Origin of the sequence: Corallococcus sp. AB030, assembly GCF_003668965.1 — a bacterium.
Classification (GTDB): domain Bacteria; phylum Myxococcota; class Myxococcia; order Myxococcales; family Myxococcaceae; genus Corallococcus; species Corallococcus exiguus.
The window spans coordinates 1-41,340 of sequence record NZ_RAWQ01000072.1; the positions used below are offsets into that span (position 1 = coordinate 1).

Below are 41,340 nucleotides of genomic sequence, written 5' to 3' on the forward strand. Positions count from 1 at the left end.
GGTGTGGGGCGGCGCGGGGCTGGAGCGGCTGGTGGGAGCGGGCACGAGCGTGTCCGCGCTGGGCATCTGCGTGGGGATGATGGTGACGACGCCGCGCTACCTGTCCGCGCTGGCCTCCGGAGAGCGTTCGCTGTTCGGGCTGGAGCGCATGTCGGCGTCGGGAGTGCCCATGCGTGCGCTGGCGGTGACGTGGGCGCTGGTGCTGGGGTTCGTGAACCTGGGGGACTTGTCGGAGCTCTTCGCGCTCTCCGCCATCGCGGTGCTGATGCAATTCGGTGTCACGGCGGCGGCGCTCGCGGTGCTGTCTCTGCGGCGGGAGCGGAACCTGCGGCCGGTGCACGCGCTGCTGGCGGTGCCCACGCTGGTGCTGGGGCTGACGCTGGTGGCCTTCGGCGCGAGCGCGCGGGAGGCGGCGGTGGCGTCAGGAGCGGTGCTCGCGGGCCTGGCATTGATGCGCCTATCGCGGCCGAGGGAGCCAGCGCCCGTCCGCCTGTCCTGACGCCTTCGCACGTCAGGAGAGCGGGCAGGCCTTGGGACAACCCGGCACGTTGTGTTGCGAAGGAGGGACCGGGCCGGGACACTCGCGAGGCGATGCTCGGGTATCAGGCGAATGCGCAGTGGCGGGACATGTCTGACTTCGTGGTGCATTTCACGAAGCCCGGGCCCCCGTACCACGACGCCTACCAGAACATGATGAGCATCCTGGGAGCGCGCACGCTCATCCCGGGCGCGGAGGGGTTTGGCATCGCGCGGCGGGAGGCGGCGGTGGCGGACCGGCACCGCTCGGTGTGCTTCAGCGAGATTCCGTTGGATCAACTCGCGAGGCTGGTGCAGCGCCGGAGTCTGTACGGCATCGCCTTCCGGAAGAGCTTCATCCTGTCGCAGGGCGGAGGCCCTGTCTGGTACGTGCAATACGGCTCCCCGGCACACCTGGCGATGAAGCACCAGTTGGACCAGGCCCTGGCGGCGAAGGAGCCCCAGAAGGAGCCCGTGTGGGCGGTGACGCCCTTCGTGGACATCCAGGGTGACGCGCACAACGCGCCCTACAGCTACCGCTTCGACTGGGAGCGGGAGTGGCGCGTCCCAGGCCTCATGCGCTTCACGGAGTACGACGTGGCGGCGCTCTTCCTGCCAGAAGAGGTCCACACCGTGGCGAGGGACTTCTTCGCCTGGGCCGTCCGCGAACGCGCGGGTCCGGGCTACTTCTGCCCGGTGTTGGATCCGGGGTGGAAGGCGGAGCAGATCATGGAGGCGCTGGCGAAGCACACGCAGGCGCCGGTCGCGACGGAGCGCAAGAGCGCGCCGGGGTGACCCGCCTCAGGGCTTGTGCTTCTTGAGCCGTCTCTCCAGGTGGGCAACAGGCGAGAAGAAGTAGGCCCGTGCGACCTGCTCTCTCTCCAAGAACCCCGCGGCTTCGAGGTCGAGCAGGTCCTGTCGGGCGGTTTGATAAACCACTCCGTGCCGACGCCGGTGCGACTGGATGTCGTAGCGCGCGGTCGGATGGTGGAGGGCATGCGCCAGCAATTCCCGCTGCCGGGGATTGAGGCCCGCATCCTCCTTGAGGAGGAGATCCACCTGCCGGGCCTCTTGCCCCTTCCGCTCCAGATACGCGTAGAGGTCATCGGTCGCGCGTTGGATGACGTCCAGTTGGTGCAGGAGGAAATAGGTGAGGTCTCCCCGGTCCGTCTCCGTGAACAGGAACGCCCGGCTGTATTGCATCTGGGCGCGCTGGATGATCCGGGAGATGGAGAGGAACTCCGCGATCCAATATCCCTCCCGGATCATGCTCCAGTAGAACAGCGCCCGTGCGGTGCGGCCGTTGCCATCCACGAAGGGATGGTCATAGGCGAGCATGAAGTGGATCACGATGGCGCGCACGACGGGATGGATGAAGACGCTCCCGTCGGAGCCATTCGCGAACGCACAGAGCTTCCGTAATCGGCCGGGCAGCTCACTGGCATCAGGGGGGACGTGGAGGATCGCTCCACTCGCCCGGTCCTGGACCGTGACGGGCTCATCGCCGTGCCGCAAGCGGCCCTCTTCGCCTGGGTCGAGCGTGTCACGCGTGATGGTTTCGTGAAGCTCCAGGAGCAGGGAGGTCGTCAGCGGCACATGCGCATTCCGGCGCATCAGCTCCATGGCCTGGAAGTTGTTGAAGATCATCCGCTCGTCCTTGGTCCGAGGCGGACGTCCCTGCTCCAGCATCTCCCTGGCAACCTTTCGGGTCGTGGAGGCACCCTCCAGCTGACTGGAAGTGATGGCTTCTTCCATCAACGATTCGACGATGTATCGGTCCCGGACGCCTGCATTGGCCAGTTGAGGGTCCGCCAGTTCCAGCCCCTTTCCGAGCTGCCGGTCGATCCGGTGCAGGCCCGAAAAAAGCCCGTCAGGACGGGTGAAGGAGAACGGCTGCCCCGTCTTGTCCAGGAGCGGCAGGTCGGCGCCCAACGTGGTTCGCGCGGTCTTGACCCGGTACCACCACTCCTCATGCGTCATGCCCTCTGGCGCGGGATGCCGGCGAAGCTCGTCCCAATGGAGATAACGCCCGTCGAGCTCTGGCCCCACGGCCTTGTGCTCCAGCAGAGCGACAAGGTGCTCCTTCCCTGACCTTGCCACCGTCTGGACGAATGCATGGAGGTCGGGAGGCGTCGCGGGGAGTCGCATGGGCTTGAACTCCCAATCTACTACTAATTTCGAATGAGATTAGTAGTCCCTCACCGCACGCGTTCGATGCGGTGCTTGCGGCCCTTGATGCGGCCCTCGCTCAGCCGCTGGAACGCCACCTTCACCACGCGCTTGGAGACGGCGACGAAGGCGTGATGGTCGTGGATTTCAATCTTGCCCACGTCCTCCGCCTTCAACCCGCCCGCATCGCCCGTGAGCGCGCCCAGGATGTCTCCGGGCCGCATCTTGTCCTTGCGCCCCGCGGAGATGGACAGCGTCTCCCAGCCGGAGATGAGCGACACGCCCGGCACGTTCTCCGGCACCAGCGCGTCCACGTCCCCCTTCTCCAGCTTCACGCCCGTCGTCCCTTCGATGTCCTCCACCTTGCGGCTGTCCGAGCGCGTCACCAGCGACAGCGCCAGCCCGCGACGGCCCGCGCGCCCCGTGCGGCCGATGCGATGCACGTACGCCTCCGGCTGCTGCGGCAATTCGTAGTTCACCACCGCGTCCAGCGCCTCGACGTCGATGCCCCGGCCCGCCACGTCCGTGGCCACCAGCACGCGCGTACTGTGATTGCGGAACTTCGCCATCACCCGGTCCCGGTCGAACTGCTCCAGGTCGCCCTGCAACCCGTCCGCGCTCACGCCCGCCTGCACCAGCGCTCGCGTCAGCTCCACCACCACCGCCTTGAAGTTGCAGAACACGATGGCGGAGGCCGGCTGGTGCTGGCGCAACAGCCGCAACAGCAATGTCTGCTTCTCCTCCGGCGTGCACGCGTACCCCACCTGCTGGATGTCCGGCGCGGCCTCCTCCTGCGCCAGCGACACCCGCACGGGGTCCTTCTGGAACGCGCGGCTCAGCTTCTCGATGTCGTCCGGAAACGTCGCGGAGAAGAGCACCGTCTGCCGCTTCGAGGGCGTCGCGCCGAGCACCCGCTCCATGTCCTCCCGGAAGCCCATGTCCAGCATCCGGTCCGCTTCATCCAGCACCACCGTGGCCAGGTGCCGTGTGTCCAGCACCTCGCGGTCCAGCAGGTCAATGATGCGCCCGGGTGTCCCCACGCCGATGTGCGCGCCCTTCTCCAGCGCCTCCACCTGCGGCCGGATGGGCTGCCCGCCCGCGAGCGCCAGCACCTGCACGCCCGGCATGCGTCGCGCGAGCCTGCGAATCTCTCCCGCCACCTGCGCGCACAGCTCGCGCGTGGGGCAGAGCACCAGCGCCTGGAGCCGCCGGTCCTGAGTGAGCTTCACCTTCTGCAGGATGGGCAGCGCGAACGCCGCCGTCTTCCCGCTGCCCGTGCGCGCCTGGCCTACCAGGTCCTTTCCCTGCAACAGCACCGGGATGCTCTGTGCCTGGATGGGGGTGGCGGTCTTGAACTCCAACTCCTCCAGCACCTGGAGCAGCGGGGGCGACAGCGAGAGCGCGGAGAATTCCATCGGAGCCTCGGGGGACGGAGGCACGGGGCGCCTCGGGAGATCGCGCCCTTGTACCAGCCTTCCCACGCCGGACAAGCCCGGCGCCCCCCTACCCCGCCCAGCCCGCCACCTCGCTCGCCGTCGCCTGGGCCAGCTTCGCAGCGGCCGCCGGGTCCACGCGCGCCGTGACGAGCACCCCGATGACCGCGCCCAGGAGCAGCTCCACCCGGCGCGCCACCGTCTTGCGCGGCAACACGCCCGCCCGGGCCGCGCCCTCCAGGGCCCGCGTCAGGTGGCCTCGCAGGAGCGCCCGGTAGTCCTCCACCGCCTGCTTTGCCTCCGCGTCATGCGGGCCCAGCTCCGTGGCCGTGTTCACCAGCAGGCAGCCCCGCCGGGTCAGCGCTGGCGGCGCGGTGGCCATGGTCGCCGCGAGCGACTCGAAGTACTCCGTCACCTGCTCGAGGCCCGGCGCGTCCTTCGCGAAGACACCCAGCCGGGGCCCGATGACCTCCTGGAGGTACAGCGCGATGGTCCGCGCGAACAGCCCGCGCTTGCTGTCGAACGTCTGGTACAGGCTGGAGCGGTTCAGCCCCGTCGCGGCCTCCAGGTCCGACAGCGACGTCGCCTCGTAGCCGCGCGACCAGAACACTCCCAACGCCGCCCGCACCGCCTCTGTCTCGTCGAACGCCCGCGTCCGCGCCACGTCACCCTCCTTGACAATTCTGAACTGACCGTTTCAATATGAATTCGGAACTGACTGGTTCAGAATATCCCAACCCCGGAGGGGGAGTCATCATGTCGCCACTGGCACAGGTCTTCGCGGTCATCGCCGCGCTCATCCACGTGTTGTTCTTCGTGATGGAGAGCATCGTCTTCTCGCAGCCGAAGGTGTGGAAGCGCTTCGGGCTGAAGTCGCAGGCGGACGCGGACGTGGTGAAGCCGATGGCGCTCAACCAGGGCTTCTACAACCTGTTCCTCGCCGTGGGCGTGCTGGTGGGCGTGGCGGTGGTGCACTCGGGCGCGGTGGCGTCGGGCGTGGCGGCGGTGGTGTTCGGCTGCGGGTGCATGCTGGCGGCGGCGGTGGTGCTGGTGAGCAGCAACCGGAAATTCCTCGTGGCCAGCATCGTCCAGGGCGCGCTGCCGGCGCTGGCCATCTCGCTCGTCGTCCTCTGAGCGGCGTTCCGCTCAGGCGTGACGGTCTCGAAGACTTCGGCGTCTGGCAGGGTGAGGACGGCCCGGCCCGCTTCGCCCAGCTTCTCGCGCGGGACGTCCCGGAAGCGCTGCACGAAGCTGGCGGACGGGCGGAGCGTGAGGGACTGGCCGGTGTCGCGGTTGCGGAACGTGGTCGCGACATCCTCCGGCGAGGGTGTGGTCTCCAGCGACAGGTTGAGCTTGCCCAGGCTGGCGCCGGTGGCCGCCGCCGCGCCGTCCGCGACGCAGGTGTATTGGACCTTCGCCGGGCTGTGATGGACGACCTCCAGCTTGAAGCTGCCCCGGGGCAGGCCCAGTTGCTGGAGCGCGTAATCGCCCATCCGGTAGCCCGCGACCGCCCACGGCCCCGCGCCACCATGCACCAGCGCCACCCGTTCCAGCGCGCCCGGTTCAGCGGGTGCGGGCACGGTGGGCTTCGCGCCCGCGCAGCCCAGGGTGAGGCCCAGCGTGACGGTGAGCAGAAAGTGGCGGCGCAGGGTCATGGGTGGCTCCGGTGAAAGACAGGCGAGGCGTGTTCTACCTGGAAGCATCAGCCGCTGACGACTGACCGGTCTGGTGTGTCAGGGCTGGATGGCAGAGTGGCCTCCAACGCAATACCTCCTTTGGGACCGCCACGCGATGGCACGACCCAGGCAGGCTTGCGTCACATCCCGGGGGGAACATCCAGGTGACACAAGGCTTCAACCGAACGCACTACGTGCCCATCCTCAAGTTCATGCAGGGAGAGCGCGATGCCCTCGCGCAGCTTGAGGCCGCGCAGCGCCAGCGGGTGACCCCGCTCTTCGAAATCCGGCCGCTCAAGCCCAAGCGAGAGAAAGACAGGCGGAAGACCCTCCGCATGGAAACGCTGGAGGAGTTGCTTGCCAGGACGGGGCCTCATCTCGCGAAGTCGATCCCGAATAGCCGTGCCTTCATCGACGGGCTTCACCTGGCACCCGCGCAGACGATGGCCTCCGGAGAACATCCCCTGACCTACGTCCTGGCGAAGGCCAGGGAGGCTGGAGTCGCGCTCGTCCCTGTCACAGGCCCTGAGCGTGACTCCGAATACCAGGTCGCGGTCAGGTCTGCGGTCGCCGAAGACCAGCGGGGTGTATGCGTCCGCATTCGCAAGAAGGAGCTGTTCGGGGACGACCTCGACGAGGCGCTTTCGTCGACCCTTCGAAAGACAGGGACGACTCGTGAAGCCGCCGACCTGGTGCTGGACCTGGGCCCCATCGCGGCAGACGACGTGGGCGTGCTCTCGAAGAGTCTCCCGGGCGTCATCGGCGCTATCGATGGGCTGATGGCCTTTCGAACGCTGACCGTGGCGGCCGGCGCATTTCCGCGGTCCATCAGCGACATCAAACTGCCGACAAAGGTCCAGCGTGCCGACTGGATCCTGTGGCGAATCCTCTCCGGGAAAGCGAAGTCGCTCGTTCGGGTGCCCACCTACGGCGACTACGCCATCCAAGGGGCACAGCCTCCCTCAGCGGACGCGGCACTCCACTCTGGAAGCCCCAACATCCGTTACACGGCGGACGACCACTGGCTCGTGGTGCGCGGCGGCGCATTGAAGCGACTCGGATATGAGCAATACGCCGCGCTGGCACAGTACCTGGTGGAACAGGAGTGCTACGCCGGGCGCACCTTCAGTCAGGGCGACGACTACATCTTCGGATGCGCCGGTGGAGCAGAGACGCCCGGAAACCCGGCCGTGTGGCGCAAGGTGGGAACAAACCATCACATCGCGAAGGTGCTGAAGCAGCTCACCAGTCTTCACGCGCCTTGAGCAGGCGGCGGACCTCCACGCGCAGCACTTCAGCTGGCAGCACTTCCACCAGGCGCTCGTAGAGCATCTTCCGGGGCTTGCTCCGCAATCCCTTGGCGGCCTCCCGTGACTCCAGGAGCTCCAGCGCCTCGTCGCGCCAGAGCAACCGGACCAGGGCCGACATCTGTTGCTGGGGATTGCGCCGGCCCTTGCGCAAGGGGCTCAACCTGACCGAACCATCGCGCTGGGTCGTGGCAGTCTTGACGCCCCACCATGCGGGGATGAGACCGAGGGCCTGTTGCACATGACGGGCGCCCACGACGAGCGTGGCCCTGTCGAGCACCGCGCTGTACGCCTCGACCTGTCGCGGAAGCCGCTCCAGGGTGTCCCGCTCACTCTTCAGCTCGTAGCCATGGAGTTCACCGTTGATGACGGCCACGTCCACGAAGACCTGCCCGTGCTCCAGACCCAGCTCCTCACGGATGAGGGTTCCAGGGTCACTCGCGTGAGTGGCCTTGAGGCTCGCAGTGAGGGCCTGTCGCACGTCGAAGTCACGCATGGGGCGGCGAAGTCTACGGGCCAGGCTGGGCGAACGCGACAGGTCAGAGCGCGTAGCCGACCATCAGTGACGCGGAGGCCCTGGGCACCAGCGCCGTGCCGGAGTCTCGCTTCGCCATGACGCCTCCGGCGGAGGCGCTCAAGAGCATCGACAGGCGGCTTCGCACGTCCAGCCGCACGCCCCCGGTGACGAGCGCCAGCGGTTCCAGCCCGAAGCGCGCATCTTCATCCGGGATGCGCGACTGGAAGACCGCCAGCGCCCCGGCCTCCAGCGCGCCGCTGAACGTCCAGGCTCCGAGCTTCCAATGCGGCCCCGCGCCCAGCCGCAGCTCCAGCTCCGTCTGCTGGAAGGACACCCTGCTGCCAGTCCCCCGCCGCACCGCGAGCCCCAGGCCCGACGTGTCCACACCGGTGAACAGCCGCCCTTCGCGCACCAGGCGCACGTCCAGGCCCGCGAGCGACGACAGGCCCGACACGATGCCCGACGTCAGCGATGGCCCTACCGCGACCAGCAGCGTCGACCCCGCCCCACCCTTTCGCGCGAGCCTCATCCTCGCTGCCTGCTCCAGGGGCTCGCCTCCCACCGACACGGCTCCGTCGAGCGGCACCCTCACCGACCGCTCCAGATATCCGTCCTCCGCTCGCAGCAGCAGCCGGTACGCGCCGGGCGCCACTGCCAGCGTCGTGGGGCCCTCGCCCTTCTCCAGCTCCGCCACCAGCGCGCCACTCTCCGACGCCATGACGAGCCAGCGGCCCGGGGCCTTCACGTCGAGCGTCAGGCGGCCTCGCGCGCGCTGGGGCTCGGAGAGGATCAACTCTCCGCGGCCGCTCAGGTCCATGCGAAACGTGGGGCGCTGCATGCCTCCCGGTGAGACGAGCGTGGACTCCAGCGTCCTCGCGTAGGCGTAGCGGTAGGCCTCTTCCAGCGTGACGCGCCCATCTCGCGAAGCATCGGCCGCTCCGCGCAAACCCACCGCCAGGTGGTGCGTGAAGAAGGAGCCCTGCAACGCATCCGACTCCTGGGCGTACTCATCCGCGCCAGACGCGCTGATGACGACCCGGCCCTCCAGGTCCGAGGCCTCCATCGTGATGGGCGCGGCCACCGGCTTCAGGCCCTTCAATCGCGTGGCGACACCGGAGCGGCACGAGTCCAGGATGAGCAGCCCCACTCCCACCGGGGCACCCTTGAGGAAGTCCACCAGCTCGCGCATCGGCAGCTCGGTGCCGCGCAGGTGCAGGCTGCCGTCGCCCGCGTGCGACGACACGTAGAGCAGGAGCCAATCCCTCGGCGAGGCTTCCACGGCCAGCCGCGCCCGGAAGCGCGCCAGGGCTTCGCGCAGCTTCGCGGCATCCGTACCCAGCAGCGTCATCGTGCGCTCTGGCGGAACGGTGCCCACTTCCTGGAGCACCTCGCGCATCCGCTGCGCGTCCGTCTCCGCGAAGCGCAGCCGCTCCTCGCTGGCCAGGCCTTGGTTCTCTCCCACGACCAGCGCCCAGCGGCGCGGCGCTTCCTCCGCGGCGGCGCCCGGAAGCGGGCCCAGCACCATGAGCAGCACAGCGAGCAGCCTTACTCCCAGGCCCCATGCCCGGCAGCGCGGCGACTCCTCTACTGCCGCGCCCGGAAGCGGCTCCGGCACCGCGAGCAGCTGTCCCCCCAAGCCAAGCGCCCAGCGGCGTGCCCCTTCTTCAGCGCGCCTCAGCGGGCTCGGCACCGCGAACACCCGAACACCCAGGCCCAACGCGCGGCTCACGGCACGACCCTCAGCAGCGTGCGCGCCTGCGCCTTCCCGATGGTCTCCGGCGTCGCCACCTCCAGCGGGCCCTGCCCCTTCCCGCGCGCCTCCGCGACGCGCGCAGTGAGCGCCTCCCGCGCCTGCTCCACGTCCAGCGGCGCATCCGAGAAGAACGCATGCAACGCCACTGACCCCGGCGTCACTTCCAACGCGGGGAACAACCGGACCTCCGCCCCTGGCTCCACCGTGCCGCTCGTCTGCCCGTCCCTCGGCCAGAGCGGATCCACCGCGCCCGCTTCATCCACCGCGAGCACCAGCACGTTCCGGTACGGCCCCGTGCCCACCGCGAGCGTCATCTGCTCGCCGGGCTTCGCGTCCTGCACCGGCGTGCCCTGCACGGACAGCAGCCGCAGCGCCACGGTCCCCTTCAGCCGCACGCCGTCCTCCGCGCCTCGCGGCACATAGACGACCATCGCGAGCCCCACCGCCAGCGCGGTCACCAGCGGCACGCCCCAGCTCCACCAGGGCCTCGCGGACCGGGCGCGCTTCTCCTCCAACCTCGCCAGCACCGCCTTCGCTCGGGGCTGGGCCAGGCTCGACGCTCGCGCCTGCCGCATCCGCTCGGCGATCATCCCGCAGGCCGGGCAGGCGGCCACGTGCCGCTCCGCGCGACCCGAGGCATCCAGTCCCGACAGCCACTCGTCCAACTCCAGCCGTGTCAGGTGCTCAGCCACGCTCTGCCTCCAACGCTTCCGGCAGCCGCCCCAGCTCCGCCGCCTTCTTCCGGATGGAGTCCAGGTCGCGGACGATGGTCTTTCGCGACACGTCCAGCATCCCGGCGATCTCCTCCTGGGTCAGCCCGTCGAAGAAGTGCAGCGTGGCCACTTCCAGTTCGCGCTCGCCCATCCGCCCCACGAGGTGGCGGATGAAGTCCGCGGCCTCCCACTGGCTGGGCGTGAGCGCCGCGGCCTCCGGCGCCTCCAGGAGCACCGGCTCCCGCAGCTGGCGCGAGCGCAGCGCGTTGAGACACAGGTTGGTGGTGACGCGGTACACGTACGTCATGGGACGGGCCTCCCGTCGGAACCGCGCGCCAGCCGTCAACATGCGCTCGAAGACCTCCTGGACGATGTCCCAGGCGTCGGCATCGCGTCCCAGCAGCGCGAGCGCGCGACGGTGCACCACGGGCGCGAAGCGCTCGTAGAGCTCCCTGAGCTCCTCCGCACCGAGCCCGCTCGCCATCCGATGGGTCCGACCTTCCTTTTCGTCCTTGAGACACCCGGCCCCGGCGGCCTGGGACATCGCATCGCATCCGCGATGGGCTGTGGAATACTAGTCGTACCCCGGCGGCATGTCCCAGGCCGGCCGCACCGGGTGTCCCAACCGCCGTGAAACGACTCGCCATCGCCATCCTCGTCGCGCTCCTGGGCGCCTGCTTCGACCCGCTCTACGAGGACCCCGACGAACCAGGCGAAGAGTCCTGGGCCGTCTGCTGCGTCCGCAACCAGGTGGACACCTGTCTCTGCGAGGACTCCAACGGCTGTGAGATCCGCTTCCAGGCGTGCTCGGCCGGCACCTGCACGCCGTCGCTCCGGGACAGCTGCGAGACCCTCCACGGCAGCCAGGACGGCGGCACGAGCTTCGACGGAGGCGCCGGCGTCGACGCGGGCGTGGAGGCCGACGCGGGCACCGGAATCGAAGATGGCGGCGTCAGCACCGACGCGGGCACCGGAATAGAAGACGGCGGCGTCAGCACCGACGCGGGCACCAGCACCGACGCAGGCACGCCGCCGGTGTCCTACGCGCCGTGCTGCGACGCACTCACCCGCCGCGTCACCACCTGCCGCTGCGAGGCCACGGGCTGCTCCAGCGCTTCCTTCACGCCCTGCGCGTCCGGCCGCTGCGCACTCAACGGGGAGTCATGCGGATAAGGTCTCCCGCGGAATGAAGGGCACCTTCCATTCGCTGCGCGGCTACAACTACCGGACGTGGGCGGCCGGAGCGCTCGTGTCCAACGTGGGCACGTGGATGCAGCGCACCGCCCAGGACTGGCTCGTCCTCACCCAGCTCACCCACAACAACGCCACGGCCGTGGGCGTGGTCATGGCGCTCCAGTTCGCGCCGCCGCTGTTGCTCCTTCCCCTGACGGGCTTCGCGGCGGATCACTTCGACCGGCGCAAGCTCCTGTTCGCCACGCAGGCGGCCCTGGGCGCGCTGGCGCTGGGCCTGGGGCTGCTCACGCTCTCCGGACACATCCGGCTGTGGCACGTGAACGTGTTCGCGTTCCTCCTGGGGTGCGTCACCGCGTTCGATGCCCCCGCGCGCCAGACGTTCGTATCGGAGCTGGTGGGCGAGGAGGACCTCGCCAACGCCGTGGCGCTCAACTCCACCTCGTTCCACGCCGCGCGCATGCTCGGTCCTGCCATCGCGGGGCTGCTCATCTCCGCCGTGGGCTCCGGGTGGATGTTTGTCCTCAACGCGGCCTCGTTCGGCGCGGTGCTCTGCTCGCTGAGCCTGCTTCGCGTGAATGAGTTGCACGTGAGGGACCGGGCGCTCCACACACGCGGGGGCCTGCTGGAAGGCTTCGTCTACGTCGGGAAGCGGCCCGACCTGGTGGCGGTGCTGACCATGTTCTTCCTGATTGGCACCTTCGGCCTCAACTTCCCCATCTTCATCTCCACCATGGCCGTGCGCGTCTTCGGTCAGGGCGCCAGCGGCTACGGGCTCCTCACGTCCATCATGGCCATCGGCTCCGTGACGGGCGCGCTGCTCTCCGCCCGGCGCGCGCAGCCTCGCATCGGGCTGCTGGTGACGGGGGCCGCGGTCTTCGGAGCGGGGCTCACGCTCGCGGCGCTGATGCCCGTCTATGCACTCTTCGCCGTCACGCTCGTCGTCATTGGCGTGTCCGCGCAGACGTTCACCACCACCGCGAACAGCCTGGTGCAGCTGTCCACCGATCCGTCCATGCGCGGGCGCGTGCTCGCCATCCTCCTGGCCATCGCGCTGGGCGGCACGCCGCTGGGGGCCCCCATCGTCGGGTGGGTCGCGGACACGTTCGGTCCCCGCCAGGCGTTGGGCGTGGGCGCCGCGGCGGGCTTCGTCGCGGCGCTCATCGGACTGCGCTACCGCGCGAAGGCGGCGGCTACTTCTTCTCCAGGATGACGGCGTAGAACTCGATGCCCACGCCCTGCCGGTCCTCCTCGGTGATGGAGTCGTCCGGCAGCCCCAGGAACCGGCTCACGGTCTGCACGCCACCGGGGCCCGGCGTCCACGGCTTGCAGAGCTCCAGGTACTCCGGCAGGGAGAACAGCTCGAAGCTCTCCCCCATCTTCTGGAACATGCCCACGAACTGCTCCCACTGGGGCGTCGTCTTCGCGGGGTCCTTCGTCTCGAACGTGGTGAAGAGCCGGGAGCCCGGCGCGGCCCAGTCGTAGAGGTCGCGGAAGAACTTCTGGTTCTCCTCCGCCTTGAGGAACACGGTGATGCCGTTGGCGCCCAGGGCCACCTTGCGCTCGCCGCCCAGGAAGTCGCGCACGTCGGGGCGCTCTAGGAAGGACTTCGCCTGGCGGATGTCGCACTCCAGGTAGCGCACGCGCGGCTCGTTCCCCAACAGCACGCGCGCCTGCGCCATCGTCAGCGGATTGATGTCCGAGTACAGCACCTTCACGTCCGGCGGCAGCACGCCGTGCACATGGTCGTTGGTGGGCAGGCCGGACGCGAAGTCCACCCAGTGCGTGAAGCCCTCCGCGGACAACCGCTTCGCCGCGCCCTGGAGGCATGCGCGCAGCATCCGCACCCACTTCCGCGTGGAGGGCAGCAGCGAGAACATGTACTCCGCCGCCTGCCGGTCCGCGTCGAAGTTGTGACTGCCGCCCAGCGTGTAGTCGTAGATGCGTGCCGCGTCGGGAACCTGGGGATTCACGCCCGGCACGCGGGCCAGCTCGTTCACATCCATGGTCGTCGCTCCATACGGTTCGGGCCCCCCACCCGCGTCGTGCGACTGCCCGTGTCGACGGGTGAGCCTGCTGCCCGGGCATTGTGCCGGTCCGCTCGCGCGGTTGCACACTTCCTACGGAGTCACGCCCGCGACCTGGCGCAGCAATTCCAGCGGCCCCAGCGCGGCGACCGCGTCGAACTGCTCGGGCGTGCGCACCAGCAGCGACCCCGCGAAGCCCAGCGCGTTGACGTTGACGCCCAGGTGCTCCGCGCGGCTCCGAGGCACGAGCAGCATCCAGTCCCGGGTGACGAGCAGGTTGTACGGCGCGTGCTCCGCCAGGCCCAGCCCGTCCCGCAGGAGCCGGTACGCCGCCAGCATCCGCGCGCCCTGCCCCGGCGCGCCCCACGGCCCCAGGCCCGCCAGCAGGTGCGCGAACGGCAGTGACTCCGCGGCCACCACGCGGCCCGGCCCCGGCAGCACGGGGAACAGCGCCTCCACGGGCGCGCGCAGGCGGTCTGGCCCCAGCGGCGGCACCAGTTGCAGGTGCTTGTGGCGCTGGCTGGCGCCGGCCGTCTCCCCCGCGTTGTAGAAGGCCAGCCCGTCCAGCCCCTCCAGGCACGTGGAGAGCGCGTCGAAGTCCGCGGGCGTCAGCAGCGCGTCCTGCGACTCGAAGGCCCGCGTCACCAGCAGCAGGTGGTGCTCCACGACGTTGAACTTGTTGAGCAGGCACACGTGCGCGGGCGCCACGTCCCCCAGCACCAGGTCCGGCTCCGGGTTCGCGAACGGGTTGAACGGCTCCGAGCCAGACGGCGCCGGACGCTTGCGCTCCTTGAGCGCCACCCGCCCCAGCACGCGCACCTGGAACTCCGTGCTCGCGGCCGGCACCGTGCGCGCTTCCGTGGCGATGGGCTGGAGCGCCCCGGTCTCCAACGCGTGGCGGGTGACATCCAGCGTGCGGGGCCACAGGGCGGCGGGCGTCAGCGGTGTGGCGTTCACGGGCGGGCTCCTGGCGCGAGACCTTCCAGTCTGTGCCGTCCGCTGACCCAAGCGTCAACCGGCTTCCGGTGGGAGAACGCTCCGGATGTCCGCCTCAGCGCGGAGGAGGACGGAAGACGTACTGGTACACCTGCGGCTCGCTGCCGGGCGGGTACTGGGCGTCCATGAAGGCCACGTGTGCGCTGTGGGTGATGAGCACGTCCTGGAGGCTGTCGTAGAGCACCACCACGTTCGTGGCCTTCCCCGTGGGGTCCAGGTCCACGCGCACCTTCAGGTTGCCCTTGAGGTCCGGCTTCTCCATCAGGTGCTCCAGGTACAGCGCCACCAGCCCCAGCGACACCCGGTCGTAGATCTGCTCCACCGTGCCCTTCGCGGGCGAAGCGGGCAGGTGCAGCTTCTTGGTCAGCTGCGCGGCCTCCTCCGCCGCCTCGGGCACCGGCCGCTCCGGAGCGGCAAGCGCCGCGCGGTACGCCGCCATGGCTTCGAAGTAGCGCTCCAGCTTGAGCAACAGCCGCGCCCTCCGCACCTGGATGTCCGCGCGCTCCGGGGCCAGCGCCGCCGCCTGATCCAACCGCGCTTCCGTGGCGGCCACGTCCTGTTTCGCTTCCGCCAGCGTCGCCAGCCGTAGGAGCGGTTCGGGGTCCTTGGGCGTCGCCGCGGCCAGGCGCACCAGGGCCTTCGCCTCGTCCTCCGGGCGGTCGAGCTCCACGGCGAGCTTCACCCACGTGGAGAGCACCGCGGGCTCCGCGCCCCCGAGCGTCGAGTAGCGCTCCAGCATCTTCACCGCCTGCGCCTTGTCGCCCGCGGCGAGCCACGCCTCCGCCTGCCGCCGGTGCGCCTCGCGGTCATGCGGCTGGAGCGCGACGAGCAGCGCGCCGGCCTCCGCGCCCGCCTTCGCGTCTCCGGCCTCGCGCGCCAGTCGCGACAACACCTGGAGCGCCTCCGGCTGCTCGGGCCAGTCCTTCACCGAGCGGACCAGCAACGCGCGCGCCTCCGCCGCGGCTCCCGGCCGGCCCGCCAGGAGCAGCGCCAGGTCCGTGCGGAAGCGCGGGATGTCCAGCTTCGTCAGCGCCTCACGCAGCCGGGCTTCCGCCTCCGCGGGCTTGCCCTCCGCCTGGAGCCGCAGTCCGTCCGCCCAGAGCGCGGGCGCGAAGCCGGGCACCGCCTTGCGCGCGGTCTCCAGCGGCGCGGCCGCGTCCTTCAACATGCCCCAGCGCACGTAGACGAGCCCCATCCCCACGTGCGGCCACGGGTTCTCCGGGTACACCACCGCCAGCGCCTTGAACTCGGCGAAGCTCTCGTCCGAGGGCAGCGCGAGGAAGGCCCGGTACACCCGGGGCATGGGGTCCTTGGGAGCCTTCGCCTGCTGCGCGTCCAGCTCCGTGCGCAGCGTGCTGGGGCTGCCCTGGACCCGCGCCGTATCCACCCGCTGGAGCATCGCCATGCCGTCCGCGGCCGGCGCGGGCACCGGCCGGGCGCCCAGGGCCGGGAGCGCGCACAGCACGGACAGCAGCAGGCACGTCAGGACACGGGACGTCATCGGGAGGTCAGCCAGGGGGAGCCAGGGCGCCCGGACGCTACCAGATGGACGCTCCCCGCGAGGGCTGGGAGTGTTTACGCACCTTGCGTGAATTTCGCGGATACACGTGATGTTTCACGGGTGCGGGAACGGGTGGAATGGCCCTGGAGGATGACCGCGCTTTCGGGCGTTGGACGTCGCCCGGGCGGTAGGTCTTGACCAGAACGCGCGGTGCTGGGCGGAATGGCCCCCATGGCCACCGCCGAGAAACTCGTATTCCCGACCATCGTCGAAGGACTCTTCGTCCGGGGACTTTCCGGGAAGGTGCCCTTTGCCCTCAAGGAGCAGCTGCGCAAGGAGGGCCTGGACCTGGACCGGCCCCTGCAGCCCGCGTACTCGCTGGACACGTGGACGCGCTGCGTGGCGCTGACGGCGAAGACGCTGCACCCGGAGCAGCCGGATCCGGTGGCGTGGCGGATGCTCGGCGAGCGGATGATCGACGGCTACCGCGACACGATGGTGGGCCGGGCGCTGCTGGGCGTGCTGCGGCTCATCGGGCCCAAGCGGATGCTCCTGCGCACGCAGCACAGCTTCCGCACCGGCAACAACTACACCGAGGTGCGCATCACCGAGCGCGGCGAGCGCGAGGCGGACCTGTGGCTCAACGAGCCCGGCCTGCTGCGCTACTTCAAGCAGGGCGTGATGCTGGCCACGGTGCGCGCCGCCAGCGGCCCGGCCACGCAGGTGGACGTGGTCCAGTTCGACGACGACAGCGTCACGTACCGCGTGTCCTGGGGCGCTCCGGGAGCCTGAGTCACCAGCGTCCCCCTGCTCGCGGATCCGCGACCCCGGGGCCCCTTGCTCGCACCGGGCCCCATCTGCCAGCGTGAGGGTCTGCGCGCGGCGTCGGGGCCGTGAACGCCGCGCGAAGAGGGGGATTCATCCAAATGCCGTCGCGCAAGCGCGCCAACCTGCCGCGCTGGAACGGTCATCAGCAGGGGTTCTTCGAAATCTGGTTCCTGGTGGTGCTCGACCCGGGCGGAGACCGCGCCTGGTGGTTGCGCTACACCCTGTTCACGCCCGCGCCGGGCAGCGGCGGCGAGCCTCGCGCCACCCTGTGGGCGGCGGCGTTCGACTGCGCGTCCCAGGACCGGCCCTCGGTGGCGCTCAAGGCCATCCATCCGGCCTCCGCGTTCACGGCGCTGCCGAACGGCGGCGTGCGAATCGCGGACTCGGAGCTGACGCCCGGCCACGTCCACGGACAGGTGGCCAGCGGCGGGCACTCCATCGCGTGGGACCTGCGCTTCCAGGGCGGACACCCGGAGCCCGTGCGCCGCGAGCCGCGAGGCACCGCGCTGCTGCCCCTGCCCACGCAGGTGGCCCACGTGCACGACGACGTCCTCTTCGAAGGCACGGTGACGGTGGACGGCGAGCGCATCGACGTGAAGGGCGCGCCCGGCCTGCAGAAGCACCTGTGGGGCCACCGGCGGCTGGAGGAGCTGACGTGGCTGTACTGCCCGCGCTTCTCCGAGGATCCGGACGCGCGGCTGGAGATCATGGCGGTGCGCGCGAAGCGCAAGCGGGGCCACCCACAGCTGTCGCCCATCTACCTGCGCACGCGAGACGCCGAGCACACGTTCCATGAAATGCCCCACGTGCTCTTGTCGCGCGTGACGTCGCCCGCGTCCGGGGAGCTGTCCTTCCGCGCCGCGTCCGCCACCGTGGCCGTGGAGGGCCGCGCGTGGTGCGACCCGCGCACGCTGGTGGGCTACGCGTACCGCGACCCCAAGGGCTGGGACGTGATGGTGGCCCAGAGCGACGTGGCCCGCTGCGAGGTGCAGCTGTTCTCCCGGCCCCACCCCTTCGCTGCGTGGAAGCCCACCGGGAAGCTGACCTCCACCGTGGGCGCGCTGGAGTTCCATGGCCCGGAGCAGATGCCGGGCGTGCGCTACATCCCATGGGACGGCACCGCGCTCGAAGCGGAAGGCGCGCCCAACGAGGATGCGCCCGCCCTGGGAACGGGCTGACGCCGGGCCACCCGCCTCCGCCTTCCGGGAGGGAGGGGCTTGTGGCGCGGGGCCCGGGGTACTGCCCGGGTGGCGCCCGGGCCTTGAGGGGGAGGACCTTCCCCCGCCTGTGGATGGGGACGGCCGTAGCCACCCTCTGGGGTGACGGCCCGCCGCTCCCCCGAAATCCATGCGCCATCGACTGCGGAGACACCTCCAGTCGCTCCTCCGGGTGGACCCCGGAAGACCGGCCCTGTGGGCGGGCATCCGGGCCGCCGTCGCCACCGCCCTGCCCCTGTGTCTGTCCTTCCTGACCACCGTGCCCCAGGCCGGCTGGGCGGGCCTCACGGGGCTGCTCGTCACGCTCGCGGACAAGGGCGGTTCCTACCGCGTGCGGGCGCGCGTCATGGGGGTGGTGACGGTGCTGGGGGCGCTGGTCGGCCTGCTCGCCGCGCCCGCGGGCCACACCTATGTGGTGGACGCCACGCTGCTGCTCCTGGGTGTCACCGCGGCGAACTTCGCGCGCTGCTACGGCGAGACAGCGGGCTCCGTGGGAGGGCAGCTCGCCGTCATCTTCGTCGTGTCGCTGGGCGCGCCCACCGCCTCGCCGCGAGAGGCGGTGCTGCGAGGCGCGGCATTGCTGCTGGGGGGCCTGTGGGCGATGGCGTTGTCACTGCTGCTGTGGCCGCTCAGGCCCTATCGCCCCGCGCGCCGGGCGGTGGCGCAGGTGTACGCGGGGCTCGCGATCGCGGCGGAGGACCTGGGAAGGGCCACGCGGGATGGAGCCACGGCCGAGTCGTGGGCAGCGGGGCTGAAGCGCCACGCGCGGATCCGCCCGGACATCGAACGGGCGCGCGACGTGCTCGCGGCCACGCGGCGCGGGAGGCCAGACGAGTCCCGGCGCGGCGAACACCTGCTGGTGCTGGTGGAGCTGGTGGAGCCCATGGTGGCGCTGCTCAGTGCTCTGGCGGAGGCGATGCAGGTGGTGGGGCGCGACCCGCACATGCACGCCACGCGCGAACGGGTCATCAGGCTGTGCGAGGCCTTCGGCGCGATGGACCAATGGGTATCGCGGGCGCTGAGGCAGGAGCGCAACGAGGGCATGCGCGAGCCGCCCCGGCTGGCGCTGAGACCCCGTCGCCGGCAGCCCGCGAGGATGGCCGTGCCCCCGGTGCGGCAAAGCGCGAAGGGGCCGCTGTCCACGCACGTCGCCACGCTGCTGGACCGGCTGCGCGAGCACGCGGGTGTGGCGCACGAGACGGCGTCGGGCCTGCTCTTCGGAGACCCGGTGTCGGCGCGAGGCAAGGGCACGGTGGGCGGTCCCAGACAGGCGCCGGGGTTCTCCCTGTGGCGGCCGATTCGCGACCACCTGCACGCGGACTCGGTGGTGCTGCGGCACGCGCTGCGCACGGGGATGGTGGCCACGGCGGCGCTGGGGCTGACGCGGGCATTGCAGGTGGGCGACGCGCACTGGGTGAGCCTCGTGGTCATCTCCATCCTCCAGCCCTACGCGGGCAGCACGGAGGAGCGCGTGCTCCAGCGCACGCTGGGGACGCTGGTGGGCGCGAGCCTGGCGGCGCTCATCGCGACCACGGTGCACACGCCGCCGATGATGATTGGCGTCATCAGCGTGCTGACGGCCATCTCCGTGGCGCTGCTGCCGCTGAACTTCGGCGCGTTCCAGGTCCTGCTCACGCCGGACTATCTCTTGATGGCCACGCTCAGCTCCGGGGATTGGACGGTGGCGTCGCAGCGCTCACTGGGCGTGCTCATCGCGGGGGCGCTGGCGCTGGTGGGCTCATGGACGCTGTGGCCCAGCCCGGAGCGCCGCCGCTTCCCGGACGCGGCGGCCTCCGCCCTGCGCGCGGACGGGAAGTACCTGCAACAGCTCGTCACCCACCGCAGCGGCACGGAGCCCGCGGTGAACGAGGAGCGCCGCCGCCTGGACCAGGCGCTGCTGGAGGCGGAGTCGTCCTTCCAGCGGTTGATGACGGAGTACCGGGGCCCGCCCGGGCACCTGGAGCCGGGCATGGCGCTGCTCACCTACGCGCGCAGGTTCGCGCTGGCGGTGACGGCGCTGGGCACGGGGCGCTTCGATGGGAGGACCTCCACGGTGCTGCCGCAGCAGCTGGCGCAGCGGGCCAGCGACAGCCTGGAGCTGCTCGCCAGCGCGTTGCAGGAGCGGCGCGAGCCCCCGCCCCTACCGGCCCTGGCGCTGCCACGCACCAGTGACGACCCCGTGCTGGGCGCGCTGCTGGAGCGCGTGCCCCGGCAGCTGGGCATCCTGCACGGCGCGGTGGCGCGGATCAGCGAGGATCCGTCGCTGCGCTGACGGACTTGGGCGGGGCGCAGGCGGACTGGTAGTCCTGGAGCTTGCGCTGAAAGCGCTCCCGTTCCGGCGCGGGCCATTCCGCGGGCAGCAGCTCCACGGCCTTCTGTTGTTCGGCCAGTGCGGCGGTGCACTGTTTCAGCCCGAACTGCGCGGCGGCGGCGGTCTCCAGCACATAGGGATTGTGGCTGCGTCGCACGAAGGGACGCACCGCGCCGAGGGCCGGCGCATACTGGCCTGACTGCACGAGCTGCCACGCGGCCTCGCTGGCGGCCCACCCGCTCCTGGGCGCCAGGAAGTAGGCGCGGGCGACGGCCTGGGGATAGAGCGGATCCCCTGGATTATTCTTCGCGAGCTCCCGGGCGAGGTTGAGCCATGCCGAACGGCTCTCGGGATTCTGGCGGACCCGCAGCCGGGCCCATTCCAGTTCTTGATGCCTGTTCAACGTGATCCCCTGCGGAACGAAGCGCACGTGGAAGGTGTAGTCGACACTCACGGGGTGCCCCGAGATGGTCGCGGGACGATATCGAGCCAATTGACACGCCGCGAGGTTCTGCTCGACGCCGGGCAGCCGCGCCCCTTCCACGATCTTGCAGTCACGCACCTGGCCATCCGCGCCGATGCGGCAGTGGAAGACCATGAAGGCGAACGCACCTGGCCTGAGCAGCGCCTCGGGATACGTGAAGGCCGCCGGCGAGCTCACCTTCGGACCGGTGAATGCCTCGGACTCGAGCCTGCAAGCTTCGGCGAGACCTGCCACACACGCGGCCACGATGTCCCGGAATGCGCTGAGGGCTGCATCCTCGCCGGGGGTCCCACCCAGCGTCCTGACCGCCTCTTCGAAGACAAGAGGTGCCTGCTCTGGCTCCAGCTTGAGCGGCGGCTTCGGCGCCACCTCGGCCCCTATCGCGACGTCCCACATCCCCGACGACGGTAGGCCCTTCTTCAACTGGAAGGCCTCCATCTCGGACATCAGATGGCCATGACTCGCGGGCAGGGTCGGGACGCCCGAATGGGCACATCCGGTGAATCCAAGCAGCAGGGACAGGAACAGCCAGCTCCAACGCATGGTCCGCACTCTAGACCGCGAGGCAGCGCTGGCGGAATTGGCCCAGCGAACAACCCGTGTCGCCGCGAAGCTGCGTATCCTGAAATCGGTTTCCTTCCGGAACGCACACCTGGAGCTGTCTGCTTGAAAGACGCCTCGAACGCCGCGCCCCCTGGCTGGCCCCGGAACACCGTGCGGGCGTTGCCCCTCCTGGTGCTCGTCCTGGCCTCGGCGTGCGCTTCGAACAAGCCCTCCCAGCGGAACACCTCCTGGGCGTCGCACTTCACCGAAGCGGCCGAGCGCATCGAGGCCCGGGCCCGCGCGGTGGGCCTGTCCCGGCTGCACGATGTGCGCGCGGAACAGACGGAGCTGCGCGGCTGGATGGCGACGTTGTCCAAGGAGATGGCGCTCGGAGGCGCCGAGGCCCAGGGGCCTGGACATGCCGCGCTCGGGCGGGGGGCGCTGGCCCTGGGCGACCTGAACGCGGCCATCGAGCACCTGGAGGCCGCATGGGGCGCGGGCTTTCGTGAGCCCTCGGTGGTGTGGGCCCGGGCCCTGGCGCTCAGCCAGCGCTACCGCGAGCAGCGCATCACGGCGTTGACGGTGCTGGATCCGGAGGAGCGGAGGGTGCGCGAGCAGGACACGGAACGTCAGCACCGCGAGCCGGTGCTCGCCCTGCTCCGTCAGGCCCGCGAGAAGGAGGCCCCGTCGGCGGATCTCCTCGCGGCGCTCATCGCCTTTCATGAGGGCAGGCTGGACGCGGCGGCCGCCCTGCTGGAGCCCATGGCCGCCTCGCATCCCTGGTTCGTCGAGGCGCCACTGCTGCGCGCGGATGTGCTGCTGCTCCGCGCCGCCCAGCTGTGGGAGGAAGGACAGGAGGGCGCGGCCCGGGCGCGGCTGGAGCACGGCCGCGAGGCCCTCGCCGCGGCCAGGACCACGGCGGAGAGCCAGATGCAGGCATACCTGGCGCAGGCGCGCTTCGAGGCCGCCGTCATCGCCGTCATCCGGACCGACCCGCCCGGCACCGTGCCGTTGACCTACGAAGCGGGTCTGGGGCCCGCGGGCAGTGCGCTCGGCGCCCTGGACATCGCGTCCCGGCTGGACCCCGCCGCCCCCGCACCGCCCTGTGAGCGGGCACGAATGCTCAATGCCCTGGCGGAGCATCCGCGTCGCAAGGATCACTTCCAGGGCCATCTGTTCAACGAAACGGTCGAGACCACCGACGCGATATTGGCCCGGGACCCCACCAGCCGCTGCGCCTACATGGAACGGATCCGGACCCAGGTGTCCCGAGCGGAGAGGGCGAGGCAGGAAGGTTACGGCCCGGATATGCCCAAGGAGCAGGATCTGTTGAAGGCCGTTCCCCCAGCGGGGCGGGACCTCGCGTTCCACCTCCTGCACGCCCGGGTCCTCGGACTCTGGGTGATCATCGAGAACGACTGGGGACATACCCGGGTCGGGGACCGGCACGGCGCGCACCGCGACCAGGCGCTCGACGTCTGGCGGACCATCCTCGCGCTCGAAGCGCGCATCCCCGCGTATTGGATCCAGTTCGGGGAGCTGCTCGTGGAGCGGGGCATGGACCCGTTGATGGAGGACGGCGCCGTGGACCTGGAACAGGCGGAAGCCGCCTGGGCCAAGGCAAGCACCCTGCGCACGAAGGCGCCCGGGTTGTGGCTGCTGGGAGCCCACGTCCAGATGGCGAAGGCCCTGCGAAGCCGGGCCCGGGGTGAGGAGTCCGGGAAGGCGTGGGAGACCGCCAGGGCACGCCTCCGCGACGGGCTCACCCAGCAGCCCCAGGAGTCGTCCCTGCATCACGCCCTGGGGCGGATCCTCCTGGAGCAGGCGAAGGAGCGTTGGGCACACGGAGGCAATCCCGCGGAGCTGCTCGACGCGGCGGAGGCGGCACAGGCGGCAGCCACGAAGCTGGACTCCGGACATGGCCCCGGGGTGCTGGGGCGGGCGGACATCGCCGCGCTCCGAGCGGAGTACGCCTGGCGGCGAGGAGAGGATCCCTCCCCCGACGTGGACAAGGCCGAAGCCCTCTACGCGCAAGCCATGTCCGAGAGACCCACGAAAACGGAGGCCATCCTGGGCCTCCTGCAGATGCTTCAAACCCAGGCGCGCTACGAGTTGGAGCAGGGCCGGGATCCCGAGCCCGCCCTTGAGCGACAGAGGAAGTCCATCGACCTGATGGCCATACTGACCGTGATCAACCGGGTCTCCTACCTGCGAATCGTGGGGGAGCACTCCCTCGTACTGGCCCGGTGGATGGCGCGGACAGATGCCAGTCAGGCGGAGACGCTTTTCAACAACGCGCAAGCGGCCCTGACCAAAGCCCTGGAGCAGCAACCTCGGAGTCAGGAGGCCCGTCTGGCCATGGGTGAGTTGAACCGGTACCGGGCGGTGGCGATGAAGGCCGCGGGGCAGGACGCGGAGCCCTTGCTGGCAAAGGGGCTCGCGCTGGCCGACGCATTGGTGAAGGAGCGCCCGAACTGGCCCGAAGCCCTGTTGCTTCGCGCGGCGCTCCTGCGCACGAAGGATCCGGCCTCGGCCCAGGCCCGCGCGGACCGCGATGCGGCGCTGAAGGTCAATGCCAACCTCGCGCCCGGATGGGTGCGTCAGTTCCCCGAGGATATGCCCAAGGTGCCTTGAGCGTGGCGATTCAGTGCGTCGCGCAAGCAAAATGCCCATGACCGCGTAAGGCTTTGTATCCTGGAATGGCACACGTTCCGGCCCGTCACGGAACGCACCAGGAGCCGCGCCATTGAATGACGTCCCGAGCAAAGCCACCTCTGGAAGGTCCAGGAGCGGCGTGCTGGCCTTGCAGGTCCTGATAATCATTGCGGCAACGGCCTGCGCGGCGGACAGACAATCCCAGCGGGACACGACCTGGGCCGCGCACTTCATCAGCGCCGCGGAACGCATCGAGGCCCGGGCCCGCTCGGTGGGCATGGCCCGCCTGCACGACGTGCGCGCGGATCAGGCGGAGCTGCGCGGCTGGATGGAAACCGTCTCCACGGAGATGGCCCTCGGAGGCGCGGAGGCCCAGGGGCCCGGACACTACGCGCTCGGGTGCGGGGAACGGGTCCTGGGTCGCGAAACGGAAGCGCTCGCACAGTTGGAGGCGGCCTGGAGCGCAGGCTTCCGTGACCCTCGCGTGGCGTGGGTCCGGGCACAACTCCTGAGCGAGCGCTACCGCGCGCTGCGGCTGGAAGCCATCGCCGCTCCCGACGCGGATGAACGGAAGGCGCGCGAGCAGGACGCGGAAAGCAAGTACCGCGAACCCGTGCTCACGCTGCTGCGTCAAGCGGCGGGAGCGGAGTCTCCGTCAACGGACTACGGCGCGGCGCTGGTCGCGATGCACGAAGACCGCCTGGACGCGGCGCTCGCGCTCCTGGAGTCCGTGAACACGAAGCATCCCTGGTTCGTGGAAGCGCGGCTGATGCGCGCGGACGTGTTCCTGCTGCGTGCCGCCTGGCACTGGAGGGAGCAGCGGACGAAAGAGTCGAGCGAGGACATGACGGCCTCATTCCAGGCGCTCACGAATGCCAGGGCCACGGCGGAGAGCTTCGCCCCAGCCCACCTGGCCCTGGGACGCTACGAGGCCGCCGCGATGAACCTCGTGCGTACCGCCTACGGAGAGAGCGTGCTGCGCCTGTCCATCGATGACGACGAGGAGCAAGGGCCGGCGCAGACGGGGCTCGCTGCGCTGGACGCGGCCACCCGGATTGATCCCGGCCATGCGGGGTTCGCCTGCGAAAAGGCGCGCTTCCTCACCATGCTCGCGGAGCGACCGAACACCTATGGAGGCTTCCTTTCCCTGCGCAGCAGGGCCGTCGAAGCCGCGCAACATGCACTGACGCTGGAGCCTGCGAGCGCTTGTGGCCGCATGGAGTGGACCCGGGTGATGGTGCAGGAGACCGAGAAGGTCCTGAAGGAGAGCCCGGTGGACTTCTACAAGCTCCAGAAGGCCCTGGATCTGCTGGAGGCCGTTCCTCCGCCTGGACGGGATCTCGGGTTCCACCTCCTGCGCGCCCGGCTCCTCCATCTCTGGACGGAGGCCGACCTCCAGGTAGGGAGTTGGAGGGTCGGCTCCAACGGATGGAAGCACCAGGAGCAGGCCATCGAAGCCTATCGGAGCGCGGTCGCGCTCGAGGAGCGTGTCCCCGCGTACTGGGTCCGGTTGGGGGAACTCCTCCTGGCCCGGGCTTCCAATCCCACGGCGAAGGATGTCGACGAGGATTTGGAGCAAGCGGGAAAGGCTGTGTCGCAAGCCATGCGGGGCGGCTACACGAAGGCACCCGAGGTGTGGCTCCTGACAGCGCACCACGACGTGGCTCAGGCCTTGCGGAAGCGAGCCCAAGGAGAGACGGCCCCGTGGAGGTTCGAGCAGGCCGCACAAAACATCCGCAATGCCCTCATCAACGGGGCCCACAATCCGACCCTGCATCACGAACTGGGGCTCGTCCTCCTGGAGCACGCGAGGGAGACCTGGGAGCACGGAGGCGATCCCTCCGCGCTGCTGGATCAAGCGGAGGCGGCCCAGGTCCAGGCGGCGAAGCTGGCGCCCTCTCATGACCTGGGCAAGTTCGGGCAGGCGTCGGTCCACGCGGCGCGGGCGGAATACGCCTGGTGGCGAGGAGCGGATCCCACCGAGCAGGCGGAGCGGGCGGATGCGTTCTACAGCCAGGCGCGCCCCTTCTTCAAAACCCATAAGAACCAGCAGTTCGCAGGCCGCATGAAGGTTTCCCACATCCTGGCGCGCCACCTGCTGGAGCAGGGCCGGGATCCCGACCCCGTGCTCAAGCGACCGTGGGAAAGCCTCGACATCATGGAGCGGATCGGCCAGGACCGCGTCCTGCGTTATCTCGCCACCGGGACGATGTTCAGCCTGCGTGCCCGCCATTCGGCCCGCACGGCTCCGGAGAAGGCGGAGAAGGAGTTCGTCGAAGCGGAGAAGTCCTACGAGGAGGCCCTCCAGGTGGAGCCCCTGAATCGGGAGGTCCGTCTGGAGGAGGGCCAGCTGTTCCGTGAGTGGGCAGTGGCGCGAAACGCCGCGAAGCAGGATCCGGAGCCACTCCTGTCCAAGGGACTCGCGCTGGCGGACGCGTTGCTCAAGGAGCGTCCGAACTGGCCCGAAGCCCTGCTGCTGCGCGCGGCAATCCTTCGCACGAAGGACCCAGCCTCTGCCCAGGCCCGCGCGGACCGCGATGCGGCGTTGAAGGCCAATGCCAACCTCGCCCCTGGATGGGCGCGTCAGTTCCCGGAGGACGGGCCGCTCACTCCCTGAGCGCGGTGCTTCAGGGAGTGGCCGGAGACGTGGCGCAGGCGGACTGGTAATCCTGGAGCTTGCGCTCGAAGCGTTCCCGTTCCGGCGCGGGCCATTTCGCGGGCAGCAGCTCCACGGCCTTGCGCTGTTGCGCCAGCGCCTCGGTGCACTGGTTCAGCCCGAAGTGCGCGGCGGCGGCGGTCTCCAGCACGTAGGGATTGGGGTGCTCGCCCAGCGCAGAGCGGCGGATGGCGGGGCGCAGTGCCTTCAGCGCGTCGGAGTGCTGGCCCGCCTGGACGCGCTGCCAGGCCATCTCCGTGGCGATCCACCAGTATTCGGGCGCCATCGCGTAGGCCCGGGCCAGCACCCGGGGATAGTGCGGATGATCCGGTGCATGGATGGCGAGCTGCGCGGCCAGGTTGGTCCAGGCCGAGGTGCTCGTAGGGGACCACCCCACCCGCTTCCGGGCCCACTCCAGCTTCAACTCCGTGGACAGGTCCGGGCCCCGGTTGCTGCCGTAGATGGGATGGAAGTTGACGGTGTACGGGCGGCTCATCGGATGCCCCGCCAGCATCCACGGCCTGTACCGGTCCTCTGAGAGCTGCGCGATGAGGTGCGCTGCTTCATGCTCCGGCCCACTCTCGATGACCTGACAGTCGCGCAGGCGGCCATCCACATCCAGCCGGCAGCCGAGGATGATCAGCGCGTACTGGGTGTGGGTGAACCGCGGCTCCCGCTTCATGGGGCGTACCGCCGCGGCCTCAAGGATGACCGAAGGCTGCACCTGCTCCTTCAAGAACACGCACGCCTTCTCGTAGTCCGCGTCGCATGAGGCTCGCAGCTCCCCGAAGGCGCGGCGAAGCTCCGCGTCGGAGGGATTTCCCTTCAGGACCTGGACGACCTCTTCGAAGACACGGGGCGCCTGGTCAGGCTCCAGCTCCACGGAAGGGGCCTTCAAGGAAGCAAACGCGTCGGTGGTGACGAACCCGAAGTTCGTGCCCTGGGCGATGCGGCGCTCATAGGAGCTCGGGTCGTCCAGGTAGGCATCCATGGCCAGCGACAGGTGACCATGACTCGCAGTGGACGGGGGAAGACCGTAGTGGCCACATCCCGTTGAAAGGCACAGCAGGAAGAGGGACAGCAGACGCCAGGACATGGCGCTGGACTGTAGCGCAGGGCCTCAGGGAGTCGCGGGAGCCGACACGGACGTCGTGGCCGCGACCAGGTTCCCCGCGCCGTCCTTCGCCAGGCCGTACAGCTTGATGGCGCCCGTCACGACTGGCAGACGCACCCGCCACGTACCGGGAGTGGTCCCCTTCCGGGACTCCAGCATCGTCACGCGGTCGCGCTCCGCTCGGGCTGACGCGCCCCGGAAGTTGTAGGCGAAGGACACGTCCAGCGGAGTGGCGGAGGTGACGTCGAAGGCCACGGTCGCCCAGTCTTTCTCCAAGCCCCGGACCTCCAGGCGCACCGGCACGGGCAGCTCGGGCGCTGGCTTCACGCCCGTGTACGCCTCCCGCACCGCGTGCCACGCCGGCCGCGTGGACGTACCGGACAGCATGCCCAGCCACAGGCCGGTGTGATCCAACGCCGCGCTGTAGTTGAAGACGAACAATCCCAGACACCGGCCCGCCTGGACGTGGGGAGCCAGGGCGTTGCGCCAGCCGTCCACGATGACGTCGTACTTCTCTCCGTCACCGGGTTCCTGGGGCACGCCGCGAGCGTCCTTGGGGGCCTCCCATTCGCCCTGCGCGCCGAACTCGGTGATGAACCACGGCTTGCGGCCACCAGCCTGTTTCACCGCATCCGCCAGCGCGTGGATGCCCCGGCCGTAGACGTTCAAGCCATACGCATCCAGCGAGGGCACGTACTTCTCCCAGAACGGGATGCCCAGCGTCCAAGCGTCCACGGACAGCACCGGGTGCGCGGGGTCCGCCTTCTTCACCGCGCGGACGACCTTCTCCAGGAAGCGCGCGTAGGCGACCTTGGACGGATCATCCGGCGAATTGAGGATGACTTCGTTGCCCACGCCCCAAGCGAGCACCGCCGGGTGCTCCTTGAAGCGGCGCACCTGCGCGAGAGTGGCCTGGAGTTGCGCCTCACGGCCCTTGGCGTCGCGCACGTAGTCGAACGCGTCGTCATTCTCCATGCCCGGGCGGCCCGGCCGCAGCCACAGTCCCACGAGCACGCGCAGGCCATGTTTGTGCGCGGCATCGAGCAGCGCGGCGGTTTCATCCCCCGTGCCCCAGGTGCGCAGCGTGTTGACGCCCAGGGCCTTGAGTTGCTCGCAATCCTTGTCGAAGTTCGCGGGCCCGCCCGTGCCACTGAAGGTGACTCCCTTCGCCACGTAGGGCTGGCCATCCACCTCCAGCTTCCAGCCCTCCCCTGCCTTCAGGATGGCAGTGCGAGCCTCTACGTCCCACGTGGGAAGCAGGAGCGCGGTCAACAGCAGGATGCCTGCGGCGATGGGGCGGGCAGTGGCCATGACAGAGAGTCTAGCGCGCGTCCGCACTCCCCGAGAGCCCAGACACGAATCAGGGGTCGACCAGTCCTATCAGCAAACTCTCGACATCGAGGACGATGGGGTCCCAGTCCGGCGGTTGTTTCGGCATCGTGCCGTCCCCCACGTGATTGACCAGCCAGGTCTCCATCCGGGCAACGATCACCTGCGCGGTTTCACGCCGGGTCACCAATCCATCCGTCGCCGCCAGCCAAAACTCTCTTGGCCCATACAGGACTTCATTCAACGCATGCTCAAGGTCCGAATCCGACACCTGCTCGAATGCCAGGAGGATCGCCAGTTTCCTGGCACATTCCACCAGGCGCGCCATTTCAGGCCTCGGACCTTCATCCTCAGTGCTCATGAAGCTCCTTATCGGACATGAAAAATCTTGCCCCGCTTCTGAGGCGTCATGTCGAGTACGTCTGAACCCGAGGCTTTCTCCAGAAAGGCCAGGGCTGATTCCAGCGTCTCGAATCTCTCCCTCAACTCAAGAGCATTCTCCTCAACAGCCATCAGCGCCTCAGGGATCTCAAAATAATAGGCAACAAAAACATCCCCTGATCGCTGAACCCCCATGGTCTGGTAGATCGCTTCTCCCTCTCGCACCAGGTCTCTACGCTTCCCCACCTGCTTTCCCGCGTAAATCCACTCACGTAATCGCGCAGGGATGTCCATCACTTCGCCTCCTTGAAACGCTCGCCCGGCCCGACTCTTGTCATTTTCACATCGGTCATCCGTGATGAACTGCGGCGCATTCAGGAGATCGTACCGTGAAGCTCGAAGGAAACGGATGGAGCGGTGACTTCGGCGGTTCCTGTCCGATGCAGGGCGACGGCGAGGTGGACGGCCTTCCGTTCTACTTCCGTGCGCGCTGGGATTCGTGGGAGCTGGACATCGCGCAGCCGGGCTGCGACCCGCTCGACGTCGACGAGGCTGCGATGGCGCGCGGTGAGGGCTGGCGTCACGAAGAGATTTGGCCCGGCGGCCCCTATGACGCGGGCTACATGGAATTGGATGACGTCCAGAGGTGCATGGACCGCGCTGTCGCCCTCTTCCGCGCCAGCCGGCCAGCCACTTCGTAGGCCTGCGTCCCCAGTCCCCAGGTTTCGTGCTACCCCGAAGCCGTGGACCCGCTTGTCACCCACCTCGAACCGGCGCCCCTGGCGGATGAATTGCCAGGTGCGTTCCCGAGCCCCTTCGACGCCGTGGGCCCGCACGCCCTCGCGCGCCGGGCCGCGGAGTCGCTGCAGGCCACGCTTCGCGAGGGATTCATCGCTCCCGGCATTACCAGCGCCGTCCTCCAGGGGCCGGACGGCGGAAAGATGTTCGGCGTGCTCGTGGTTCGGCAGCCGGACGGGACGCTCGGCGTGCTGCGAGCCTTCTCCGCGATGCTCGCGGGACGCTGGGACGTACCGGGCTTCGTGCCTCCCGTCTTCGACCGTGAGGCACGCGCCCGCGTGGAGCCGGTGGCCGACGCCACGGTGAAGTCCCTGCTGACCCGCGCCGAAACCTGGAGGACCTCCGAGGAATTGCGTCGCGTGCGAGAGGAAGATGACGCCCGACAGACACGCGAGGCCACGGAGCGCGAAGCCATGCGCTTGCGCCACGACACCCACCGCCGCCAGCGCCATGAACGTCGCGCCGCCATCGTGGCCATGTCCGCGCTCACGGAGACCGAGCGAGCCCAGGCGCTGCACACGCTCGACCAGGAAAGCCGAGGCGACAAGGCGGAGAAGCGTCGATGGGACGCAGCGCAGGAAGAAGCCCGTCGCCAACTCGCCCCCGCCCGAGCAAAGGCGGAACGACGTGTGCGCGCGCTGGACCGACTGCGGCGCATCGTCTCACGCGGCTTCATGAAGCAGTTCCACGACACCTACGCCATCACCAACGCCCGAGGCGAGACCCGCCCCCTGCGCTCGCTCTACGGTGGCGCGGAGCCCCCATCCGGCGCTGGCGACTGCGCGGGTGCGAAGCTGCTCGCTTACGCCTTCGCGCACGGACTCCAGCCCGTGGCGCTCGCGGAGTTCTGGTGGGGCACGCCTCCCGCGTCCGGAGGCCGCATCCAGGGTGCCTTCTATCCGGCGTGCCGCGACAAGTGCGGCCCCCTGCTCCCGTTCATGCTGGAGGGCCTGGAGGTCTCCGCCCCGCGCGTCTTCGTCCCACCGCCCGCGCCCACGCCGGACCTCTCCATCGTCTTCGAGGACGCGTGGCTCGTCGTCATCGACAAGCCCTGTGGCCTGCTGTCCGTGCCAGGCCGGGATGCATCCCTCCTGGACTCGGTGCTCACCCGCCTGCGCGCGCGATACCCCGACGCCACGGGACCACTGCTCGCGCATCGGCTGGACCTGGACACATCCGGGTTGCTCGTCGCCGCGCTGGACAGCCGCACGCACGCATCCCTTCAACGCCAGTTCCTCCACCGCGACGTGGCCAAACGTTACGTGGCGCTCATCGACGGTCCCGTGCACGGCGGCTCGGGCACCATCACCCTGCCCCTCCGAGTGGACCTGGACGACCGTCCCCGGCAGATCGTCGACCCCATCCACGGCAAGCCCGCGGTCACCGACTGGGAGGTCCTCCACCGCGCGGTGAGCCACACGCGCGTGGCCTTCCATCCACGCACGGGCCGCACGCACCAGCTCCGCGTCCACGCGGCGCACCCTCAGGGCCTGGGCGCGCCCATCATGGGAGACCCGTTGTACGGACACGCGGGCCTGCGTCTGCACCTGCACGCCGAAACGCTGTCCTTCGTGCATCCGGCGACGGGGCAGCGCGTGTCCTTCACCCGCGCCGCCCCGTTCTGAACTTCCGCGTCAGTTGACGAGCAGCACCTTGCCCACGCCGCCCTGCTCCGCGACCTTCTGGGCCTCGCGCGCGTCGTCCAGCTTGAAGGTCCGGCTGATGGGAATCACCAGGTCCCCCTTTGCCGCGCTCACCGCGATCTGCTCGAGCCGACGCGCATCCGGATGAGCCATGAAGCTGCGCACGACGAGGCCCTTCTCCTTCGCGCCCTTCGGCTCACCCAGCACGCTGCCCACGGTCCCGCCGTGCTTCACCTTGTCGAGCACCGCCGCCACGGCCTCACCGCCCACCGTGTCCGCCACCGCGTCCAGCGTGGGCAGCTTCGCGACGTCCTTCGGATCATCCAGCGCGACGACGCCGTCCACGCCCAGCTTCCGGGCCTCCTCCACCTGCGTCTTCCGCACACCCGCCCAGATCTTCGCGCCCCGCGCCCGCGCAGCGAAGACGGCCGAGCGCCCCACCGCGCCCAGCGCGCCAGTGACGAGCACCGTCTCCCCCTGCGAGGGCCGCACGTGCTCCTCGATGAGCTGCGTGCCCGTCAGCGTCACCAGCGGCAGCGCGGCGGCGGCCCGCAGGTCCAGGTTGTCGGGCACCTTCGCCCAGGCCTCCGTGGGCGCGACCACCGTCTCCGCGTAGCCGGCGTTCACCAGGCCCATCACGCGGTCGCCGGGCTCGAAGTCCTCCACGCCCGTGCCCACCTCCACGACCTCACCGGACACGTCGCGCCCGAGGATGGTGGGGAACTTCAGATCCATCCGCCCCTTCATGTCCCCGCGGCGGATCTTCCAGTCCACCGGGTTGATGCTCGCGGCGGTGACGCGGACCTTCACCTCGCCCGGCCCCACCTTCGGCTCGGGCATCTCCTGCACCGCGAGCACGTCCACGTCCCCATAGCCTTTAAGCACGACCGCTTTCATCCGGGCCTCCACGTAAGCCGAGCGAGGGAAGAGACTTCCAACGTCGGCCCAACGGTAAGCACCCGCGAAGGGGCTGCCATCGTCCGCGACCGCTCGCCCCTCCTCCTGCTTCCCTGGACGGCCGAGGGCCGTCAGCGGGGCTGGAACTCCAGCGCCTCGCGCAGCACCGGATACGTGTCCTCCGCGGCGGTGCTGCCCATGAAGGTGTCCAGGTGGCCGTAGCCCGGCAACATGCGACGCTGGTACCAGCGCGCGCCGTTCGCCTCGCGCAGCCACTGGAAGGTGCGCTCCGTGGACGACGGCAGGTACGTGCGGTTCTGCTCGCTGGAGACGAACGTGATGGGCCGCTGGAAGGGCTCCGGGTCCAGGTAGTCCGGCGGCCGTGCCTGCCCGTAGCGCCGCAGGTTCTCCGCGCGGCCGTAGTCGAACTTCACCGCGTGACCGCCGCGCGACATCTGCCCCAGGTGGCGGAACGTCAGCAGGTTGCACCTACCGAACTGCTCCTCCAGCCGCGCGTGCGTCTCCTGGTTGAGGCGCGCGTGCCGGTACAGCCGGCCGTACATGAACGACAGCCGGTGGCACACCGGGCTGTCACACTCCATCCGCAGGAAGCTCGACACCTTCGTGAAGGCCGCCTGGAACAACGGCGTGCGGGACGCGTCATCCGGCGTCAGCGAATCCAGCCCCGCGTCCAGCAGCTCCGGCACCCGCAGGAGCGCCTTGAAGCGCGTGGAGGCCGGCGTGTGGTGGTGCAGCGCCACCTGCGACGCCACCACGGTGCGCACGTCCTGCAGGTGGCCCGCGGCCATGGACATGAAGAACGCCGCGGACCCCGCGCAGTGCACCACCGCCTGCACCGACTCCGCGCCGGTGATTTCGCGGATGCGCCGCACCGCCGCCGGCATGTCGTGGTCCGCCGCGTCGTCCAGCGTGAACTGGCGCAGGGGCAGCTGTACGCTGGCGCGCCAGTCCAGGAGCCACGTGTCGTAGCCGTGGCGCACCAGGTACTGGACGAAGTTCTCCTTCAGCGTGGGCAGCATGAACATGCCGCTCCACACGCCCGCGCCGTGCACCAGCAGCACCGGCCCCTTCGTGCCGCCCACGTAGCGGGTGAGCTTGAGGGGCACGCCGTCGCCCGCGAGGAAGTCGTACCGGTCCGCCATGGGCAGGCCCTGGAGCGAGACATCCTGGGACCGCGTCCGCGACACCGCCGCGCTGCTTCGGTAATCAAAAGCCATGGGCCACCGCCTCCGCGATGCGCTCGGCCACCGCGCTGATGGTCATCACCGGATGGAAACCGATGGACGTGGGGATGACGGAGCCATCCGCCACGTACAGTCCGGGGTAGTTGAACACTTCGCCCTCCGTCGACACGACGCCTCGGCCCGGCGACTCCGCCAGGTGCGCCCCGCCCAGCGAGTGCACCGTGAACGGCCGGCGGAACAGCTCCCACGTGACGAGCGGCGCGAACGTCCCGCCATACTGCGAGGCCAGCTCATGCATCGCTGAAGTCATGCGATTCACCAGCGCCACGTTCTCGTTCGCGTAGTCCCACTCGATGTCCAGCCGGTCGCCCTTGAGCACCATGTGTCCGTTGGCATTGTCCTGGCCAATGGCGAACAGGTTGCTCGTGCGCGCCGGATCCACGCCGGTGCCCAGCGGCTTGCTGAACAACCCCTTGGCGAACGCGCCGTGCAACAGCGGCCACAGCTTCGGCCACAGCGGGGCCCCCATACCGCCCAGCAGGCCCAGCTGCGGCTGCCCCAGCCCCGCGAGCACCGCCGTCGCCGGCCGGTTGAACGTGGCCGTCACCATGGTGAAGCGCGGCGCGGCGTCGAAGAAGCGCATCACCGTGGCCACGTCCGGCCCCTCCCACGGGAGGATCTCCTCGCGGCTGCCGTGCAGCGAGCCCAGGAAGTCGCCGTTGCCGGAGTAGCCGCGGCCCAGCCAATCGCTCACCAGCGGCAGCGTGCGGGCCCGGTCGCGGCTGCGCAGCAATATCTCCACCGTGCCCAGCGCTCCGGCGGACAGCACCACGCGGCTGCCCTCCACGGACGTCTTCTCACCGGTGGCCAGGTCCTTGAAGTGCACCCGGTAGCCGCCCGCCACGCGCTGCACGTGGGACACGGACAGGCCCGGCCACACCGTGGCGCCCAGCTTCTCCGCTCGCGCCAGATAGGTGAGGTCCAGGGTGTTCTTCGCGCCGGACTGGCAGCCGAACTCGCACTCCGCGCAGCGCTGGCACGCCTTGCGGCCCGGGGCGGAGGGCTCCGTCCAGGACACCGCCTGGTCCGGGTCGAACGTCTGGCGGCCCATGCGCCGCGCGGCCTGCTGGAACAGGTCGCGCTTGCGCAACGGGTCGGACGCAGGGAACGGCTTCACGTCCAGCTCGTGCGCCACCTTGTCGTAGTACGTGTCCAACGCCTCGCGGCTGAAGCCCCGGGGCCAGCGCGGATGGTCGAAGACGATGGGGTCCGGCCGCACGTGGATGTTCGCGTAGACGAGCGACCCGCCGCCCACGCCGCTCGCCGTCACCGTGCCGATGCCGGACAGGAAGCGCACGTCATAGAGCCCGCGTGCCTCCTGGCGGATGGGATTGCGCCAGAGCAGCTCGTCCGCGCGCGTGACGTCCCGGGGGAACTGGCCCGGGTTGTACCGGCGGCCCCGCTCCAGCACCGCCACGGACCTGCCCGCCTGCGCCAGCCGGAGCGCGGTGATGGAACCGCCGAAGCCGGAGCCCACCACCACCACGTCGTACTTCTTCGCCATGCCCATGGTGTGTTTCCCCTAGTCGAACTTCGCGCGGGCGAAGACGTCCCAGAGCGTGCCCATGAACATGCCGCCGAAGCGCCGCATCGCGTCCGCCTGCTTCAGCGGCGAGGACGTTCCCAGCACGGAGAACGTGGTGAGCTGCTGGAGGAAGTCCGGCAGGTGCAGCCGGATGATGCCGGTGGCGACGATGGGGCCGGTGCGCTCGTGCCCCTTGCGCAGCACGGTGTAGAGCGTGGACGTGTCGCTCCACACGTCGAAGCCCGCGTCGTCGTTGACCTCCTTGTAGCCATCCAGGAGGTACGGCTGGCCATCCACGCCAGTGAAGGGCAGCAGGTACAGCATGCGCCGCTCGTAGAAGCGCTCCGTGCCCACGAAGAGGTTGAAGACGCCGTTCTCCACCGGCGCGCCCCCGGGCGGCGTGAAGCCGCGCACGTGCAGCGTGCCCTGCACGATGCCGCCGTGTGACTCCTGCGCGAGGAAGCGGTCCAGGTTGGGCAGCGTGATGGTGACGACGAACTCCGCCGTCTGCCCGCCGCGCTGGCCCGCCCGCGCAGCTCCGGCGAAGTCCTCTGGCGACGGGTGGTTCGGCTGGAGGAAGCCCTTCATCCGCTCCGTGAAGCGCAGGCCCACCACCGGCGTGGGGGACACCACCGTGCCTCCGGGCGGAATCACCACGTCGCCCAGCGGATCCGTTCCGGGCACCACCGGCGAGGCCACCGTCTCCACCTCCGGCATCATCCGCAAGCTGACGCGAGGCGGGTACGCGGGCGTGGCCTTCATGGGCGCGCGCTCCGGCGCCACCCAGCCCGGCGCGTCCTTCGCCTCGCGGATGGCCCGCTCCACGTTGAGCTCCGCCACCGCGGCGATGGTGGAGGACGGGTTGACGCCCACGCCCACCGGCAGCGCCGCGCCGTCCATGACGTACAGGCCGGGATAGCCGTGCACCTGGCCGTCAGGCTTGAGGACGCCGTACGCGGGCTCCTCGGCCATCGCGCAGCCGCCCAGGTTGTGCACGGACACCGGCAGGTGCAGCCGCTCCCACAGCGGGTTGTAGGCGGCGCGCGTGCCCAGCGCTCGGGCCACGTCCTCGCAGAGCTGCTCCTGCGTGCGGTACAGCGGCAGGTTCGCGGGCACGTCCCACTGCACCTGGAGCTCGCGCGTGATGGGCGACAGCGTCAGCCGGCCGTTGGACTTGTCCCGGCCCATGGCCAGGAACACGGCCTGGAAGCGGCCGCGCTCGTTCTCGATGGCGGCCATCTCCTTGGAGCGCGTGCGCAGCACCTTCACCAGCTCGCGCTGGAGCAGGTCCGCAGGGAGCGTCATGGCGCGGTCCGGGTCCATGGCCACCATCAGCCCCGCGGCCTGCGCCGGATGCCCGCCCTCCTGGAAGAGGAACCAGGTCTTGTCCTTGCCCTGTCCTTCATCCACCACCATGCCGGTGGTGATGGTGGGGCCCACCGCGGGATCCCACGGCTCCTTCGTGTCGAAGGCGAAGGCGAGGAAGTCCCCGTTGGCGGAATAGCGCGTCCCCAGCCGCGCGCTCAGGTCCGGCAGCGTGCCGTGCACGTCGCGGTTGCGCAGCAGCAGCTCCGTGGAGTTCACCGCGCCCGCGCACAGGAAGACGCGGCGGGCGTCCACGGTGCGCTGCATGCCGGCGCTGGCGTGGTCGGTGAAGGTGACGCGGTAGCCCGGCGACAGGGGCTCGATGCGGGTGACCTCCGCCTGGGTGGTGACCTCCGCGCCCCGCTGTTCGGCGACGGCCAGGTAGTTCAGGTCCAGGGTGTTCTTCGCGCGGCGGTTGCAGCCGATGTCGCACTCGCCGCAGTAGTTGCAGCCCTCCTGGAGCACGCCGAACTTGTTGGGCAGGGGCTCGCCCGCGGGGGCGAAGCGCACGGCGAGGTTCGGGTAGAAGAACTGCGCCTCGCGGCCCAGCTTCTTCGCCACCTCCTGCATCCGCTTCGTCTTGGGCGGCAGCCCGCGCGCGGCGGCGGTGATGGGCTGCACGTCCAGCATGTGCGCGACCAGGTCGTAGTACGGATCCAACGACTCCCGGCTGTAGCCCTCCGGCCACCCGGACGCGAACACGTCCGGCGGCGGGCGCAGGTGCACGTTGGCGTAGATGAGCGAGCCGCCGCCGTACCCCGCGGCCTGAACCACGCTCATCCCCTTGAGGAGCTTGATGTCGAAGAGCCCCTGCCGGTGCTGCCACAGCCAGCCGTTGCGAGGGTCCTCGAAGTCGCGAGGGAAGCTGCCCTTCGGGTAGCGCAGGCCACGTTCGAGCACGCGCACGGTCAAACCCGCCTGCGCGAGCCGACAGGCCGCCACCGCGCCGCCAAACCCGGTGCCGATGACCAGGGCGTCGTATGCCGGTGCCATGTTCCCCCTCGGGTGCGGTCCCTGGGGAGCAGGGATCCGGAAGCGCGACCCGGGAACGTCCAGATGAAGGACGGACCTGACTCTACAACGGGTCACCCCCGTTTCCTTGAGGCCGGCCCCCCTCCACGGATCAGCATTTTTCGCTCTGGAGAACTGGATTCCATGATCAGCACGGATAGGTTGGCGGGCGAGCGGGCAGATGGCTCGCTTGGACGCGCGACGTCATGGCCATGGCCCGGTACCATCGGCGCGGAACGACCTTTCCCATGAACGCGGACGAGTGCCAGAAGCGGGGTCACCGGAGGTGGTGACGGACGAGGAGGTCCCGGCGGCGCCGACGGCGACCGCGCCCTCGGTGGATCCGCTGGTGGGGTCGACGATTGGCGAGTTCGTCATCCGGGAGCGCGTGGGCGCGGGAGGGATGGGGGTCGTCTACCGGGCGGAGCACCCGCTGATTGGCAAGCACGCGGCCATCAAGGTGATGCGCGCGGAGCTGGTGTCCCCGGAGCAGGAGCAGCGGCTGCTGGTGGAGGCGCGGGCGGTGAACGCCATCCGGCATCCGGGCGTGCTGGACATCTTCAACTTCGGGACGCTGCCGGACTGCCGGCCGTACGTGGTGATGGAGTTGCTCCAGGGCCAGTCGCTCGCGGACCGGATGCGCGAGCAGGACCGGATGGACGTGGGGACCACGGCCTGGGTGTTGGAGCATGTCCTCGCCGCGCTGGGGGCCGCGCACCGGGCGGGAGTGGTGCACCGGGACCTGAAGCCCGCGAACGTGTTCCTGATGGAGCAGCCGGACGCGGCGCCGCTGATCAAGCTGGTCGACTTCGGCATCGCCAAGGTGATGCAGGAGCATGACGCGCTGGCGCGGGCGGACCGCTCCACGGTGGGGACGCCGGACTTCATGGCCCCGGAGCAGATTCGCGGCGGAGAGGTGGGCCCGGCCGCGGACCTGTACGCGCTGGGCGTCATGGCGTTCCACATGCTCACGGGCACCCGGCCGTTCCAGGGTGACAACGTGCAGGTGATGTTCGCGCACGTGGAGCAGATCCCTCCCCGGGTGTCGTCGCGGGTGGAGGGGATTCCGCCGGAGCTCGATGAACTGGTGTCGCAGTTGATGGAGAAGGAGCCCGCGAAGCGGCCCGCGACCGCGACGGCCGTGCGGATGAAGCTCCGGGGGCTGGCACGACCGCCCGTGCCGTCCGTGAGAGTGGAGCCGGAAGCGCCACCGCCGCCGAGCGTGGAGGCGCGGACCGTACCGCAGGTGCCCACGACCCTCGTGCCGCCGGGGCGCCGGAACGAGGTGTCCATCGCGGTGGCAGCGGTTGCTGGTGTGGCGCTGCTGGGGTTGGGGTACTGGTGGGGGACGCAGACGCAGGTGATTGCGCCGCCGCGACCTTCCGAGCCGGTGACGGTGGAAGCGAAGCCCACGCCTCCGGTGGAGCCGCCGCCAGTCACTGCGACGCAGGCCCCTGCCGAAGAGCCGCCCGAGGTCATCGCGGAAGAAGCGCCTGTAGAGGAAGAGACCGCGACAGCGACCCTGGCGAAGTCCACGAAGTTGCCGCCATTGCCAGCGGGAACTGCCTCCGAGAAGAAGATGGAGCAGCGGCTCGCAGGTCTGTTCAAGCTCCTGCTGGCGCGGGCGAAGGACGTGGATGCGGAGGGAGCGCTGCGCGGCAAGCTGCTCCAGCAGTACCGGGCCGCCACGGACGCGACGGACTCTGAGCGTGCGCGCATCCATGTCGCGCTGGATGACATCGAGAAGGACCTGACCCAGCGCATCGCACTGCACGACGCGCCCCCGGCGCCCGTCGTCGTTGTCGCGCCCCCGGAGCCGCCCAAGGTTCCGGCGCTCGTGATTCCCAAACTCCCCACCCTGCCCCAGGGCAATGCCTCCGAGCAGAAGCTGGCCCAGCGCATGGACAAGCTGGTCGCGGAGCTGCGCAAGCGCACCCAGAACCAGGACGTCGCGCCGGAGCTCACGAAGCAGTTGGTGGACATCTACAAGTCCGCGGCGAACGCCACGACCGCCACCGAGCGCATGACCGTGCATCAGGCCTTGGATGCGTGGCAGGAGCGGTTGACGACACGCTTCCCCCGCTGATGAGCATTACGTCCAGGGGATCCACGGAAGTCCCGAGCCCTCAACATCCCCATGACGGGCCGTAGCGGGCGGCGTCATGGAGGAAAAGGACCGGCTCACTGGAAGTACCGGGGACTCCGCGTCGACTGGCGGACGAGCAAATAACCGGCAAGCCCCCAGGGCACGCGACGGCGTCCCCGGGCTCACGGTACTGTCACCGCAAAACGAGCTTTTCAATGAAGACGCGAAGAATTCCGGAGACGGGGGCACACCGGGCGCTGACGGAACGGGAGGTGCCGGTGGCGATGGCATCCACTGCGCCGAAGGCGGATCCGCTGCTGGGGGCGCAGCTGGGTGAGTTCATCATCCAGGAGCGCATTGGCGCGGTGGGATGGGGGTGGTGTACCGAGCGGAGCACCCCATCATTGGCAAGCAGGCCGCCATCAAGGTGTTGCGCGCGGAGTTGATGTCGCCAGAGCAGGCGCAGCGGTTGCTGGTGGAGGCGCGGTCGGTCAACGCCATCCGTCACCCGGGCATCCTGGACATCTTCAACTTCGGGTCGTTGCCGGACGGGCGGCCGTACGTGGTGATGGAGCTGCTCCAGGGCCAGTCGCTCGCGGCCGTGCTGCGCGCACGAGGCCGGCTGGACGTGGGGACAGCGGTCTGGATGTTGGATCAGATCCTCTCGCCGCTGGGGGCAGCGCACCGGGCGGGGGTTGTGCACCGGGACCTGAAGCCAGCGAACGTGTTCATGGCGGAGCGGCCGGACGCGGCGCCCATGCTCAAGCTGGTCGACTTCGGCATCGCCAAGGTGCTGCAGTCGCACGAGGGACTGACGAACGCGGACGGGTCCGTGTTGGGGACACCGGACTTCATGGCCCCGGAGCAGGTCCGCGGAGGCGCGGTCGGCCCGGCCACGGACCTGTATGCGCTGGGCGTGATGGCATTCCAGATGTTCACCGGCGAGCGGCCCTTCCAGGGTGACAACGTGCAGGTGATGTTCGCGCACGTCGAACAGGCACCGCCGCCGCCCTCGTCGAAGGTGAAGGGCCTGCCGCCGGAGCTCGATGCGCTGCTGCTCCAGTTGCTGGAGAAGGATCCAGCGAAGCGGCCTGCCTCCGCGGAGGAGGTGCGGCAAAGGTTGAAGGCGCTGTCGCTCGAGCCGCCGCCGGGCGCGCTGGGGCCGTCCGAGCCGGTGGAGCCGAAGCGGGAGGAGCCCACGTCTCCGACGGCGCCACGGCCGCCGGGGCTCGCGGTGTTGCTCGCGGATCGCCGGAAGGTGGCACCGCTCGCGGCGGTGGCCGTCGCGGGGGTGGCGCTGCTGGGCGTAACCGTCCGGCCAACGATGTGCCGTGAGGGATTGCCGGGGGAGCGGTTCGCGGCGGACGCTTCCGGGCATGGCGAAGCAGGTGGAGAAGCCGGAGTGGGCGCGCATCGCGGAAGCCTTCGAGGCC

At 69.8% G+C, this 41,340-nt stretch carries 33 protein-coding genes and 2 pseudogenes; 15 read left to right on the top strand and 20 right to left on the bottom strand.

Translation table 11 applies throughout. The features are described 5' to 3' along the window. A pseudogene (locus D7Y15_RS18665) lies at positions 1–499 on the top strand (APC family permease); the annotation flags it as partial. A 128-nt stretch (positions 500–627) separates the two neighbouring features. Then, positions 628–1,311 (top strand): abortive infection system antitoxin AbiGi family protein, encoded by a 684-nt coding sequence (locus D7Y15_RS18670; protein WP_233597515.1) that lies wholly within the window; start codon positions 628–630, stop codon positions 1,309–1,311. Positions 1,312–1,317: 6 nt separating this feature from the next. Here D7Y15_RS18670 and D7Y15_RS18675 read toward each other — a convergent pair whose 3' ends face one another. The 3 genes from D7Y15_RS18675 to D7Y15_RS18685 all read right to left on the bottom strand — a co-directional run bounded on the left by D7Y15_RS18675 (position 1,318) and on the right by D7Y15_RS18685 (position 4,782). Further along, complete coding sequence (locus D7Y15_RS18675) at positions 1,318–2,664, bottom strand: Fic family protein (protein WP_120581403.1); 1,347 nt, start codon at positions 2,662–2,664, stop codon at positions 1,318–1,320. Between the two features lie 50 nt (positions 2,665–2,714). Then, the gene (gene dbpA / locus D7Y15_RS18680) at positions 2,715–4,100 is read right to left on the bottom strand and encodes an ATP-dependent RNA helicase DbpA (RefSeq protein WP_121753435.1); all 1,386 of its coding nucleotides are present in this window, start codon (positions 4,098–4,100) and stop codon (positions 2,715–2,717) included. Between the two features lie 88 nt (positions 4,101–4,188). Then, a complete protein-coding gene (locus D7Y15_RS18685; protein WP_121753436.1) occupies positions 4,189–4,782 on the bottom strand; it encodes a TetR/AcrR family transcriptional regulator in 594 nt (197 codons plus the stop codon). A 92-nt stretch (positions 4,783–4,874) separates the two neighbouring features. Here D7Y15_RS18685 and D7Y15_RS18690 point away from each other — a divergent pair, with 92 nt between their 5' ends. Further along, entirely contained in the window at positions 4,875–5,252 is a 378-nt protein-coding gene (locus D7Y15_RS18690; RefSeq protein WP_121753437.1) for a DUF1304 domain-containing protein, read from the top strand. Between the two features lie 38 nt (positions 5,253–5,290). Here D7Y15_RS18690 and D7Y15_RS46415 read toward each other — a convergent pair. Then, positions 5,291–5,821 (bottom strand): annotated as a pseudogene (locus D7Y15_RS46415) (FmdE family protein); the annotation flags it as partial. 137 nt (positions 5,822–5,958) lie between these two features. Between D7Y15_RS46415 and D7Y15_RS18700 the strand changes: the two are divergent. Then, positions 5,959–7,059, top strand: coding sequence for a beta family protein (locus D7Y15_RS18700; RefSeq protein WP_121753438.1), 1,101 nt, complete (start codon positions 5,959–5,961; stop codon positions 7,057–7,059). Here the strand turns inward: D7Y15_RS18700 and D7Y15_RS18705 are convergent. From D7Y15_RS18705 to D7Y15_RS18720, 4 genes are read right to left on the bottom strand one after another with little or no spacing between them, the layout of a single operon-like run. Next, the gene (locus tag D7Y15_RS18705; RefSeq protein ID WP_121753439.1) at positions 7,037–7,597 is read right to left on the bottom strand and encodes a sce7726 family protein; all 561 of its coding nucleotides are present in this window, start codon (positions 7,595–7,597) and stop codon (positions 7,037–7,039) included. The genes D7Y15_RS18700 and D7Y15_RS18705 overlap by 23 nt on opposite strands. 43 nt (positions 7,598–7,640) lie before the next feature. Beyond that, positions 7,641–9,347 carry a caspase family protein gene (locus D7Y15_RS18710; RefSeq protein ID WP_126933902.1) on the bottom strand — a complete coding sequence of 569 codons (1,707 nt, stop codon included), beginning with the start codon at positions 9,345–9,347 and terminating at the stop codon, positions 7,641–7,643. Then, entirely contained in the window at positions 9,344–10,063 is a 720-nt protein-coding gene (locus tag D7Y15_RS18715) for a hypothetical protein (protein WP_121753441.1), read from the bottom strand. The genes D7Y15_RS18710 and D7Y15_RS18715 overlap by 4 nt, the downstream gene beginning before the upstream one ends. Further along, positions 10,056–10,568, bottom strand: coding sequence for a sigma-70 family RNA polymerase sigma factor (locus tag D7Y15_RS18720; protein WP_120576415.1), 513 nt, complete (start codon positions 10,566–10,568; stop codon positions 10,056–10,058). The genes D7Y15_RS18715 and D7Y15_RS18720 overlap by 8 nt, the downstream gene beginning before the upstream one ends. A gap of 146 nt (positions 10,569–10,714) precedes the next feature. Here D7Y15_RS18720 and D7Y15_RS18725 point away from each other — a divergent pair, with 146 nt between their 5' ends. Next, the gene (locus tag D7Y15_RS18725) at positions 10,715–11,257 is read left to right on the top strand and encodes a hypothetical protein (protein WP_121753442.1); all 543 of its coding nucleotides are present in this window, start codon (positions 10,715–10,717) and stop codon (positions 11,255–11,257) included. A 13-nt stretch (positions 11,258–11,270) separates the two neighbouring features. Then, positions 11,271–12,488, top strand: a complete 1,218-nt coding sequence (locus tag D7Y15_RS18730; protein WP_121753443.1) for an MFS transporter — start codon at positions 11,271–11,273, stop codon at positions 12,486–12,488. On the opposite strand, the gene D7Y15_RS18735 is transcribed toward D7Y15_RS18730, so the two are convergent. From D7Y15_RS18735 to D7Y15_RS18745, 3 genes are all read right to left on the bottom strand, one after another. After that, positions 12,469–13,281 (bottom strand): SAM-dependent methyltransferase, encoded by an 813-nt coding sequence (locus tag D7Y15_RS18735; RefSeq protein ID WP_120576412.1) that lies wholly within the window; start codon positions 13,279–13,281, stop codon positions 12,469–12,471. The two genes, D7Y15_RS18730 and D7Y15_RS18735, sit on opposite strands and share 20 nt — an antisense overlap. 114 nt (positions 13,282–13,395) lie before the next feature. Continuing rightward, positions 13,396–14,259 carry an ATP adenylyltransferase gene (locus D7Y15_RS18740; RefSeq protein WP_121753444.1) on the bottom strand — a complete coding sequence of 288 codons (864 nt, stop codon included), beginning with the start codon at positions 14,257–14,259 and terminating at the stop codon, positions 13,396–13,398. Positions 14,260–14,353: 94 nt separating this feature from the next. After that, on the bottom strand, positions 14,354–15,799 hold the full coding sequence (locus D7Y15_RS18745) for a hypothetical protein (RefSeq protein ID WP_121753445.1): 1,446 nt from the start codon (positions 15,797–15,799) through the stop codon (positions 14,354–14,356). Positions 15,800–16,030: 231 nt separating this feature from the next. Here D7Y15_RS18745 and D7Y15_RS18750 point away from each other — a divergent pair, with 231 nt between their 5' ends. From D7Y15_RS18750 to D7Y15_RS18760, 3 genes are all read left to right on the top strand, one after another. Further along, positions 16,031–16,591 (top strand): DUF2378 family protein, encoded by a 561-nt coding sequence (locus tag D7Y15_RS18750; RefSeq protein WP_120563545.1) that lies wholly within the window; start codon positions 16,031–16,033, stop codon positions 16,589–16,591. 134 nt (positions 16,592–16,725) lie between these two features. Next, positions 16,726–17,805: a hypothetical protein gene (locus D7Y15_RS18755; protein WP_121753446.1), complete on the top strand. Its 1,080-nt coding sequence runs from the start codon at positions 16,726–16,728 to the stop codon at positions 17,803–17,805. A gap of 169 nt (positions 17,806–17,974) precedes the next feature. Next, positions 17,975–20,116, top strand: a complete 2,142-nt coding sequence (locus D7Y15_RS18760; RefSeq protein WP_121753447.1) for an FUSC family protein — start codon at positions 17,975–17,977, stop codon at positions 20,114–20,116. Here the strand turns inward: D7Y15_RS18760 and D7Y15_RS18765 are convergent. Beyond that, entirely contained in the window at positions 20,091–21,182 is a 1,092-nt protein-coding gene (locus D7Y15_RS18765) for an energy transducer TonB (protein WP_158629070.1), read from the bottom strand. The two genes, D7Y15_RS18760 and D7Y15_RS18765, sit on opposite strands and share 26 nt — an antisense overlap. 123 nt (positions 21,183–21,305) lie before the next feature. On the opposite strand from D7Y15_RS18765, the gene D7Y15_RS45265 reads away from it, so the two are divergent. Next, positions 21,306–23,816 (top strand): hypothetical protein, encoded by a 2,511-nt coding sequence (locus tag D7Y15_RS45265; protein ID WP_199745945.1) that lies wholly within the window; start codon positions 21,306–21,308, stop codon positions 23,814–23,816. A gap of 169 nt (positions 23,817–23,985) precedes the next feature. Then, positions 23,986–26,454, top strand: a complete 2,469-nt coding sequence (locus tag D7Y15_RS18775; protein ID WP_148712802.1) for a hypothetical protein — start codon at positions 23,986–23,988, stop codon at positions 26,452–26,454. A 10-nt stretch (positions 26,455–26,464) separates the two neighbouring features. Here the strand turns inward: D7Y15_RS18775 and D7Y15_RS18780 are convergent, their stop codons facing one another. Genes D7Y15_RS18780 through D7Y15_RS18795 form a run of 4 tightly spaced genes read right to left on the bottom strand, consistent with a single transcriptional unit; the run spans position 26,465 to position 29,611 of the window. After that, complete coding sequence (locus tag D7Y15_RS18780; RefSeq protein ID WP_148712803.1) at positions 26,465–27,589, bottom strand: hypothetical protein; 1,125 nt, start codon at positions 27,587–27,589, stop codon at positions 26,465–26,467. Between the two features lie 24 nt (positions 27,590–27,613). Then, positions 27,614–28,918, bottom strand: coding sequence for a glycoside hydrolase family 2 TIM barrel-domain containing protein (locus D7Y15_RS18785; protein ID WP_120576402.1), 1,305 nt, complete (start codon positions 28,916–28,918; stop codon positions 27,614–27,616). A 49-nt stretch (positions 28,919–28,967) separates the two neighbouring features. Beyond that, a complete protein-coding gene (locus D7Y15_RS18790; RefSeq protein WP_147452050.1) occupies positions 28,968–29,297 on the bottom strand; it encodes a hypothetical protein in 330 nt (109 codons plus the stop codon). An 8-nt stretch (positions 29,298–29,305) separates the two neighbouring features. Continuing rightward, positions 29,306–29,611, bottom strand: coding sequence for a hypothetical protein (locus D7Y15_RS18795; RefSeq protein ID WP_120576400.1), 306 nt, complete (start codon positions 29,609–29,611; stop codon positions 29,306–29,308). 95 nt (positions 29,612–29,706) lie between these two features. Here D7Y15_RS18795 and D7Y15_RS18800 point away from each other — a divergent pair, with 95 nt between their 5' ends. Continuing rightward, positions 29,707–30,018 (top strand): hypothetical protein, encoded by a 312-nt coding sequence (locus D7Y15_RS18800; RefSeq protein ID WP_147452049.1) that lies wholly within the window; start codon positions 29,707–29,709, stop codon positions 30,016–30,018. Positions 30,019–30,060: 42 nt separating this feature from the next. Then, a complete protein-coding gene (locus D7Y15_RS18805; protein WP_233605006.1) occupies positions 30,061–31,740 on the top strand; it encodes an RluA family pseudouridine synthase in 1,680 nt (559 codons plus the stop codon). 9 nt (positions 31,741–31,749) lie between these two features. On the opposite strand, the gene D7Y15_RS18810 is transcribed toward D7Y15_RS18805, so the two are convergent. From D7Y15_RS18810 to D7Y15_RS18825, 4 genes are all read right to left on the bottom strand, one after another. Next, positions 31,750–32,655, bottom strand: a complete 906-nt coding sequence (locus tag D7Y15_RS18810; protein WP_120576398.1) for an NADP-dependent oxidoreductase — start codon at positions 32,653–32,655, stop codon at positions 31,750–31,752. A 131-nt stretch (positions 32,656–32,786) separates the two neighbouring features. Continuing rightward, the gene (locus D7Y15_RS18815) at positions 32,787–33,893 is read right to left on the bottom strand and encodes an alpha/beta fold hydrolase (protein ID WP_121753452.1); all 1,107 of its coding nucleotides are present in this window, start codon (positions 33,891–33,893) and stop codon (positions 32,787–32,789) included. Continuing rightward, the gene (locus D7Y15_RS18820) at positions 33,883–35,430 is read right to left on the bottom strand and encodes an FAD-dependent oxidoreductase (protein WP_199745946.1); all 1,548 of its coding nucleotides are present in this window, start codon (positions 35,428–35,430) and stop codon (positions 33,883–33,885) included. Before D7Y15_RS18820 ends, D7Y15_RS18815 begins: the two co-directional genes overlap by 11 nt. Positions 35,431–35,442: 12 nt before the next feature. Then, positions 35,443–37,803, bottom strand: coding sequence for a GMC oxidoreductase (locus tag D7Y15_RS18825; protein ID WP_121753453.1), 2,361 nt, complete (start codon positions 37,801–37,803; stop codon positions 35,443–35,445). 280 nt (positions 37,804–38,083) lie between these two features. Between D7Y15_RS18825 and D7Y15_RS18830 the strand changes: the two genes are divergently transcribed. Both D7Y15_RS18830 and D7Y15_RS18835 read left to right on the top strand, forming a co-directional pair. Next, positions 38,084–39,907 carry a serine/threonine-protein kinase gene (locus D7Y15_RS18830; protein ID WP_233605007.1) on the top strand — a complete coding sequence of 608 codons (1,824 nt, stop codon included), beginning with the start codon at positions 38,084–38,086 and terminating at the stop codon, positions 39,905–39,907. Positions 39,908–40,286: 379 nt separating this feature from the next. Next, the coding region (locus D7Y15_RS18835; RefSeq protein WP_233605008.1) for a serine/threonine-protein kinase at positions 40,287–41,340 on the top strand (1,054 nt) is incomplete at its 3' end.

Excerpts from the sequence above, each read along its gene's own strand:
- D7Y15_RS18795 (WP_120576400.1), bottom strand. The coding sequence starts at position 29,611 with ATGGACATCCCTGCGCGATTACGTGAGTGGATTTACGCGGGAAAGCAG.
- D7Y15_RS18810 (WP_120576398.1), bottom strand. The coding sequence starts at position 32,655 with ATGAAAGCGGTCGTGCTTAAAGGCTATGGGGACGTGGACGTGCTCGCG.
- D7Y15_RS18705 (WP_121753439.1), bottom strand. The coding sequence starts at position 7,597 with ATGCGTGACTTCGACGTGCGACAGGCCCTCACTGCGAGCCTCAAGGCC.
- D7Y15_RS18760 (WP_121753447.1), top strand. The coding sequence starts at position 17,975 with ATGCGCCATCGACTGCGGAGACACCTCCAGTCGCTCCTCCGGGTGGAC.
- D7Y15_RS18750 (WP_120563545.1), top strand. The coding sequence starts at position 16,031 with ATGGCCACCGCCGAGAAACTCGTATTCCCGACCATCGTCGAAGGACTC.
- dbpA (WP_121753435.1), bottom strand. The coding sequence starts at position 4,100 with ATGGAATTCTCCGCGCTCTCGCTGTCGCCCCCGCTGCTCCAGGTGCTG.
- D7Y15_RS18675 (WP_120581403.1), bottom strand. The coding sequence starts at position 2,664 with ATGCGACTCCCCGCGACGCCTCCCGACCTCCATGCATTCGTCCAGACG.
- D7Y15_RS18780 (WP_148712803.1), bottom strand. The coding sequence starts at position 27,589 with ATGTCCTGGCGTCTGCTGTCCCTCTTCCTGCTGTGCCTTTCAACGGGA.
- D7Y15_RS18690 (WP_121753437.1), top strand. The coding sequence starts at position 4,875 with ATGTCGCCACTGGCACAGGTCTTCGCGGTCATCGCCGCGCTCATCCAC.
- D7Y15_RS18755 (WP_121753446.1), top strand. The coding sequence starts at position 16,726 with ATGCCGTCGCGCAAGCGCGCCAACCTGCCGCGCTGGAACGGTCATCAG.
- D7Y15_RS18790 (WP_147452050.1), bottom strand. The coding sequence starts at position 29,297 with ATGAGCACTGAGGATGAAGGTCCGAGGCCTGAAATGGCGCGCCTGGTG.
- D7Y15_RS18765 (WP_158629070.1), bottom strand. The coding sequence starts at position 21,182 with ATGCGTTGGAGCTGGCTGTTCCTGTCCCTGCTGCTTGGATTCACCGGA.
- D7Y15_RS18745 (WP_121753445.1), bottom strand. The coding sequence starts at position 15,799 with ATGACGTCCCGTGTCCTGACGTGCCTGCTGCTGTCCGTGCTGTGCGCG.
- D7Y15_RS18730 (WP_121753443.1), top strand. The coding sequence starts at position 11,271 with ATGAAGGGCACCTTCCATTCGCTGCGCGGCTACAACTACCGGACGTGG.
- D7Y15_RS18720 (WP_120576415.1), bottom strand. The coding sequence starts at position 10,568 with ATGGCGAGCGGGCTCGGTGCGGAGGAGCTCAGGGAGCTCTACGAGCGC.
- D7Y15_RS18670 (WP_233597515.1), top strand. The coding sequence starts at position 628 with ATGTCTGACTTCGTGGTGCATTTCACGAAGCCCGGGCCCCCGTACCAC.
- D7Y15_RS18825 (WP_121753453.1), bottom strand. The coding sequence starts at position 37,803 with ATGGCACCGGCATACGACGCCCTGGTCATCGGCACCGGGTTTGGCGGC.
- D7Y15_RS18785 (WP_120576402.1), bottom strand. The coding sequence starts at position 28,918 with ATGGCCACTGCCCGCCCCATCGCCGCAGGCATCCTGCTGTTGACCGCG.
- D7Y15_RS18815 (WP_121753452.1), bottom strand. The coding sequence starts at position 33,893 with ATGGCTTTTGATTACCGAAGCAGCGCGGCGGTGTCGCGGACGCGGTCC.
- D7Y15_RS18735 (WP_120576412.1), bottom strand. The coding sequence starts at position 13,281 with ATGGATGTGAACGAGCTGGCCCGCGTGCCGGGCGTGAATCCCCAGGTT.
- D7Y15_RS18820 (WP_199745946.1), bottom strand. The coding sequence starts at position 35,430 with ATGGGCATGGCGAAGAAGTACGACGTGGTGGTGGTGGGCTCCGGCTTC.